At 65.0% G+C, this 54557-nt stretch carries 56 protein-coding genes and 6 tRNA genes (1 of these 62 running past the window's edge); 37 read left to right on the forward strand and 25 right to left on the reverse strand.

Annotation, left to right across the window (positions count from 1 at the left end; translation table 11 throughout):
* Positions 1–676 precede the first annotated feature (676 nt).
* Positions 677–750 (reverse strand) — tRNA-Ile (locus C493_RS09040).
* A gap of 76 nt (positions 751–826) precedes the next feature.
* Positions 827–1432 (reverse strand): FxsA family protein, encoded by a 606-nt coding sequence (locus C493_RS09045; RefSeq protein WP_007259125.1) that lies wholly within the window; start codon positions 1430–1432, stop codon positions 827–829.
* Positions 1433–1608: 176 nt separating this feature from the next.
* Here C493_RS09045 and C493_RS09050 point away from each other — a divergent pair, with 176 nt between their 5' ends.
* Positions 1609–3291 carry a DUF255 domain-containing protein gene (locus C493_RS09050; protein WP_007259126.1) on the forward strand — a complete coding sequence of 561 codons (1683 nt, stop codon included), beginning with the start codon at positions 1609–1611 and terminating at the stop codon, positions 3289–3291.
* A gap of 86 nt (positions 3292–3377) precedes the next feature.
* Positions 3378–4181: a TrmB family transcriptional regulator gene (locus C493_RS09055; RefSeq protein WP_007259127.1), complete on the forward strand. Its 804-nt coding sequence runs from the start codon at positions 3378–3380 to the stop codon at positions 4179–4181.
* A gap of 45 nt (positions 4182–4226) precedes the next feature.
* On the opposite strand, the gene mptA is transcribed toward C493_RS09055, so the two are convergent.
* Positions 4227–5165 carry a GTP cyclohydrolase MptA gene (gene mptA, locus C493_RS09060; protein ID WP_007259128.1) on the reverse strand — a complete coding sequence of 313 codons (939 nt, stop codon included), beginning with the start codon at positions 5163–5165 and terminating at the stop codon, positions 4227–4229.
* Positions 5166–5896: 731 nt separating this feature from the next.
* On the opposite strand from mptA, the gene C493_RS09065 reads away from it, so the two are divergent.
* The 3 genes from C493_RS09065 (at position 5897) to C493_RS09075 (ending at position 9280) form a co-directional block, all read left to right on the forward strand.
* Positions 5897–6859 carry a nucleotidyltransferase domain-containing protein gene (locus C493_RS09065; RefSeq protein WP_007259129.1) on the forward strand — a complete coding sequence of 321 codons (963 nt, stop codon included), beginning with the start codon at positions 5897–5899 and terminating at the stop codon, positions 6857–6859.
* Positions 6860–7738: 879 nt separating this feature from the next.
* Positions 7739–8518 (forward strand): hypothetical protein, encoded by a 780-nt coding sequence (locus tag C493_RS09070; RefSeq protein ID WP_007259130.1) that lies wholly within the window; start codon positions 7739–7741, stop codon positions 8516–8518.
* A gap of 108 nt (positions 8519–8626) precedes the next feature.
* Positions 8627–9280: a DsbA family oxidoreductase gene (locus tag C493_RS09075; RefSeq protein WP_007259131.1), complete on the forward strand. Its 654-nt coding sequence runs from the start codon at positions 8627–8629 to the stop codon at positions 9278–9280.
* Between the two features lie 60 nt (positions 9281–9340).
* Here the strand turns inward: C493_RS09075 and C493_RS09080 are convergent, their stop codons facing one another.
* The gene (locus tag C493_RS09080) at positions 9341–10234 is read right to left on the reverse strand and encodes an NAD(+)/NADH kinase (RefSeq protein ID WP_007259132.1); all 894 of its coding nucleotides are present in this window, start codon (positions 10232–10234) and stop codon (positions 9341–9343) included.
* 326 nt (positions 10235–10560) lie between these two features.
* Here C493_RS09080 and C493_RS09085 point away from each other — a divergent pair, with 326 nt between their 5' ends.
* The 6 genes from C493_RS09085 to C493_RS09110 all read left to right on the forward strand — a co-directional run bounded on the left by C493_RS09085 (position 10561) and on the right by C493_RS09110 (position 15686).
* Positions 10561–11682: a KaiC domain-containing protein gene (locus tag C493_RS09085; RefSeq protein ID WP_007259133.1), complete on the forward strand. Its 1122-nt coding sequence runs from the start codon at positions 10561–10563 to the stop codon at positions 11680–11682.
* Between the two features lie 138 nt (positions 11683–11820).
* Positions 11821–12060, forward strand: a complete 240-nt coding sequence (locus C493_RS09090; protein ID WP_007259134.1) for an amphi-Trp domain-containing protein — start codon at positions 11821–11823, stop codon at positions 12058–12060.
* A gap of 12 nt (positions 12061–12072) precedes the next feature.
* Entirely contained in the window at positions 12073–12435 is a 363-nt protein-coding gene (locus tag C493_RS09095) for a hypothetical protein (RefSeq protein WP_007259135.1), read from the forward strand.
* A 173-nt stretch (positions 12436–12608) separates the two neighbouring features.
* Positions 12609–13043 carry a universal stress protein gene (locus C493_RS09100; protein ID WP_007259136.1) on the forward strand — a complete coding sequence of 145 codons (435 nt, stop codon included), beginning with the start codon at positions 12609–12611 and terminating at the stop codon, positions 13041–13043.
* Between the two features lie 193 nt (positions 13044–13236).
* Positions 13237–14619: a hypothetical protein gene (locus C493_RS09105; protein ID WP_007259137.1), complete on the forward strand. Its 1383-nt coding sequence runs from the start codon at positions 13237–13239 to the stop codon at positions 14617–14619.
* Positions 14620–14714: 95 nt separating this feature from the next.
* Complete coding sequence (locus tag C493_RS09110) at positions 14715–15686, forward strand: transcription initiation factor IIB (protein ID WP_007259138.1); 972 nt, start codon at positions 14715–14717, stop codon at positions 15684–15686.
* Between the two features lie 63 nt (positions 15687–15749).
* Here C493_RS09110 and C493_RS09115 read toward each other — a convergent pair whose 3' ends face one another.
* Both C493_RS09115 and C493_RS09120 read right to left on the reverse strand, forming a co-directional pair.
* Positions 15750–16469, reverse strand: coding sequence for a helix-turn-helix domain-containing protein (locus tag C493_RS09115; RefSeq protein WP_007259139.1), 720 nt, complete (start codon positions 16467–16469; stop codon positions 15750–15752).
* 182 nt (positions 16470–16651) lie between these two features.
* Positions 16652–16722: transfer RNA gene (locus C493_RS09120), tRNA-Gly, on the reverse strand.
* 133 nt (positions 16723–16855) lie between these two features.
* Here C493_RS09120 and C493_RS09125 point away from each other — a divergent pair.
* Positions 16856–17656: an NAD+ synthase gene (locus tag C493_RS09125; RefSeq protein ID WP_007259140.1), complete on the forward strand. Its 801-nt coding sequence runs from the start codon at positions 16856–16858 to the stop codon at positions 17654–17656.
* Between the two features lie 3 nt (positions 17657–17659).
* Here C493_RS09125 and C493_RS09130 read toward each other — a convergent pair whose 3' ends face one another.
* Positions 17660–18478 carry a class I SAM-dependent methyltransferase gene (locus C493_RS09130; RefSeq protein ID WP_007259141.1) on the reverse strand — a complete coding sequence of 273 codons (819 nt, stop codon included), beginning with the start codon at positions 18476–18478 and terminating at the stop codon, positions 17660–17662.
* Between the two features lie 123 nt (positions 18479–18601).
* Positions 18602–19312: an enoyl-CoA hydratase/isomerase family protein gene (locus tag C493_RS09135; protein WP_007259142.1), complete on the reverse strand. Its 711-nt coding sequence runs from the start codon at positions 19310–19312 to the stop codon at positions 18602–18604.
* A gap of 61 nt (positions 19313–19373) precedes the next feature.
* Between C493_RS09135 and C493_RS09140 the strand changes: the two genes are divergently transcribed.
* From C493_RS09140 to C493_RS09155, 5 genes are all read left to right on the forward strand, one after another.
* On the forward strand, positions 19374–20141 hold the full coding sequence (locus C493_RS09140) for a DUF7114 family protein (RefSeq protein WP_007259143.1): 768 nt from the start codon (positions 19374–19376) through the stop codon (positions 20139–20141).
* A gap of 98 nt (positions 20142–20239) precedes the next feature.
* Positions 20240–20311: transfer RNA gene (locus C493_RS09145), tRNA-Thr, on the forward strand.
* Between the two features lie 278 nt (positions 20312–20589).
* Positions 20590–20874, forward strand: a complete 285-nt coding sequence (locus tag C493_RS22185; protein WP_152421127.1) for an AbrB/MazE/SpoVT family DNA-binding domain-containing protein — start codon at positions 20590–20592, stop codon at positions 20872–20874.
* A complete protein-coding gene (locus C493_RS09150; RefSeq protein WP_083912395.1) occupies positions 20867–21334 on the forward strand; it encodes a hypothetical protein in 468 nt (155 codons plus the stop codon). Before C493_RS22185 ends, C493_RS09150 begins: the two co-directional genes overlap by 8 nt.
* Positions 21335–21683: 349 nt before the next feature.
* On the forward strand, positions 21684–22370 hold the full coding sequence (locus tag C493_RS09155; protein ID WP_152421128.1) for a hypothetical protein: 687 nt from the start codon (positions 21684–21686) through the stop codon (positions 22368–22370).
* A 49-nt stretch (positions 22371–22419) separates the two neighbouring features.
* Here the strand turns inward: C493_RS09155 and C493_RS09160 are convergent, their stop codons facing one another.
* A complete protein-coding gene (locus tag C493_RS09160) occupies positions 22420–23067 on the reverse strand; it encodes a class I SAM-dependent methyltransferase (protein ID WP_007259147.1) in 648 nt (215 codons plus the stop codon).
* A gap of 56 nt (positions 23068–23123) precedes the next feature.
* On the reverse strand, positions 23124–23417 hold the full coding sequence (locus C493_RS09165; protein ID WP_007259148.1) for a DUF7521 family protein: 294 nt from the start codon (positions 23415–23417) through the stop codon (positions 23124–23126).
* Between the two features lie 174 nt (positions 23418–23591).
* On the opposite strand from C493_RS09165, the gene C493_RS09170 reads away from it, so the two are divergent.
* Together C493_RS09170 and C493_RS09175 are read left to right on the forward strand one after the other, a co-directional pair.
* Positions 23592–24155 (forward strand): hypothetical protein, encoded by a 564-nt coding sequence (locus C493_RS09170; RefSeq protein ID WP_152421129.1) that lies wholly within the window; start codon positions 23592–23594, stop codon positions 24153–24155.
* Positions 24156–24217: 62 nt separating this feature from the next.
* Complete coding sequence (locus C493_RS09175) at positions 24218–24448, forward strand: CDGSH iron-sulfur domain-containing protein (RefSeq protein ID WP_007259150.1); 231 nt, start codon at positions 24218–24220, stop codon at positions 24446–24448.
* A 40-nt stretch (positions 24449–24488) separates the two neighbouring features.
* Here the strand turns inward: C493_RS09175 and C493_RS09180 are convergent, their stop codons facing one another.
* The gene (locus C493_RS09180) at positions 24489–27029 is read right to left on the reverse strand and encodes a heavy metal translocating P-type ATPase (protein ID WP_007259151.1); all 2541 of its coding nucleotides are present in this window, start codon (positions 27027–27029) and stop codon (positions 24489–24491) included.
* Between the two features lie 175 nt (positions 27030–27204).
* Positions 27205–27417 carry a hypothetical protein gene (locus C493_RS09190; RefSeq protein ID WP_007259153.1) on the reverse strand — a complete coding sequence of 71 codons (213 nt, stop codon included), beginning with the start codon at positions 27415–27417 and terminating at the stop codon, positions 27205–27207.
* Positions 27418–27518: 101 nt separating this feature from the next.
* Between C493_RS09190 and C493_RS09195 the strand changes: the two genes are divergently transcribed.
* The 4 genes from C493_RS09195 to C493_RS09210 are packed head-to-tail and all read left to right on the forward strand — an operon-like array spanning position 27519 to position 30520.
* Positions 27519–27713: a hypothetical protein gene (locus C493_RS09195; protein WP_007259154.1), complete on the forward strand. Its 195-nt coding sequence runs from the start codon at positions 27519–27521 to the stop codon at positions 27711–27713.
* Positions 27710–28513 (forward strand): cytochrome c oxidase subunit II, encoded by an 804-nt coding sequence (locus C493_RS09200; protein WP_007259155.1) that lies wholly within the window; start codon positions 27710–27712, stop codon positions 28511–28513. Before C493_RS09195 ends, C493_RS09200 begins: the two co-directional genes overlap by 4 nt.
* Positions 28506–30302 (forward strand): b(o/a)3-type cytochrome-c oxidase subunit 1, encoded by a 1797-nt coding sequence (locus tag C493_RS09205; RefSeq protein WP_049889268.1) that lies wholly within the window; start codon positions 28506–28508, stop codon positions 30300–30302. The genes C493_RS09200 and C493_RS09205 overlap by 8 nt, the downstream gene beginning before the upstream one ends.
* Positions 30302–30520: a hypothetical protein gene (locus tag C493_RS09210; RefSeq protein ID WP_007259157.1), complete on the forward strand. Its 219-nt coding sequence runs from the start codon at positions 30302–30304 to the stop codon at positions 30518–30520. Before C493_RS09205 ends, C493_RS09210 begins: the two co-directional genes overlap by 1 nt.
* A gap of 20 nt (positions 30521–30540) precedes the next feature.
* Here the strand turns inward: C493_RS09210 and C493_RS09215 are convergent, their stop codons facing one another.
* Both C493_RS09215 and C493_RS09220 read right to left on the reverse strand, forming a co-directional pair.
* A complete protein-coding gene (locus C493_RS09215; RefSeq protein WP_007259158.1) occupies positions 30541–30858 on the reverse strand; it encodes a DUF7091 family protein in 318 nt (105 codons plus the stop codon).
* A gap of 91 nt (positions 30859–30949) precedes the next feature.
* On the reverse strand, positions 30950–31789 hold the full coding sequence (locus tag C493_RS09220; protein ID WP_007259159.1) for a hypothetical protein: 840 nt from the start codon (positions 31787–31789) through the stop codon (positions 30950–30952).
* 144 nt (positions 31790–31933) lie between these two features.
* Here C493_RS09220 and C493_RS09225 point away from each other — a divergent pair, with 144 nt between their 5' ends.
* From C493_RS09225 to C493_RS09235, 3 genes are all read left to right on the forward strand, one after another.
* Positions 31934–32863 carry a hypothetical protein gene (locus tag C493_RS09225; protein ID WP_007259160.1) on the forward strand — a complete coding sequence of 310 codons (930 nt, stop codon included), beginning with the start codon at positions 31934–31936 and terminating at the stop codon, positions 32861–32863.
* A 1-nt stretch (position 32864) separates the two neighbouring features.
* On the forward strand, positions 32865–33506 hold the full coding sequence (locus C493_RS09230) for an RPA family protein (protein WP_007259161.1): 642 nt from the start codon (positions 32865–32867) through the stop codon (positions 33504–33506).
* A gap of 104 nt (positions 33507–33610) precedes the next feature.
* Positions 33611–34084: a VOC family protein gene (locus C493_RS09235; protein WP_007259162.1), complete on the forward strand. Its 474-nt coding sequence runs from the start codon at positions 33611–33613 to the stop codon at positions 34082–34084.
* Positions 34085–34104: 20 nt separating this feature from the next.
* Here the strand turns inward: C493_RS09235 and C493_RS09240 are convergent, their stop codons facing one another.
* A complete protein-coding gene (locus tag C493_RS09240; RefSeq protein ID WP_007259163.1) occupies positions 34105–34794 on the reverse strand; it encodes an alpha/beta hydrolase in 690 nt (229 codons plus the stop codon).
* Entirely contained in the window at positions 34791–35795 is a 1005-nt protein-coding gene (locus C493_RS09245) for a VOC family protein (RefSeq protein ID WP_007259164.1), read from the reverse strand. Before C493_RS09245 ends, C493_RS09240 begins: the two co-directional genes overlap by 4 nt.
* Before the next feature lie 107 nt (positions 35796–35902).
* On the opposite strand from C493_RS09245, the gene C493_RS09250 reads away from it, so the two are divergent.
* A complete protein-coding gene (locus C493_RS09250) occupies positions 35903–36331 on the forward strand; it encodes a ribbon-helix-helix protein, CopG family (RefSeq protein ID WP_007259165.1) in 429 nt (142 codons plus the stop codon).
* 40 nt (positions 36332–36371) lie between these two features.
* Here the strand turns inward: C493_RS09250 and C493_RS09255 are convergent, their stop codons facing one another.
* Entirely contained in the window at positions 36372–36827 is a 456-nt protein-coding gene (locus tag C493_RS09255; protein ID WP_007259166.1) for a DUF5814 domain-containing protein, read from the reverse strand.
* A 182-nt stretch (positions 36828–37009) separates the two neighbouring features.
* Between C493_RS09255 and C493_RS09260 the strand changes: the two genes are divergently transcribed.
* Positions 37010–37081: transfer RNA gene (locus tag C493_RS09260), tRNA-His, on the forward strand.
* Between the two features lie 229 nt (positions 37082–37310).
* Here C493_RS09260 and C493_RS09265 read toward each other — a convergent pair.
* Positions 37311–39593, reverse strand: a complete 2283-nt coding sequence (locus C493_RS09265; protein WP_007259167.1) for a DUF3604 domain-containing protein — start codon at positions 39591–39593, stop codon at positions 37311–37313.
* Between the two features lie 263 nt (positions 39594–39856).
* Between C493_RS09265 and C493_RS23390 the strand changes: the two genes are divergently transcribed.
* Entirely contained in the window at positions 39857–40024 is a 168-nt protein-coding gene (locus C493_RS23390) for a hypothetical protein (RefSeq protein ID WP_007259168.1), read from the forward strand.
* Positions 40025–40083: 59 nt separating this feature from the next.
* Here the strand turns inward: C493_RS23390 and C493_RS09270 are convergent, their stop codons facing one another.
* A complete protein-coding gene (locus C493_RS09270) occupies positions 40084–40944 on the reverse strand; it encodes an aldo/keto reductase (RefSeq protein ID WP_007259169.1) in 861 nt (286 codons plus the stop codon).
* A 261-nt stretch (positions 40945–41205) separates the two neighbouring features.
* A complete protein-coding gene (locus tag C493_RS09275) occupies positions 41206–42171 on the reverse strand; it encodes a hypothetical protein (RefSeq protein WP_007259170.1) in 966 nt (321 codons plus the stop codon).
* 338 nt (positions 42172–42509) lie between these two features.
* On the opposite strand from C493_RS09275, the gene C493_RS09280 reads away from it, so the two are divergent.
* Entirely contained in the window at positions 42510–43196 is a 687-nt protein-coding gene (locus C493_RS09280) for an SOUL family heme-binding protein (RefSeq protein WP_007259171.1), read from the forward strand.
* A gap of 622 nt (positions 43197–43818) precedes the next feature.
* Here the strand turns inward: C493_RS09280 and C493_RS09285 are convergent.
* Positions 43819–43892 (reverse strand) — tRNA-Phe (locus C493_RS09285).
* 224 nt (positions 43893–44116) lie between these two features.
* Here C493_RS09285 and C493_RS09290 point away from each other — a divergent pair.
* Positions 44117–44563, forward strand: coding sequence for a DUF7344 domain-containing protein (locus C493_RS09290; protein ID WP_007259172.1), 447 nt, complete (start codon positions 44117–44119; stop codon positions 44561–44563).
* 610 nt (positions 44564–45173) lie between these two features.
* Positions 45174–46070: a hypothetical protein gene (locus tag C493_RS09295; protein WP_007259173.1), complete on the forward strand. Its 897-nt coding sequence runs from the start codon at positions 45174–45176 to the stop codon at positions 46068–46070.
* 50 nt (positions 46071–46120) lie between these two features.
* Here the strand turns inward: C493_RS09295 and C493_RS09300 are convergent, their stop codons facing one another.
* Positions 46121–46912, reverse strand: a complete 792-nt coding sequence (locus C493_RS09300; RefSeq protein ID WP_007259174.1) for a ParB N-terminal domain-containing protein — start codon at positions 46910–46912, stop codon at positions 46121–46123.
* Positions 46913–47057: 145 nt separating this feature from the next.
* Between C493_RS09300 and C493_RS09305 the strand changes: the two genes are divergently transcribed.
* Together C493_RS09305 and C493_RS09310 are read left to right on the forward strand one after the other, a co-directional pair.
* Positions 47058–48845 (forward strand): ABC transporter ATP-binding protein, encoded by a 1788-nt coding sequence (locus C493_RS09305; RefSeq protein ID WP_049889261.1) that lies wholly within the window; start codon positions 47058–47060, stop codon positions 48843–48845.
* Between the two features lie 304 nt (positions 48846–49149).
* Entirely contained in the window at positions 49150–49347 is a 198-nt protein-coding gene (locus C493_RS09310) for a hypothetical protein (RefSeq protein ID WP_007259176.1), read from the forward strand.
* 424 nt (positions 49348–49771) lie between these two features.
* Here C493_RS09310 and C493_RS09315 read toward each other — a convergent pair.
* Positions 49772–49845: transfer RNA gene (locus tag C493_RS09315), tRNA-Val, on the reverse strand.
* Positions 49846–49906: 61 nt separating this feature from the next.
* On the opposite strand from C493_RS09315, the gene C493_RS09320 reads away from it, so the two are divergent.
* Together C493_RS09320 and C493_RS09325 are read left to right on the forward strand one after the other, a co-directional pair.
* Entirely contained in the window at positions 49907–50401 is a 495-nt protein-coding gene (locus tag C493_RS09320; protein ID WP_007259177.1) for a DUF192 domain-containing protein, read from the forward strand.
* A 65-nt stretch (positions 50402–50466) separates the two neighbouring features.
* Positions 50467–52428 carry an ABC transporter ATP-binding protein gene (locus C493_RS09325; RefSeq protein ID WP_007259178.1) on the forward strand — a complete coding sequence of 654 codons (1962 nt, stop codon included), beginning with the start codon at positions 50467–50469 and terminating at the stop codon, positions 52426–52428.
* Between the two features lie 54 nt (positions 52429–52482).
* Here the strand turns inward: C493_RS09325 and C493_RS09330 are convergent, their stop codons facing one another.
* Positions 52483–52827, reverse strand: coding sequence for a DUF5789 family protein (locus C493_RS09330; RefSeq protein WP_007259179.1), 345 nt, complete (start codon positions 52825–52827; stop codon positions 52483–52485).
* A gap of 52 nt (positions 52828–52879) precedes the next feature.
* Entirely contained in the window at positions 52880–53827 is a 948-nt protein-coding gene (locus C493_RS09335) for a phosphatase PAP2 family protein (protein WP_007259180.1), read from the reverse strand.
* A 121-nt stretch (positions 53828–53948) separates the two neighbouring features.
* Between C493_RS09335 and C493_RS09340 the strand changes: the two genes are divergently transcribed.
* Positions 53949–54557, forward strand: partial view of a creatininase family protein gene (locus C493_RS09340; protein WP_007259181.1) — the 5' portion only. It continues 129 nt past the right edge of the window; the window shows 609 of its 738 coding nt (coding positions 1–609); its start codon is at positions 53949–53951; the stop codon falls past the right edge of the window.

Below are 54557 nucleotides of genomic sequence, written 5' to 3' on the forward strand. Positions count from 1 at the left end.
TGACCGATCAGGCGTCACCGAACTACCAAGGCTCACATCAGACCCCTTCTGTACGGAAGACCGCAGGGGAAGGGTCCTCATCTCCTTCGGATTAATCAGTAAACGCCGGTTGGTACATAAGGCCTTCGAACCAATCGTTCAGCGAGAGGGAGTCTCATACGGCACTGATTGTTCGAATGTACAGTTCGGCTAGTTGTCGTGTGGTGTTATCGCAGTTACCGAACACCACCGCATCGGATCGCATGATAACAGAACAGTACGGAATGAACGGCGTGAATGACGGCCGTGAGATGACGACCAGAAACGCATGGTCCGGTCGCTGCGAAGTTCGGGAGAGGGGAACGACGAAACGACGGCACAATCAGCGTCGTACGAGTATGGCCGCCAAGAGAAGTGAGCCAGTTCGGAGAATCTGCTGGAAGGGGGCCACTCACGATACTCGCAAACGACATTTTCGGCGTTCAACTCGAGGGAACTGTGCGTTCGCCGCTCACAGTTTCGTTTGCGCTATTCGAAGCAAACGTTGATCAACGTGGCTCGCTCGATGTCGCCGGAAAAGGTGTGGTAACTCGAATGTGAAAGCCCTGCCCGGTTCGCTGCGCGGGCTGTGACTTCCAGGGTTCAAATCCTCGCGGCAACACGTGCTCGCGGCTCACGAATTAGTTCGCAGCAGAAGTGGGCCAACTCGGATTTGAACCGAGAGCCTCCACCTTATCAGAGTGGCGCTCAACCTGATTGAGCTATTGGCCCGCGTTTTGCGCTTCGCAATCAGTAGTTGACGGCTGGGATGTTTAAGCGTTTCTTTCTGTTGGTCCCGTGGGAACCGCTACCGGGCGGAGGGGTCGTCCGAATCGTCCAGGTCGTCGGCATCGGACGTGCGTTCGTCGCCGAAGTCGATCGTGTAGCCGTCCGTCTCGGAGCCGCCCTCGACCGTGTAGTCGTCGGCGCCGAGATCGTAGGTGCCGTCGGCCGAACTCGAGTCGGCCTGTCCGCCCTGTGACCCCCCGTTCGGGAACCCCATCGTGTAGACGTTGCCGCTGGCGAAGCCGCCGGTTTTCTTGTCCGCGTACGGGACGATGACGTACCGTTTGAGCGCGGCGCGGATCGGCATTCGCGTAAACGGGACGACGAACAGGAACCCGATCGCGTCGGTCACCAGCCCGGGCGTGAGCAGGAAGGCGCCGGCCGCGATCAGGAGGCCGCCGTCGAGGAGTTCGTTGGTTGGTGGCTTCCCCTGGGCCAGCGACCGTTGCATCTTCCGTACGGTTCGGCGACCCTCGGCACGGACGAGGAGCATGCCGACGAGTCCGGTCAGGACGACGAGCAGCACCATCCCGACCCAGGTAATTTGTCCGACCTCCCAGACGACGATGCCGAGGAGCATCGCGTCGAGAAACGGGATGAGCAACAGAACGGCAATCCACCGGAGCATGCCACGACCTAGCCGGCGGAGGGTGAAAACGCTTTACTCTCTTGTCTCGTTGAGCGTTGGACGGCAGCCGTCGAGATAAGCCCGTCTGGACGGACTCGAGGGGGGGACGGACGCGTCGGTTGGTGGCGGTTAGGAGCGAACGAAGGCCTTACCCACGCGACAGCCGAGACTCCGGTATGGACGACCCAACGCGTGTCGAGTGGCGCGAGTGGGGCGAGGCGGCCTTCGACGAGGCGGCGTCGGCCGACAGTCCCGTCTTGCTTTCGCTTACGGCGACGTGGTGTGACCACTGCCACGAGATGGACGAGGAAACCTACGCAGAACCCCGCATCGCGGCGAACGTCAACGACAGCTTCGTGCCGATTCGAGTCGACGTGGATCGCTACCCGCGCGTGCGTGATCGGTACAATATGGGCGGATTTCCGTCGACGGTCTTTCTGGCGCCGGACGGGTCGGTACTGACCGGCGCGGGCTATCTCGGCCCGGACGGAATGCGACAGGTCCTGGACAGCGTTCGGACGATGTGGCAGACGAAAGGCAGCGGCGCCGGACGGATCCCGCGGCCGCTGCGCGAGGACAGCCCACCCGCCGGCGAGCTCACGGCCGACGTCGAGGCGGCGATGCTCGGCCAGCTGAACGAAACGTACGACGAGGCCGCTGGTGGCTGGGGACAACGTCCGAAGTTCCCGCTGCCCGACGCCCTCGAGTTCGCCCTGAAGCGCGACCAGAAGATGGCGCTGCGGTCGTACGACGCGGTCAGTGCGAACCTGCTGGACGAGTACGACGGCGGTTTCTATCGCTTCGCGGCCGAGCGAGACTGGGCCGGGTTGCAACACGAGAAGCTCGCAGATTCCAACGGTGCGCTCGTGCGCGCGTTCGCGAACGCCTACCTGCTGACCGGTAAGGACGAGTACCGCGAGCCGGCCGAGCGGACGATCGATTTCCTCACGACGACGCTGTGGAACGACGCGGTCGACGCCGTCGCGAACAGTCAGGCGCCGGGCGAGGACGCCGCGCACACGATCGACGTCACCGATCGCGCCACGGCCGACGAGCCGCCGGTCGATCGGGGCGTTCTCGCCGGTCCGAACGGACTCGTGATCGAGGGACTGCTCACGTACTACGCGTACACGGACGACGAACGCGCTCGTCGGTACGCCGAGCGGGCCCTCGAGACGGTGCGGACGGAACTGCTGAGAAACGGCGTCGTGATCCACGGACTCGAGGGAACCGACGACGAACCGACCGCGCCGCTGTCGGCGGCCACTGACGAGGACGGCGAGCCAATACCGTTGCTCGCGAATCAGGCGCGCGTGCTGACGGCGCTGACGACGGCTGCGAGCAGTATCGGCGTAGAAGCGGACGTGCTCGCGGACGCGACGGCGGTCGCCGACGCGACGATCGACCGGCTCCGCGACGGGGATTCGTTCGTCGACGGGCCGGAGGCGGGCGCCGGGTTGCTCGACCGACCGCTTCGGCCGCTGGATACGAACGTCGCCATCGCCGACGCGTTGCTCGAGCTTGCGGCGGTGACGGGCGACGACCGATACCGTGATATCGCGCGAGAGACCCTCGAGGCCTTCGCGGGCGCGAGCGATCGTCTCGGCGTCCAGATGGCCCGATACGCGACGGCCGTCTCGCGGCTGCTCGAGGGGCCCCTGGTGATCCGGGTCGGAACTGAATCCGGGACTGACCTCCACCGCGCAGCGTTGCGGATGGCGGATCACGAGAAGGTCGTCGTCCCTGAGGCCGACGCCCTCGAGTCGGGAACGGCGCGCGTCGAGCGCGGTAACCGAATCTCGGAGACTGCCGAAACACCTGATGAGTTGAGCGAACGCGTCCAATCGATCCTCGAGTAGCGTCGACAGGCGGTCTCCGGCCATCACACCGTTCAGCGGTCAAACCACCACAGTGTTTATGTTTCTTCGGTTGGATCCCTCATCATATGGCCAGTCTCAGGGATCTCGGGCTTTCCGAATACGAAGCCCGAGCGTACCGCGCGCTGCTCAACACCGGCCCCACAACGGCCAAGGAGTTGTCACGCGCGAGCGACGTGCCGATGGGACGGATCTACGACGTCCTGAACAGCATCGAGCAGTACAACCTCGTCAGGAGCCAGACGGCGAGTCGCCCGAAGAAGTACGTCGCCGTCGAGCCGTCGACGGCGCTTGATCGCTTGCTCGAGGACAAAAAACGCGAACTCGAGGAGAAGGCGGACCAGTACGAGTCGATCGTCGACGATCTGGCCGACGAACTTGACGCCGCCGAGCCGGTCGAAGACCAGTTCTGGACGGCTGCGGTCGGACCCGAGGAGACGATCGACCTGTTGCTCGAGCGGCTGGCGGCCGCGGACGACCACATCGTCATGGTGTCTGCGGATCCGGCGCCGCAGTGGGATCTCCAGGCGGTCAGCGAGGAGGTCAACGCGCAACTGGAAGACGCCCTCGACCGGGGCGTGTCGGTTGACCTCCTGATGACTCGCGACATGGTCGCCTCGCTCTCGGAGGACGTCGGACGACGGTATCGGGGAACCCATCAGGAGCGCAAGGACTTCGACGTTCGAACGAACGACGATATCTCCGGCTCGTTCAACATCATCGACGGCGTCGAAGTCTGCATTCAGGTGCCAAACCCGCTTTCCTCGAGCGAGGCGTTCGGGATGATCGATCTCAAGGATCCGGAGTTTGCCGCGAACGTCCACGAGGAGTTCGTTCCGCGCTGGCAGGATGCCGAACCGCTTCAGTTCTGACTGGGAGACGGTTCGAACCCGGAGAAAGACAGTTAGTGCGGACGCTTATCGCGCTGCGTCGCCGTCGACCTCATCGCGAAGCGTTCCCATCTCGACTTTTCGCTCGGCGTGGGCGTTGTGCTGGTGGATCGACTCGTCGTTGGACTGTTTCATCGTAATCACCGCATCGTCGGGCAAGTGGCCGAACTCGTCGACGACGCCCTCGGCTAACGCGCGCACGCAGTCTTCGACGAACTTCGCGTCCGCGTGGGCCGCGTAGGTCATGTGGTCCTCGTCCGGGCGCTTCGCCAGGTTGTAAATCCGAGCGCTCATCGCGTCGCGAGCGATGTCGATGACGTCGTTGAGATCGACCTCGGGATCGCCGCTCGATTCGACGGTCAGCGTCGCGTGACCGCGCTGGGAGTGACCCGGCTGGGGCACTTCCTCGAGGAATTCGGTGATCGTCTCGCCCTCGACGCCCAGGTTCTCGAGGGTCTGTTTCGCCCGCGCGGCGGACATCCCCTGCGAGCAGGGACAGACGGTCATCCCCGTCACTTCGGCGCCGATCTCCTCGCGGGTGCCCTCTTCCGTCGCGGTCGCGGAGGCGATGATGTCGACCGTGTGCTGGGTCTCGCGGTCGCTCGCCGGCGTCTGCTCGCGGCGCATGAACTCCGCTTCCATCGAGACCTTGGCGGTGGAGGTGTAGTCGTGTTTCTCGAGCAGCCGCTCGGCGGCGTCGCCGCAGACGTCCTCGACGCGGTAGGCCTCCTCGCGGGTGGCCTCCTCGAGGATCTCGTCGATAACCTCCATGTTGCGGCTCATGTCGGCACCCTTGCGCCAGGCGGGAAGGTCGACGAAGACTTCGAACTCGGCGGTGAGAACGATCGGGCGCTTGCCCTCGCGGGCGATTTTGACGAGTTTGTCGACGCCGGTGACACCGACCTGGCTCAGGCCGACGGTCACGTCGGGCGACGTCGCCTGCACGTCCGGAAGCTGGTGACTCATTGTCCGCATTCAGGGCAGGGGCCGATTCAACCTTTCGGAAGGCGCAGATGTCGGCGTTCGCCCGCCCGCGATTCGAACGGCGAATTCGGGGACGGAAGCAACGGACCGACCCCCGATCCGAGTCGCAGTGACTCGAGTTCGATCGCTCGTTCGTTAAGTAGTTCTGGTCACAAGGTGGAGATACGACGGGAAGCCGTCGTTCTCACTGACGTCCACTCGTTTCGACAGTCGCGACTCCGGTCCTCCTCGTCGTGACCGAAATCGGCACGGGACGAGAGCACGGTCGCTTCTCCCCGTCGGTTGTCTTCCCGCCGGTCGCCGTCCGTTTAAGTAGTTCTGGTCACAAGGTGAAGATACGACGGACGAACGGTTCTCTCAGAGGTCGAATTCCGTAGCGACGGTGCTCGCTCGATATCGGTCGCTCCCGTCCCGCTTTCGAATGCTCGGAGCGACGGTCACGTGCGGAACGTACACGCTGCCGTCGCCGACTCGAGACAACGGCGAATCCGCGTGATCCCGTCCCCTCTTTAAGTGCCTCTGGTCACAAGGTGAAGCTATGACGGGAAACTGCCGTTCTTCGGACCTCACGATCGGCCAGCGTCGGCTCCGGTCAGTATCCGAGCGGTAGCCGGACGACGACCGATCGGCGAGTCTCTTTAAGTGCCTCTGGTCACAAGGTGAAGCTACGAAGGGCTTTCTGGCAAATCGGTACCGACACTCGAGCCACAGCTATGTCGTCCGTCCCGAACTCCGTCGCCGAGGCTGTCCAAGAGCTACTGACGGCAGTCGAACGCGAGTACAACGTTCGCATCGCGCTGGCGGTCGCCCGCGGGAGCCACGCCTGGGGTGCGGCGGGCCCGGACAGCGATTATGACGTCGGCGCCGTCTTCGTCCCGGCCGACCTCCGGACGTACGCCCACCTCGAGGGGCCGGTCGAGGTCGTCCACGAGGACGGGGGATCGATCGTCGATTCCGGCGGTGACGACGGCGGGCCCGAAATCGAACTGCAGGGCTGGGACGTCCACACGTTCGCGCGGCTGCTCGCCGACTCCAACGACGGGGCGATCAATCTCCTCCGGAGTCCGATCCGCTATCGAACGGCGTTCGATCCGGACGCCCTCCGCGCGTACCTCGAGTCGACGTACAACCCGATGGATCTCTACCACGCCTGGCGCGGCATCGCGACGAGCAACTACCGCAAGTACGTCTCACACCATCTGGTCGACGGCGATGCACGGCTGTACCCCATTCTCGAGGTCCGCGAGGACGCCTACGTCGTCGAGACGCCGGGCTCGGCGGGCCCGACGACGGTCGCGGCCGACGACGAGCGCTACACGGAGACGCAAACGAAGCCTACGGTGAAGCGAAACCTGACGATCATCCGCGCGGCGATGTCGGCGCGCTATCTGAAGGCGACCGGCGAACGCGGCGATCACGACCTCCCCGCGCTCGCGTTCGCTCGCTTCCTGACCGAGCAGGCGCCCGCCGTCTTCGACGACGACCGAATCGAACGCGCGCGGGAGTTGCTCGAGCGGAAACGACGGGGCGAGGGCGCGGTCGACGTCGGCGACGCGGTCGGTCGCGAGTTCGCGCACCCGCCCCGGGAGATCGATCCGGCGGTTCACGCCCGCGGCGGGCCCGACCCGACGCGTCTGGACGACTTCGTCGACGAACTCATCGCGGCGGCGCAGTAATCGGTTGGTGGACGGCGTTCGAGCGCGATTTCTTTTACGTAGTTCTGGTTACAAGGTGAAGATACGACGGGAGGGCGGTTCCTTATTCGGGTCGAACTCACTCCGGAGGGACGCGTCTCTCGGAGTTGTTTCCGAGCCCGTTCCTCGATTCGCTCGGACCGATGGACCACGGATACCGGAGCCCGAACCAAATGCGCCGTCGCTCTTTAAGTGCTTCTGGTCACAAGGTAGAGCTATGACGGGAGGACGTCGTTCTCTGGATTTCACAATCGACCAGCCGACGGTGTCCCGTTCGCGCACGTCTCCGCGGGATTCACCGATCGGGAGGTCGCCTCGTCCTTAAGTGCTTCTGGTCACAAGGTAGAGATACGACGGGAACGCGTCGCTTCTCACGGACTCACGAATCGCCAGCCGCCGGTATCTCGCTCGCGCTGGACGACCCCTCCTCTCGAGTCGTTCTCACTGCAGAGCCCCCATCCCCCGCTCCCGAGCGATGCGACGAGACGGCGTGACTACCGAGCGATCGATCCGATCGAATGCCGTCCTCGTTTCTTTAAGTGCTTCTGGTCACAAGGTAGAGCTATGACGGGAGACCGCCGTTCTCCGGAACTCACGATCGGACAGCGGCGGCCGCGGTTGTCGGTACTGAAGCCGCTCGCCGACCCGATATCGTTTACGTAGTTCTGGTCACAAGGTGAAGATACGAAGGGATTTTCGCGAACCGTTTTCTCGAGAGCGACGGCGCCGTCACACTCCAGTCGTGATTTCGGCGACTCCCTCGACGCGGAGACGGAACCTGTTACCCACGCTGGGAGTCACGATGGCCGACGATTCGCCCAGGAGGTGCCTTTTTCCGTCTGCCGGTCTGACCGGGAGGTAATGAGAGACGACGGTGCTGAACCCGGCCCGAGCGGTGATCGATCCGCGGCCGTCGGCGACAGCCCGACCCTCGAGTACGACGAGGACCGGCGCCTCGAGACGCGGCCCGGATCCGGGTCGCTCTCGCGGGCGGACGTACAGCGCGACTCGACGGTCCGCCAGTGGGGCATCGTCACGCCGAGCGCGACCGTTATCGGCCGTGCAGAGTCGCCCGACGCCGACCTCTCGGAGAGCGTGCGACGCCTCCACGACGAACAGCACGCGGCGACGCCGGGCTACAGCGAGCGAGCCCACCAGCTCGACCGGCTGCGGACGACCCAGGCGCTGTGTAACGCCCTCGAGGTGACGCCGTGGCAGCGCGACCTCGCCCTCGGCGTCATGGACGAGATCGACCTCACCGAGTTCGGGAGCCAGCGAGCCATTCCGAAGGTCGCGCTGGTGGTCATCCGCCACGTCGTCGACGTCGACCGCCAGCAGTACTTCGGTCTCGACGACATCGACGCGCAGGCGCTGTCGGCCGATCGGATGGACGACCTCTTCGCCCGGTACCGCGCCCACGATATCACCGACGAGGAGACGTTCGAGCGGCTGGCCGCCGAGTACGGCCTCGACACGACGAGTCTGAACCGCCTTCGGCGCGTCCTCAAATCCCAACTCGACGACGAGCTGCCGGCCTACGGGCGCAATCCGTACCGCGATCCCAACCTGCCGGACGTGACCGACGCGAGCGACGGCGCCGAAGGCGGCGTCGCGGCCGGCGACGAAGCCAACGGCGCCTGACCCGCGGGCGACCGCTCCCCCATCGCGCCAGTACTCGAGTCGAGTCCCGTACCCGACGGCAGCTTCCGGTTGCCGTCGATTTTTCCCGTCTCGCTTCCTATCGCGAGTATGTCCGAGCCAGCCGATCGACTCGCGCTCTACGCCGACTACGTCTGCCCGTTCTGTTATCTGGGCACGCAGTCGCTCGAACAGTACCGCGCCGACCGCGACGCGCCCCTCGAGGTCGACTGGCAGCCGTTCGACCTCCGAAGCGACAAGCGGAATCCGGACGGCTCGATCGATCACGACGCCGACGACGGGAAGGACGAGCAGTACTTCGAGCAGGCGCGACAGAACGTTCGCCGGCTCCAGGCCGAGTACGACGTCGAGATGGCCCAGGAGCTCGCCGTCGAGGTCGACTCGCTGCCGGCCCAGCAGGCCTCGTGGTACGTCAAACGGGAGTACCCCGATCAGTGGGACGCGTTCGACGAAGGTATCTACGAGGCGCTCTGGCAGGACGGACGCGACATCGGCGACGCCGACGTCCTGCTCGACGTCGCCGCGGACGTCGGGCTCCCGATCGACGAAATCGAATCCGCACTCGACGACGAGACGCTCCGGACCGAACTCGAGGACCAGTTCACGATGGCGCAACGGCGGGGAATTACCGGCGTACCGACGTTCATCGCGAACGACCGCGTCGCCCGCGGCGCCGTGCCGCCGGCCCAGCTCGAGCGGTTACTCGAGGGTGGACGCGACGAGACGCGCGGGTCGCGGCGCTAACCGTCGATCCCGTATCGAGTGTCCGAGTGTCTCGAAGACGCAGAACGGTACTACGGCCGGTCAGTCGAGCTTCTCGAGACTCTCCAGAAAGTTCCCTGGCGGCCCGACCAGCGTGATCGGCTCGTCCGCGACCGAGACGTCGATCGTCGCGGGCGGCTCGATCTGGCGCTCGTTTCGTCCGTCGCTGATCACGAAGCCGGTCTCCGCGTCGGAAATAACGAGTCGAACGGTGGCCGTCGGATCGACCACGAGCGACGGCAATCCGTCGCTCGCGGCCATGCCGGTGACGACGAGCGCGTCCGCCGACGGGTGGACGAGGGGGCCGCCTTCGCTCAGGTTGTACGCGGTCGACCCCGTCGGCGTTGCGACGAGCGCGCCGTCGGCGTGACTCGCGGTGTAGCGATCGCCGTCGACTGACACTTCGATCGTCGCCCCGCCGCCGTGTCCCCGGCGCGGGCCGTGGACGACGATCTCGTTTACCGCCGGCTCGAGCGTCCAGTCGTCGTCGACCGGCGTCGCCTCGAGGCGCGTGAGTTCCCGACCGTCGAGCGAGCCGGTCTCGCGGTACTCGTCGACGAGACCGGTAACGACGTCGACGGCGTCCGCGGGGACGACGGCGTTGAGGAAGCCGACTTCGCCGAGGTTGACGCCGAGGATCGGCGTCGGCCCGACCTCGCGGGCGACGAACAGCAACGTGCCGTCGCCGCCGATGCTCACGACGAAGTCGCGGTCGCTCATCTCGTCGACCGGGACGGCCGGTGCGTCGACCGCGTCGCCGGTCGCTTCGTCGACGACGACGGGGTGGTTCCGGTCGGATTCGCCCTCGCTTTCGTCGTCGCGGTCGTCGTCCGCTGGGTGGGACTCGAGGCGCTCGAGGCGCTCGACGAGCCTCGCGGCGAGACGCTGTGCGCGCTCGTTGCTCCGCTGGGCGACGAGTCCGACGGCGACGTCCATCGCCGGCGGCTACCCGCCCCGAGGCCAAAAAGCCACGCTTCCGGCGCCGAGGATCGACGCGGCGGCCGGCAACAACATTCATCGTCGTGGCACACACTCGAGTACGTGAACGGGCCCTCGACGGGCGCCGTCGCAGGTTCAGATGAGAGACGACATGCCGGCTCCGTACGGCCACCCACGCGCGTCGACGGTTCCGCGAGCGACGCAGTCGGGTTCTCGAGAGAGGCAGTTACGCGCTCGAGCGGACGGTCCGAGTCGCTCGATGCGCGCCGAGTCCACTCGCGTCCGACCGGTGGGTGGACTGTCGCGAAGCGAGACGAGGGCGGGTGGTCGCCGTGGGTGACGACGCCGGAAGCGAGGAGCGCGATCGCGACTGGTTCGAGCGCGCGATCGGCGCGACGGACGAGGAGTCCGAGGCCACCGACGACGGCGGAGTCGACGGCGAGCGCTCGAGCGAGGTCGACGACGTCGAGACCGCGTGGAACGAACTGGGCGCGGCGTTCGACACCGACGGTGACGGAGACGATAGCACGGCCGACAGCACAGGCGACGACAACGCAGCCACCGACGACGCGGACGACGGCGAGTTGTTCGACGACGATTTCGGAACGGCCCTCCAGAACGCCGACGGTCCGACCATCGACGCCGGTGGGGGGTCCGGCCCGGGCCCCGATCCCAGTCCCGACGGATTCACTGACCTCGACTTCGGGCTCGGCGGTCCGGGAGACGCCGATTTCGACGCGGCGGTCGACTCCGCGCTCCCTCGCCTCGAGGTAGGGATCGAGGGCCTCGACCGGATGATTCAGGGCGGCGTCCCCGAACGATCGCTGATCGCCGCCATCGGCAGCGCCGGCACCGGAAAGACGACGTTCGGGCTGCAGTTTCTCGAGTGCGGCCTCGCTCGAGGCGAGTCGGCGGTGTTTATCACCCTAGAGGAGAGCCGACGACGGGTACTCACCAGCGCGACCGAGAAGGGGTACCCCTTCGACGAGTACGTCGACGACGGCCGGCTGGCGATCGTCGACGTCGATCCCGTCGAGATGGCGAACAGCCTGTCGTCGATCACGAACGAACTGCCCGCGCTCGTCGAGGAGTTCGGCGCCTCGCGGCTCGTCCTCGACTCGGTCTCGCTGCTCGAGATNGAGGATCGGGCGACTCGTCGCAACGAGATCTACGACTTCACGCGCAGCCTGAAAGACGCCGGCGTCACCGCGCTGGTGACCAGCGAGGCGGCCGAGGAGACGGCTTACGCGTCTCGGTACGGCATCGTCGAGTACCTCACGGACGCGGTCTTCGTCCTGCAGTACGTCCGGCCGGCCGACTTCCGCGAGACGCGGCTGGCGATCGAGATCCAGAAGATCCGGGACGCGAACCACTCCCGCGAAAAGAAGCCCTACGAGATCACCGGGGAGGGGATCTCGGTGTATCAGCAGGCGAACCTCTTCTGAGCGCTGGTCGGTCGAACCGTCGCCGAACCCCCGCAGGGGGCTCGAGTCGGAACCGAGAGACAATTTCACGCCGGTAAAACCGCGTTGGGACGCCGTTCGCTCTCCATACTTTTGCGGCTCTCGCCGCGAGTTCGTTGCATGGCTCAACGAACGACGAGCGACGAGAGGCTGCCGCGGTCGGAACTCGCCGCGTACCTCGCCGCGCTCGCCGAGGAGTTCGATGGCGAAAGCGAGGAGATCAGCGTCGACGTCGGGAACAAATCGGTCTCGCTCAGTCCGCCCGAGGAAGTCGACGTCTCCGTCGACGTGATCGAGCGATCCTCGATGCTGCGCGGGAGTCGCGAGACGATCGAACTCGAACTCAGCTGGAAGCCCTGATCGCACCGAACGATGTCTGCTATCGACGCCGCCGTTATCTTCGTGCTCAGCCTCCTGATCGGCACCGTCGCGATTCTGGCCGGCGTCCGGGTCGTGCTGGATCGAGACGCCGGCGTTCCCAACGCGGCGCTGACCGCCCTGATCGGCGCGGCCGTCTGGGCGGTGACGAGCTACTTCGTCGGCTGGCTACCGCTCGTCGGCGCCCTGATCATGCTCGTCGCCTGGGTCGGCGTGATCAACTGGCGCTACCCCGGCGGCTGGCCGACGGCCGCGGGCATCGGCATCGTCGCCTGGGTCGTCGCCGTCGCGGTCGTCTACGCGGCCTCGCTGCTCGGGATCGTCGCGCCGGACGCGCTGGGGATTCCGGGCGTCTGAGCGCCGGCGGCCTCGTCGTCTCCGCGGCTGCCGGTGTGCGGTCGATGCAATGATAGCGGTGGGTATCGACTCGAGTCGGCGCCGGACCGTGTCGGTCCCGCGCGACGTCGAGATTCCCACGCGGGAGGAACGACGATAACGGCTTTGTCCCCGCACCCGCGTTCTTCGAGTAGATGTACGATACAGTTCTCGTGCCCACCGACGGCACCGACCGGGCGACGGCGGCCGCGACGCACGCGATTGACATCGCGTCGACGCGCTCGGCGACGGTGCAGGTACTTTCGATCGTCGACGACCGAGCGTTTCTGGTTCTCGAGGACGAACGCGTCGAAGCGGTTCGGGAGGATCTGCGCGCGAACGCCCGCGACGCGGTCGAAACGGTCGCGAGCGAGGCCGAAGCGAATGGGCTCACCGTCGAGACGATCGTCGAGACGGGCCACCCCGCCGAACGGATCGTCGAGTTCGCCGCCGAGAACGGGACCGACCTGATCGTGATGGGAACGAGCGGCGACGAGTACGAGCGAAACGTCGTCGGGAGCGTCTCCCAGCGCGTCGTCCGCGAGGCGTCCGTTCCGGTGTTGACCGTCGGGCCGACCGTCGACGACTGAGACGGATCGGTGCGCCGGCATTCCCGAGCGTTTGCGTTCGTCCTCGAGTCGCGGATACGTCGGCGTCGACGAACTGGGACCACACGACGTGTGAGCGCCACATCAATTCCGCCGTGAATTGTTACGTCAGTGCCGAGACCGGCCGATCAGTGACCTATGGTTTGATAACCGAGCCGTTAGTAAGACGTAAGATATGCGTCGTTCGATCGTGGTCGCACTCGCGTTGCTCGCGCTCTCCCTTCTCTTCGTCGGCGGCCCATCGCTGCTGTTCTCACCGACGACGGACGAAATCGCGCCCGAGGAACAGGAGGAGACGCCCGAACTGGTCGCGATGGAAGACTCCGAAAGCGAGTTCTGGAAGTACCTCAGTCCCCAGGAACAGTTTCAGGAGCGGAGTCCGCTCAACGTGATCGTCAGGGGTGACACCGACGACATTCTGTATGCGATGACCGAGGAGAGCGACGGCGAGTGGGAAGAGATCGAAGAGGTCGAAGAGGAGTACGAGGGCAACGAGACGCCCATCGCCAACGAAACGCCCGTCGGAAACGGGACGTTCCTCGAGGAGGAGAGCCGCCACGCGACGGGGATCGAGTGGGGCGAGGCCCACGGGACGACCCGCTACTTCTGGGTCGATCCCGGGGCGGGCGAGGACGGCTACTGGACCACCGAGTCGGGCCAGCTCGAGGAGGGCGACTACTACGGACAGCGCTATCACATCCGACTCTACGAGAGCCCGAACGGCGACGATCAGTGGGTCGCTATGCAGGCCCACACCGAGCACTTCGACTGGTTCACGCTCCGCCATCGTGTCGACGGCGTCGAGGCCGCTCAGACGAAGGTCGAACAGGACTTCATGGATCACACGCGGATCGACGTCGAGGAGGACGTCCGGCGGATCTACCTCGGCAACACCAACTCCTCGGACTCCGACGGGTGGGCCACGGTCGTCGACCTCACCGGTATGATCCTCTTGCCGATCGGCGTCGGTCTGGCGGCGAAACGGCGTACCGGCGCTAACAGCGCGAGCGCCGGCCAGCAGACGGATCCACAGCACGTCTCCGAACGCACGCCCGAGGCGATCGACGACCGCCTGACCGACGTCGACCGCCGTCGGATCGCGGCCGCCTACGACCGCCTCGAGGCCGGACACCTCATCCTCGTCTTTACGATCCTGGCGCTGTTGCTCGGCGTCCGGCTGGCGGGGGTCGCCCTCGAGCGCAACGTCGGGTTCCTGACGCCGCACATGATCGCCGCGTTGCTGTATCCGGTGATCGGCCTCGGCATTCCGATCGCGACCTACCTGATCGCCGGGACGTTGCGGAGCCGACTCGACGCCGCGGTCGTCGCGAGCGGCTCCCTCGCCGTCGCGATCTGGCTCGACTACGGTCTGCTCGGCGTCGATTCGCTGCCCGTCGACGTCGTCGTCCAGCGGATGCTCGTCGTCATCGCGCTCGGACTGATCGCCGCCGGCGCCGCAAAGCGGGCGACCAGAGACACTCGGGTCAACGACATGTTGCTCGCCGGCGCCGCGATGTGGGTCGTCGTCCTCGGTGGGACGCTCCTGGGATACTTCTGAGCGATATTTTTCTCCGATAGTCGACACGATCGTACCGGTCTCGGACCGAATCGAGGGCGAGAGCTAAAAGGCTCGAGCCCCAGACTCTAGTCGAAATGACGAGTCCAGCCCGCCAACGCCAGCGTGATCTCGAGTCGACCGAATCAACGGAGCAAGACCAATCGACACACGAGCGGGCGTGTGAAGAGTGCGAGAGCGGAACGCTGGTCAAGAGTCAGGATCAGGGCGAACTCGTCTGCGACGAGTGTGGGCTGATCGTCGAGGGATCGAACATCGACCGCGGCCCCGAGTGGCGCGCGTTCAACCACTCCGAGCGCCAGAACAAGTCCCGCGTCGGCGCGCCGACGACCCAGACGATGCACGACAAGGGGCTGACGACTTCCATCGACTGGAAGAACCAGGACGCCTACGGGCGCTCGATTTCGTCCGACAAACGCAGCCAGATGCGCCGCCTGCGCAAGTGGCAAGAGCGCATCCGGACCAAAGACGCCGGCGAGCGAAACCTCCAGTTCGCGCTCTCCGAGATCGACCGGATGGCCTCCTCGCTGGCGATTCCCCGCTCCGTTCGAGAGGTCGCCTGCGTCATCTACCGACGCGCATTAGACGAGGACCTCATCCGCGGCCGATCGATCGAGGGCGTGGCCACCAGCACCCTCTACGCCGCCTGTCGGATGGAAGGCATTCCGCGGTCGCTCGAGGAGGTCGCGACCGTCTCACGCGTCGAGCGAAAGGAGATCGGCCGCACCTATCGGTACGTCGCCCAGGAACTCGGCCTCGAGATGGCCCCCGTCGACCCGAAGAAGTACGTCCCGCGGTTCTGTTCGGACCTCGAACTCTCCGAAGAGGTGACGGCGAAAGCCAACGAGATCATCGACACGACGACCGAGAAGGGGCTCCTGTCCGGAAAGTCACCGACGGGCTACGCCGCGGCCGCGATCTACGCCGCGTCGCTGCTCTGTAACGAGAAGAAGACCCAGCGCGAGGTCGCCGACGTCGCCCAGGTGACCGAAGTCACCATCCGGAACCGGTACCAAGAGCAGATCGAAGCGATGGGCATTCACGGCTAGGACGCCGAGCGCGGCGCTCTCGAGCGCGTCCTGAATCGCAAGCTCGCAACGACGATCGCTGTTTCACTGGACGGTCGATTCCGACTCGGCTCCGAAGACCATCGAGAGGACCTTCGCTTCGGCCTTGCGCAGGTGCTCCGAGAACGTCGCGTGCGTGACGTCGAGTTCGGCCGCGAGTTCCTCACCGGTTTTCCCTCGCGGCCAGTCGTAGTAGCCGTTCGCGTAGGCGAACAGGAGCACCTCCCGCTGACGCGGGGTGAGCAACGTTTCGACCGCGTCCGAGAGGTCCCGCCGCTGGAAGAGCGGGCCTGGGTACTCCTTCTGTCGTCGAGCGATGATCTCCATCGTCGGATACTCGTCCTGGAACCGCTCGATGACCTCGGATGCAGAGTAGGCCGCGGGGATCTCGGCGACGATGCGGGCGACGCCGTCCTCGCTCGCTAGCTGGGTCGGGATCGCGCCGGCGTCGGTCAGACAGATGGTGAAGAACTTGCCGTCGCCGCTGATTCGGAATTCGACGACCGCGCTCTCCGCGCCGTCGCTGACTACTCGAGCCTCGACGCCGTCGTAAGAGCGAGCGAAGTCGGCGATTCGCTCCGGTGACGCGCCGCTGATTCGGTGAAACACCGTATACGTGTCTTCGCTCCGGGGCAGTATCTGGACGAGCTCCGCCGTACAGCCGGTTTCGGACGAGAGGGCGACCAACGGATACGCCTCGTTTGTCACCACGAACTCGACCTCGACGACCGACGGTTCGGCTGCGGTATCCGTTGGTGCGGTCACGACTAGACGAACCGGGGGCCGAGGGATACGAATTCCCGTGGCAGTTGTAAGCACTTATCATGGCTATCAGTAATCAGTAGACGGGCGGACGGAACGGTGTCGGTTTCGATCCAGAGTGCACGAAAATACCCTGTTTCACTCGGCTCAACACCCGCTTCGCGACGTGAAGGCGACCAGAAGGATGCGCCGACCGGGAATTGAACCCGGGCCGCGAGCTTGGGAAGCTCGAGTCCTACCACTGGACCATCGGCGCGCACCCGAACGTACCGACCGGTCACACTTCAACGTAGCGCTCCCCCGCCAGCCGGTGCAATCGGAACCTGACGCGCGTCCACTTTTCGGCTGCGAGGGGAGTCTATTAGGATCGTCCGCCCGTACTGCGATCCATGTCCACGCTCGACCTTCGCTTCTCGGAGGCGGAACTGGAACAGCGACGCGAACACATCACCGCGTTCATTCGCGATCAGGTCGACGCCGCTGGGGTCGACGGCGTCGTCCTCGGGCTCTCGGGTGGGATCGATAGCACGATCACGGCCTACCTCTGTGTCGACGCTCTCGGCGCCGAGAACGTCCACGGGCTCGTCCTTCCGGCGACAGTCAGCAGCGACGAGAACATGAGCGACGCCGAACGCGTCGCACGTGACCTCGAGATCGGCTACGACGTTATCGAAGTCGAGCCCGTTGTCAACGCCTTGCTCTCGGCCTACCCCGAGGCGGAGGGCGACCGCGAGGCCGTCGGTAACGCCCGCGCTCGAGTCCGCGGCGTGTTGAACTACCTCGTCGCGAACCACGAGAGCCGACTGGTCGTCGGCACGGGCAACCGCAGCGAGGCCGCCGTCGGCTACTTCACGAAGTACGGCGACGGCGCCGTCGACTGCCACCCGATCGGGAACCTCTACAAGGCACAGGTGCGCCAGCTCGCCCGCCACATCGGCGTTCCGGACGATCTGGCTGACAAAACGCCGACGGCGGAGCTGTGGGACGACCAGACCGACGAGGACGAGATGGGAATGACCTACGAGACGCTCGACTCGATTCTCGCGAGTCACGTCGACGGCCCGCTGTCGACGGCCGCGACCGCGCGCGAACTCGGCGTCGACGAGGAGACGGTCGAGACGGTCCGTCGGATGTACGAGCGCAGCGAGCACAAACGTCGCGTGCCGCCGGGCCCGGATCCGTTGAATTGAGTTTCACACGGTCTCGTCCGACCCGTTCACGCTCGGGATCACCGCGACGACCCGCAGCCGTCTGTAGTCTGCAGTCCACGTTCCGTCGTCGAACAGTTTCTCCCGGAGCCGATCCTCGACCGCCTCGACGACCGCTTCGCGTTCGTCCTCGGGAACCGATGCGAACAGTTCCTCCCCGAACAGCTCGAGCCAGGCCGCCAGCCCGTTCTCGCCGTCCTCGAGTTCCGTCGGCCGGTCGAACAGTCGGGCATACCGGACCTCGAAGCCACAGGACTCGAGGCGGCTCGCGTACTCGCCGACGCTCGGGAAGTACCACGGGACGTCGACCGCGTAGCCGCGAGCCGCCAGTTCGGCGCGGACCGCGGCGACGATGGCGTCGACGTTGCCGGTCCCGCCGAGTTCGGCGACGAGTCGGCCGCCGGGTTCCAGGGCGTCGGCGATCGACTCGAGGGCTGCGTCCTGGTCGCGGTCACGAATCCAGTGGAGGGCGGCGTTCGAGAACACCGCGTCGAACGAGTCCACGAGTGCGAGCGTTCGCGCGTCCGCGCGAACGAACTCGCGTTCCGGATAGGTCGCCCGGGCTCGCTCGAGCATCGCCGCGGATCGATCGACGCCGACCACGTCGGCGCCGCGCTCGGCGATCTGCTGGGTCAGGTGCCCGGTACCGCAGCCGAGGTCGAGGATCCGCTCGCCGGCCTCGGGATCGAGGAGGTCGAGGACGTCGGCGCCGTACTCGTAGACGAACGAGTGGCTCCCGTCGTAGCTGTCGGAGTCCCACTCGGTAGTGTCGGTATCGATATCGGGAATTTCCGCGTCGGTCATTGAGACGTGGTACAGCCGCACACAATTGAATGACGGGGAAAACACCGCGTCGTCCGAGACCGATTGCAGGTCCTCCTTTCGTTCCCATTCTCGAGTCACTCCCATCGACGCGTCGACGGCCGCTCACTCGAGGACGGTATCGACGTCGTCGGCGTGGGCCTCGACGAGCCGGCCGAAGGCCTGTGCCTCGCGGCGCTCTTTCGTCGCGCGGTCGCCGTCGTCGCGGATCCGCGCCTTCAGGGCCGCGAGCGCGTCGGGGGCGTTGGCGGCGATCTCCTCGGCGACCGTCCGCGGTTCGTCCTCGAGCCGGGAGATGAGCCCCATCCGCAGCGCCTCCTCGGCGCCGACGGTCCGCCCCGAGAGCGCGAGTTCGAGGGCGTCCCCCTCGCCCAGCACGCGCGGCAGCCGAACGGTCCCGCCCCAGGCGCCGAACAGCCCGAACGTGACGCCGGGCTCGCCGTACGTCGAGTCGGGCGTCCCGACGCGGACGTCACAGGCCAGCGCGAGCTCGAGGCCGCCGCCGCGTGCGGGGCCGTCGATGCCGGCGACGACCACCGCCGACGAGTCCTCGATCGTTCGCGCGACCCCCTGGCCCAGCCGGGCGAACTCGGCGGCCCGTTCCCGGTCGCCGTCGAGGTCGCCGACCGCCTCGAGATCCGCGCCCGCGGAGAAGGCGCCGCCGCTGCCCCGGAGGTAGATCACCGGTTCGTCGGCGTCGTCGATGGCGGTCTCGAGGGCCTCGAGGCCGTCGACGGTCAGCGCGTTTCGGGCGTCGGGGCGGTCGAGCGTCACGGTGCGAATCGGGGCGTCGGCTGCGACGGTCACATCGATCATGTTACCGAGTCTACCCGACGTTTCCAAAGGTCTTTGGCTCCGCCGTCGTAAGGCTCTCCCAATGGATCGAGCCGACAGCTGTCGGCGTGCCGCCGCCGAGGCCGTTGCGGACGTGGAGCCCGCCGAACTACACGATCGCATCGAGGCCACCCTCGCGGACGCGTCAATGGTCCCCGGCGTCCTGACCCTCGAGAGCGCTGCTGCGACGGCGACCGACGGTCGGGTCGGTCTCGAGACCGAAGCCGACGAACTCGCCACGCAGGCAGCCGGCGTACAGCTTATCTACGAAGGACTCCGACTGACTCGCTCGCTGGCCCACGACGAGCCCTGGACGAGCGCCGACGACGTCGACGCCGAACTCGGCGATCTCGAGATCCTCGCTGCGGATATCCTGGTTGCGCGCGGCTTCTACCTGCTCGCCCGGACCGACGCCGCCGGCAAAGCGGTGCGAACGGTACAGGCGTTCGGGCGCAACCAGACCCACCGAGACGAACTGAGCGAGGATGCCGTCTCGGGTGGAGTCGGCGACGGCGACAACCGTAGTGCGATCGACCGACCGGAAGACGCCGACGGCGACCCGACCGATCCCGACGCGCTCGACGCGACGCTCGAACACCACATCCTCGAGCTCGCCGTCCTCACCGGCGCCGCCGCCGTCGACGAGACGCCGACCCAGCGGTTGCTCACGACCGCCGACGACCTCGCCGACCGCGTCGGCACCTCGTTCCCGCCGGCCGCGGACTGTCTCGGCGACCTCGAGCCGACGCCGACCGAGCAATCACTCGACGACCCGACGACCGATCGAGCCACGTCGGCGACCGATTCCTGACCCGATTCGGTGCGCTACTCGGTGGTCCGACAGACCACCCCACGCCCGCCGGCGAATCGAAAGCCCTAAAGACGACTCGAGACAACGAACAAGTGCGCGCCTGGGTAGCTTAGCGGTAAAGCGCGTCCTTGGTAAGGACGAGAGCCCGGGTTCAAATCCCGGCCTAGGCTTGCTTTTTGCTGCAGACTGTAATTCCTGTGCAGCGCCGCTCCATCATAGTTTTCAGGCCATTTCCAGTGAGAAGGACATCCGTTTCAAGGGCAATTTTACCGGAGATGCAGATGCCGAAGGATACCCGCGCGAGCGACCACTTCACGCCGGGAAGCATTTTTAAATGATCTTCAGCCGACTAGATTGTGATACGCGGGAAGTCCGTGCTTTGTCAATGTGGAATGAAAGCAGTAGTCTGATCACAATTGTTATAGCCGTTCCCACCAAAAGTGGGACCATGGTGAAAGTGGATTCAAAAGGGCGAGTCGTTCTCCCGCAGGAGGTCCGAGAGCGTCTCGGAATCACACCCGGGACGGAAGTAGAGATCCATGAAGAGGGCGGAAAGGCGGTCGTTGAACCTGAAGACAGCCCCGAACAGATTATCGAACGGATGGACCATCTCGTTGCGGAAACGGCTTCAAACCGCGGGGAGACGACCCCGGTTAACGGAGAAGTCGATCCGATTGCCCAGAAACACCGGGCTGCTGTTCGAAGAGGAGCAAAGAAAGACAGCGATGAGTGACGCTAGCGGTCCATATCTTTTCGACGTTGGGGTAATTGCTCTCGCACATACGGAAACGCCGGTTCGTGATGCCGCACTCTCCTACGTCCGAGATGCCATTGCTGGTGAGATCGATGCCGTTGTGCCATATCCTGCGCTATTCGGCGCACATACTGTTCTGACGACGTACTACGGACAGTCAAACACAGATGCGTCCAGGTTGCTGCAAAATTTCATGGACGCAAAACGCATCCATTGGTACGACAGAATGCCCGACGACGTCGTTCGAGGTGGGTTTTCACGGTCGAGTGAAGCAAATGTTAACGGATGGGACGGGTACTACGCTCAGGTAGCAATCGACGAAAGAGTGAACACTGTGTTGACGATCGACGACGACTTCGAACGGTTTGACGAGTTCGACACCGAGGTTATTCTCTCACCCGACGAATTTAGCGAACTGAACCGGTTTCTTGGAAACTGATCTCGCTCGCCATACTGGATAACGAAACCGAATCACCAACTACTGGTAAGCTCCGTTCTTTCTCTCCTGCCAGATCTTACTACTTGGACAGTCGGTGGTCCTGACACAGCTCTCACAAAATCGATACGCAATCCCGATCTAGGCTTCTTCGATTTTTCGTCTCGAGACGTTTCACCGGTGAGCGACGCCACAGGTCCCGATCACGCGTTCAGTGTCGACGAGAACGCGGCAGCGACTCGAGACGATCCCTCGCGCCGACCGATCCGAATGGTGGCAGTAGCGTGGTAGGGATTCAACCGTGACGGACGAAAATCCCGGACGAAGCCAAAGCGGATAGCGAGTGATCACGATGACTTCCAAGGACACGACTCAGACCGGCCGCGAAGCGATGTCCAGAGCCGACGATCGGACTCGAGAGACGTCGCGTTCGATCCCGTCGACCGTCGCCGAGTTCGCTCGCGGTGGAACGCTGGCGACGATCGCCGGCGCCGCTTTACTGTTGGATGCGGTTCGAACGGCGCGTCGCGACCGCGCTCGAGCCGGCTTCGACGCCGTCGCCGGAGCCGCGCTGCTCGCGTTCGGTCGCCGACAGCGGCGGATGGATCCGGACTCGAGTTCGAACGTCCCGCACGGCGAGGTGGAGACGGCGGGGAGCAAGGACGAAAGCGCCGGGTCGGCGATCGAGTTCGTCGGGACGGACGACGCGTCGAGCGAGGGCGACGTTCGGTTCACAACTGACCGGGAGGAGAGCACGGCGGCGACCGCACCGCTCGAGGGGACGGACGCGGACGATCCGCGCCGCTCAGACTCGAGTCCGCGGGCGGACGAGGAGTCCGTTACGGTCGATCTCTCGGAAGCCGCAACGGCCGACGAAACCGGCGAGGCGACGGGACCGGATCCGACGCAGGCGTATCCGGCCAGCGAGGGAACCGATCCCGAACCGATGGCCGAAGAGGCACCGCCTCGAGGCGACAGTGGAAACGTCGCCGGGGGCACCGACTCGGACGAGGAGTCGTCGACGAAAACCGAAAACTGACCGAACTGCGAGAACTGCGAGGCGACAGCACTGGCGGCCCGCGGAGGGGTTACGGCCCGTCGAGGTCCGAGCGCGCGAGTTCGGGTCGCCACCGAGAACTGTCCCGTTCGTTCCGTGCCAGTAACCCCACGCGGGGTTCGCCGTCCACCCGCCGCTCGGTGTAGTGGATGACCGTCAGTTCCGAACACGCCGCCAGCAGTTCGTTCGGCTCGAGTCGAAACCGATCGGCCGGGACGGATTCGTCGGCCGGCGACTCGAGGTAGTGTTCGACCCAGAGACAGCCGCCGGGAGCGAGCGCGTCGATCAGCGCCGACAGACAGTTTCGAGCGTCGAAGAAACTCACCGTCACGAGGTCGTACTGCCGTTCGGGAACGCAGTACCTGTCGGCGTCGGCGAGGATCCAGTTGCAGGTGCCAGTGTCGGTGTCGGCGTTGATATCGGTGCCGGGAGCGCCCGCAGCTCGATCGGCCGTCGACTGCACGCGATTGCGTTCGCGCGCTCGAGCGCGCTCGAGTTGGGCCCGCGAAATGTCGACGGCGTCGACGGTCCAGCCCCGGGCGGCCAGCGCGAGGGCGTTTCGGCCGGTGCCGGTCGCGACGTCGAGGGCGCGGCCGGGCGGGCACTCGTCGACGAGCGTCTGCAAAACCGGGGCGAGGCCGTCCGCCAGACCTCGAACTCGAGGGGAGTCGCCAGTCATCGCGTACCGGTTCGTTCGGGGACCAGTCGCTTAGTCCCCCAGCCTGGCCCGCTACCTCAGGTCACGTACAGCGAGTACGCGATGATGATGAAGCCGACGAGCATGAGGACGCTCTCGAGTAGAACACCCATCATCAACGAGACGTTTAGCAGTTCGTAGAGCAGACCGGCGAGGACGAGTCCGAGCGTGACGAGGCCGAAGCCGAGCGCGAGCAACCCGAGCGCGCGCTGGCGCGTCCGCCGGTAGGCCTTGAACGCGAAGTACGTGATGAGGCTGCCCACGAGCAGGATGAGCGTCTTGACGACGGCGAGTGCAATCGCGATCGAGGCCCCTGCGTCGTGGAAAGTCATGCTGGTTCGTACATCGAAATTACGAACAGCAGTCAAGTAGCTTGCGTTCACGACGAAATCGGCCACCAAGGGCGAATTACCACCACGCCGAAAACCCGCACTGAATCGGTGGAACCGGTAGTGTCTGGGGATTTGGCCAGTAGATTTACTGAACCGACGTTCGGTTTCAGCGGTATGGCAACTCGAGGCGAGTCAACGGGTGTACTGGACGCAATCGATCCCGTACGAGGAGCGCTTTACGGCGGCGTTGCATTCGTAGCCGGATACGTGCTGACGTTCGTTCTCTTACTGGTCGATTCGGCGATCGAACTCGAGGGGGAGGACTACCTGCTCGAGACGGTCGGAATGGTCTTTTATAACGCACAGTTCGTGGATACGGAGCTCTCGGACGGGAGTACGACGGAAACCATCACGATGCTCTCGGAGATGGGGCCGGATTTCCCCGAACTCGCGTATACGCTCGTCCCGGTTTGCCTGCTCGTCGGCGCCGGCTACCTCGTCGCCCGAGGCGCGAGCGACAACGAGACGACCGCCGAAGACGGGCTGAAAGTCGGCGCCTCGGTCGTCGTCGGATATCTCCCGCTCGTCCTCGTCGGCACCACGCTGTTCGAGGTGAGCGAGGACGTGTTCGACGCCACGTTCACGGCCGGACCGGCCACCGGAAGCGCCGTGCTTCTTGCCGGTCTCGCGTTCCCGATCGTGCTGGGAGCGATCGGCGGCTACCTGAGCCAGCGCTAACCGATCGCATCGCGATCGAACCGAACGGACGCTTTTTCCGCGGCCACGTCGAACCGACGCCAATGACGCGACTGGTCGAACTCGAGGAGAGGGGGCCGCGAAAACTGGACCCGTCGGATATCGACGACGAGAAAGGCGACGTGGCCGTCTGTCAGTGCGGGCTCTCCGAGTCGTTTCCGTTCTGTGACGGCAGTCACCGACGGACTCGAGACGAAGACGCGGAGACCACCTACGTGTACGAAGACGGCGAACGGCGGGTGGTCGATCAGGTGGAGACTCGCGACGAGGAGTGAGGCGGGCGTCGTGTCTCGGGGCCGGGTTCAGCGACCGAATTCAGAGCGACCGCGAGGAGTTGACCACGACGAGGAAGCTACTGGCCGCCATCGCGACGGCCGCGAACAGCGGATTCAACAGCCCGGTGATCGCCAGCGGGATCGCGACCGCGTTGTAGACGAACGCCCAGCCGAGATTCTGGCGGATCCGCCGGTGAGTCGCGGTCGCGACGTCGAACGTCTCGGCGACCGACTCGAGGTCGTCGCCGACGATCACGGCGTCGGCGGCGTCGGTCGCAAGTTCGGTGCCGCTTCCGAGTGCGACGCCGACGTCGGCGGCGGCGAGCGCCGGCGCGTCGTTGCTCCCGTCGCCGACCATCGCGACGGTGCCGCGAGCGCGGAGCCGACGAACGGTCTCGGCTTTCGCCTCTGGCGGGACGCCCGCGAAGACCTCGCTGACACCGTCGACGGCGCGGAAGCGATCCGCCGCCGCTCCCTCGTCGCCGGTCAGGACGACGACCTCGCGGCCGTCGGCGAGCGACGCGACGGCGTCGTGCCACCCCTCGCGGGGAGCGTCGCCGACGACGATCACGCCCCTGGCGCGGCCGCCCCAGCCGACGACGACCGGGACGTCGCCGGCGTCGCGAACGCGCTCGATTCGTGACTCGAGCACCGGCGGAATCGCACAGCCCTGTTCACGACACAGTTCGGGATGGCCGACGACGACGCGCTGACCGTCGACGACGCCGCTGACGCCCCGGACGTGGCGCTCGAAGCTGTCGGTGTCAGCGGTGACGGGGAGTTCGAATCCGTCGGTGCGATCGCGGTCCTCGTCGTCATCGCCGTCGATGTGTTCGCGGTCGCCGTCGGCCGACGCCGACCCGGCGGCCGCATCGACGATCGCGGCACCGATCGGGTGCTCGGAGAGCGATTCGACGGCCGCGGCGCGCTCGAGGAGTCGCCGCTCGTCGTCCGCGTCCGTTTCGGAGTCGTCGGAGAGGTGGATCGCTTCGACCGACATGGTCCCCTCGGTCAGCGTCCCCGTCTTGTCGAGGACGACGATATCGACGTCCGGCGCGTCCTCGAAGATCGTCTCCGCGGCGACGACGATGCCGCGTTTGGCCGCGCTCTGGACGCCCGAGGCGATCGCCAGCGGCGTCGCCAGGCCGAGCGCGCAGGGACAGGAGACGATCACGACGGTTAGCCCGACCAGAAACGCCGACGAGAGGCTCGAGCCCGTCGCGATCATGATCGCGGTTACGGCCGCGGCGAGTACGACGACCAGCGGGACGAAGACCGTCGCAAGCTTGTCGGCGAGGCGCTGGACGCCCGGACGAGCGCTCTGGATCGACCAGAGGAGGGAGACGAGCCGGTCGTGCGTGCTTTCGGCGTCCTCGCCGACGGTGACGACCAGCGGGGCGTCGGTGACGACGGTGCCACCTCGGACGGGATCGTCCGGTCCTTTCTGGACAGGCAGGGATTCCCCGGTGATCAGCGATTCGTCGACGGCCGCCCGGCCGTCGCTGACCGTCCCATCGAGCGGCACGCGCTCGCCCGGACGAACGAGCAACTCGTCGCCCGGGTCGACCGACTCGAGGGGGACCGTCTCGCCGCCGTTTGCGAGGCGCGCCTCGTCGACCTGCGACTCCGTGAGATCGGAGAGCAGGCCGGCGGCGCGACGCTTGATCAGCCCCTCGTAGTACGTCCCCGCCGTGACCGCGAGGATGATCGCAACCGACACGTCGAAGTAGAGGTCCGTCCGGCCGAGGACCATCGCGAGCGTACTGTAGGCGTACGCGCCGAGCGCGGCGAGCGAGACGAGTAGATCCATGTTCGGCATCCCCGCTCTGAGGCTGACGAACGCGCCCCGCAGGATGGGCCACCCGGTGTAAAAAAGAACGAACGACGTCATCAGCCAGATGTTGACGGCCAGATAGTAGCCGTCGTAGCTACCGAAATCCGCGAGCGGCTCGTAGCCGAAGTACGTCGGGTACAGAAAGACCGCGTACCACACCATCACCATCATCCCGAACAGGCCGCCACCGATCAGAAACTTCACGAGCGCGTTGTCGCGGTGGTCCTCGCCGCGACCGGTATCCCGGTCGCGGGCCTGGTATCCGTAGCCCGAGACGATGTCGGGGAGTTCGTCGTCGTCGACCATCTCCGGATCGTAGGCCACTCGAAGCGTATCGGTCGCGTAGCTCGCTTCCGCGCCGTAGACGCCGTCGGTGGCCGTCGCTCGCGTCTCGAGGAACGCCTCGCAAGTCGCACAGTGCATTCCGTCGACGGCGAGAAACGCGTCGTCGCCGTCGTGGTCGTCGAGCGTCGACGACTCGCGCTCGTCGGTCAGCCGATCCCTGACGGCGTCGGTGTCCGCGTCGTCGACGTCCTCGAGGGCTCGAGACACTTGCAAACAGCCGAGACAGCAGAACGTCCCGTCGGTATCCGGATCGGTGACGGGATCGGCCGGCGTCGGCAGCGAACAGAGGGTACACTCGTCGGCAGCTGACGCGTTTTCGGTCCCGCTCCCGAGCCCAGTTTCGCTCGGACGGTCGGAACCGGTTGATACGCCGGAGTCAGAAGGAGGTGGAAATCCGCTCATGTGTTCGAGTCACGATCGTGGTCGTGGTGTGGCTGCGCCTGGTCGCTCGAACCCCCCGAGGGACTGTCCGAGCCGGTGTCGAGGCGCTCTGTGCGGGGTTCCGTTTCAGATCGGCCAGCGGTGGGTACCCTGAATTCGTCGTGGCGGTCGGTGCCGTCGTCAGTGGTGCCGTTCGTCACGACGTTTCGTGGCCGCGATCGTGTTCGTGGTCGCGGGCGTTCGCTATCGGTCCGAACGCAACGTAGAGACTGGCGAGGATGATGAAAACGTTGATTGCGGAGACGACGCCGGCCGACAGCGAACTCCCGAGTCCGTACCACGTCACCGGCAGCAACGCGAACAAGCCGACGATGAGCGCGTGCCGTGGCGAGAGGTCCTCCAGTTCCATACGGGAATGTTGACAGCCGGCCACCTATAACTATCTCCATCGTTCCTACGAGGTAGGAATCTGTTACCCCCACTAAGCAGGGGGTATCCTAAGGGGCCCACATGGGTCAGGCGACAGATACGGTGGAACGAACAGAGATCGGTCACGACGAATTCGACCCAATCGGAACGCTCGCGTTGATCATGGTGTACTTCGCAATCCTGGTCGCGCTGTGGCTATTCATGTACTTCGTCGAATTCCTCGGTAACGATCCGACCGTGACTGGAGCGGTCGTCCCGGTGGTGGGACTCATATGAACATACACACGTACGAGAAGCTGTGGTTAATCGCGGCGATGGTGTTGATCGTCGGCTTCATCGCGACGATCACGTACGGCTCGGTCGCACTGGGCATCACGATGGTCGGCGATCAGGAAGACACCATCGAGCCCCGCGAACTCAGCGAGGACGATCGCTTCGGCGAGCCACGCGTCGAGCAGGTCGGCGAGAACGAGTACGAAGCGTACGTCGTCGCTCGGACGTTCATGTTCCAGCCCGATCCCATCGAAATTCCCGAAAACAGCGAGGTCACGTTTTACGTGACCGCTCGAGACGTGATACACAGCTTCAGCGTCGCTGGAACGAACATCAACACGATGGCGATCCCCGGCGAGATCGCAACGATGACCGCCGAGTTCGACGAACCCGGCGAGTACGGCATCGTCTGTAACGAGTACTGCGGCTCCGGCCACCACAACATGGAAGGCGAACTCCACGTGCTTCCCGAAGACGAGTTCGATCTCACCGAACTCTCCGTCGAAGCCGACGACGAGGTCGCACTCGAGGACGACGACGAGGTTACCCTCGAGATCGCCGTCGAAAACGGCCAACTCGAGGACCTCGAGACGACGATCGAGGCCGAGATCGGCGACGAGACGTTCACGGAGGACGTTACGGTCGAGGGTGACAGCACCTACGAGACGACGGTCAGCGTCGACGCCGCCGACCTCGGCGAGGGCGACCACGACTGGTCGGTCACCGTCGACGACTACGAGGAAAGCGGTACCGTGACCGTCGTCGACCAACTCGAAGACGACGGAGGTGACGACGATGAGTGAGTCGCGTAACGCCTACATCGATGCCTTCCCCGCCGAGGCGAAGGTAGTTCGAGCGGCGTTTTACAGTTCATTCCTCGCGCTCGCACTCGGTGGCGTGTTCGGGATCATCCAGACGTTACACCGAACCGACGTCTTCCGGTTTATCGACTCGACGGACTACTACACCGTCCTTACCGCCCACGGCGTCTTCCTCGTGATCTCGTTTACGATCTTCTTCCTCGTCGGGATCTTCACCTGGGCGATAACGACCAGTCTCGACCGGAGCGTCAAAGACATTCGATTCACCTGGGGCTGGTACTCGCTGATGGCGATCGGGATAACGCTGACCGGCGTTGCGATTCTGGCCGGCTTCACCGACTCGATCGATATGAGCGCGGACGTGCTCTTTACGTTCTACGCGCCGCTACAGGGGCACCCGCTCTTTTACATCGGGCTCGTCCTGTTCATCGTCGGTACCTGGCTCGCCGGCGCCGACTGGTTCCGGACCTGGTGGGCCTGGAAGCAGGAGAATCCAGACGAGCGTATCCCGCTGCCGACGTTTATGGTGCTGACGACGATGCTGATGTGGTACATCGCCACGCTGGGCGTCGCCGCGTCGGTCCTGCTGTTCTTGCTGCCGTGGTCGCTCGGACTCATCGAGACCGTCAACCCGCTGCTGACCAGAACGCTGTTCTGGTTCTTCGGTCACCCGATCGTCTACTTCTGGCTGATGCCGGCGTACATGATGTGGTACATCATGCTGCCGAAGGTCTCCGGCGGGAAGCTGTTCAGCGATCCGCTCGCGCGGGTCGTCTTCGTCCTCTTCCTGATCCTCTCGGTGCCGACGGGGATACACCACCAGTACTTAGACCCCGGTATCGCCGAAGGGTTCAAATTCATCGCGATGACGAATACGATGTTCCTGCTGTTGCCGAGCCTGCTGACGGCGTTTACCGTCGTCGCCAGTATGGAACACGGCGCCCGCCAGCGCGGCGGTGAGGGCTACTTCGGCTGGCTGAAGGCCCTCCCGTGGCGCGATCCGGTCTTCACCGGGATGGCGCTGGCCGGACTGATGTTCGCCGCCGCCGGCTTCTCGGGGATGATCAACGCCGGGATGAACATCAACTACCTCGTCCACAACACGTTCTGGGTCGTCGGCCACTTCCACCTCACCGTGGGCACGGCCGTCGCCCTGACGTTCATGGCCGTCACCTACTGGTTCCTCCCGCAGGTGACCGGCAAGGCCCTCTGGAACCGGTCGGTCGCGCTCGGACAGGTCGTCCTCTGGTTCCTCGGGATGACGTTCATGTCCAACGCGATGCACCGCGGCGGCTTGCTCGGCATTCCGCGCCGCACCGCCGAACCGCAGTACGACGGCTTCGAGTTCGAAGCGAGCGTCGGCAGCGTCGCGGAACTCGACGCACAGATCGCACTGGGCGGTATCCTGCTGACGCTCTCGCTCGTGTTGTTCTTCGCCAACGTCATCGGGACGGCGCTGAACGGACGCAGCGACACGCTTCCGGACAACAGCTACGCCGAAACGCTCTCCGGGCCCGAAGACGCGCCGAAGGTCCTCGACAACCTCAAGCTCTGGACGATCATCGCGATCATCCTCGTGATCTTCGCGTACACGTTCCCGCTTCTGAGCATCATCGACCGCGGCGGCCTGTTCGGCCCCGACATCAACCCGTTCCCGGTGAGCATCGAGACGATCCCGATGCTCGCGATGGCACTCGAGGGGTACACGACGGCCGCGGTTGCAAGCGCCGGTGAGTTCGCACAGGCGACGCTGCTGGGGGTGATCCGGTAGTGCGAATCTCGAAGGGAGCGTTGCTCGTCGTCCTCGCGTTCGTCGCCCCGGTGATCGTCGAACTCCGGACGGTCCTCGCCTGGTTCGGCGTCGATCTGGCGGTCTTCGAGTCGATCGTGCTGTCGCTGGTGATCGTCGCGATCATCGTCGGCTGGGCGATCTGGCCCGAAAAGGACGGGGGAGAATCGACCGATACACGCGCTTCGAACGGAAACTGACTCCGAGTCGGGACCGGGGACTACGCTTCCCAGGTCTCGATCCGGCCCTCGCGAACGTCTTCTGCACAGCCCTCACAATCGGGATGGCCCGCCTCGAAACAGGCCGGTCGGTACTCGTCGTCGAGTTTCGCCGCCCGCTGTTCGGCGTGGCGCCGGCAGACGATCTGTGCCCGACCCGCCTCGTCCGACGGAAGACTCCGGGCGTTTTTCGCCACCCGGTAGGCGTCGCGGGCCTCCTCGAGCTGGTTGCCCGTCGAGCCGCGAACCTGTTCGTACTGCTCGCCAGCCTCCTGAAGCTTCGAGCGCAGGAACCGCTCGAGCCGACGACGGTCCGGCATTGGGGACCTGTTGGATCGCGTGGCACATAGTCCCGTCGCTGCGTTTCGCTACCGGTGGCGGAACCGACCACGCCGCCGATGGGAACGGCGATCACTTCGCCCGCTCGGACTCGGCCATCGCTCGAACGTCCGTCGCCGGCGAAATCGCCAGGACGTACGTCACGGCCAGTGCCGTGACCGCGACCAGCGGGAGGACGGTGAACGCGATCGCGACGGGCGAGACCGTGAGTTCGCCGACTGCGAGGATCACGACCGTCATACCGACGATCGTCGGAGTGAGAATCGCGCCGAACACGACGGCGATGCCGGCGAGGACGTACCCCCACGGTCGGGCCCGCCAGAGCCAGACGCCCGAAACGAGCAACGACGGGACGACGACGCCAAGATCGATGAAGTGAGTGACCAGCGCCTCCGGGCCCTGTTCGGCGACGAGCGTCGGCGGCGTTCCGGTCAGCGTCGCGGGAACGAGTTCCGCGAGCCAGAGCACCGCGAGACCCACCGCGACGAGGACGAGGAACCCGCCGTAGAGCCGTTCGGAGACCGCGTCGGCCTGCGTCCGTCGAACGGCGCGCGCGTCGACGGTGATCGTCCCCCCGATAAGCGTGAACAGCGAGAGAGCGAACAGCGCGACGTATCCCAGATAGAAGCGGTTAAACCCCGCCTGAATCCCGACGTGTGCCCACGTGTAGGCCATGTAGGCGAGCGCGCCGAGCCAGACGATGCGACCGCGAAACGAGCCGCGGCGCGCGTGCCAGAGGGCCGCAGCCAGTAACGGGACGCCGACAACGAGCATCGTGGCGTCCTGTACGTAGTACTGCGGCAGCAGCGAGTTCGGATAGTGGCCGGGTCGAAACAGACCGAGCAGGGACGCGACGATCGACAGGGCGAGTATCGCGAGCGTCGTCCCGACCTCCCATCGACGGAGATGCATCGAGCGCCTTCCACGACACCGATCCGCAAAGAGATACGGCTTGCACCGTCGCGTTCACTTTCACTCCGGCCCCGGTACTTTAAATACTATCCGGCGCGAAACGAGGTATGCCTCCCAGTGAAACCAAAGAGGAGGCGAGACACTATGAGCGACGTACGACAGCACGCGGACGACATACACGACCAGTTCTCGGACCACATCGACGTGAGCGTCGACGACGTCGAGGAGCGCCTGACCACGCTCGTCGACGAGTACAAGGTACCGATCGACGAGGCGCGCCGCAGCGTCACCAACCACTACTTAGAGGAGGCCGGCCTCGAGCGAGAGGACATCTCGCGGGGCGGCAGCGAGGCGGCCAACGTCGAGGACGTCGACGAGCCGGAGCAGTGGATCGACCTCACCGCGAAGGTCATCGAACTCTGGGACCCCCGGAGCGACTCCGTTGCCCAGGTCGGCCTGCTCGGCGATCCGACGGGCACGATCAAGTTCACCAAGTGGGCCAAATCCGACCTCCCCGCGCTCGAGGAAGGCGGCGTCTACGAACTTCGCAACGTCGTCACCGACGAGTACCAGGGCCGGTACTCGGTGAAGCTCAACTCGACGACGGTGATCGAGGAACTCGACGAAGAGCTCGAAGTCGGCGACGACACCAGCGAGATCGAGGGCGCACTCGTCGACATGCAAAGCGGCAGCGGACTCATCAAGCGCTGTCCGAAGGAGGACTGTACGCGCGTCCTCCAGAACGGCCGCTGTAACGAACACGGCGAGGTCGAAGGCGAGTTCGATCTCCGCATCAAGGCCGTCGTCGACGACGGCATCGACGCCCACGAGGTCATCTTCGACAAGGAAGCCACCGAGAATCTCACCGGCATGAGTCTCGAGGAAGCCAAGGACATGGCGATGGACGCCCTGGACACGACCATCGTCGCCGACGAGATTGCAGCCGACATCGTCGGCACCTACTACCGCATCGAGGGGCCGACGTTCGGCCGCTACGTCCTGGCCGACGACGTCTCCGAACTCGACGGGCCCGCCGACGCCGAACAGCTGCTGATCAAAGCGAGGTCGATGTAACATGTCCCAGGCAGAACTCACCCGCGAAGTCGCACGTCGCGTCTTCGCCTCCGAATTCAACGATTCGACGTACACCTTCAAAGAGAGCGACGACGAGCGCGCGCCAAACTACGCGTTGCTCCCGACCGGCGACCGCGCCAACCGCGTGTTCATCGTCGGCACGCTGACCGAGACCGAAGACGTCGGCGAGGACAGCGAGTACTGGCGCGGCCGCGTCGTCGATCCGACGGGAACCTTCTTCGTCTACGCCGGCCAGTACCAGCCCGAAGCGGCCTCCGTCCTGCGGGACACCGAGCCACCGGCGTACGTCTCCATCGTTGGCAAACCGCGGACCTACGAGACCGACGACGGCACCGTCAACGTCTCCGTCCGTCCCGAGTCGATCGCAGTCGTCGACGACGCCACGCGCGATCGCTGGGTCGTCGAAACCGCCGAGCGCACGCTCGACCGCATCGAGGCCTTCGAGGAGTGGGAAGCAGAACAGGAGGCCCCCGAAAGCGGCTCGACGGCGCCGACCAACGAGTACGCCCAGATGGCCCGCGAGCGCTATGACTCGCCGGTCGTCAACTACCGCAACGACGTCATTCAGGCGCTCGAGAGCTTAGACGACCTCGAGGCCGACGACGCCGAAGCGACGGTCTGATCGCGACCGACGGCGGTCGTCCCGATCTTTTCGATCGTATTCCGGTAACGAGCGGAACGTGCCGGCACAGCGGTTACCCGAGAGAAGACGGAGTATCACGGACGATGAGCGATTCAGACGACGACCGCGCACGACTCGTCGGAACCAACCACGTCGCCCTCGAGGTCGGCGATATCGACGACGCACTCGAGTTCTACGACTCGCTGTTCGCGTTCGATCTCCGGAGTCGCGGCGAGACGAAGGCGTTTATCGATATGGGCGATCAGTTCGTCGCGCTCGCCGAAACCGACGGTGCCGGCGAGACCGACGACGACGCCCGCCACTTCGGGCTCGTCGTCGACGACGCCGACCGGGTCGAACGACGGCTCGAGGAACTCGGGATCGACCGGCTCGACGTTCCGGGGCTCGAGTTCCGGGATCCGTGGGGAAACCGGTTCCAGATCGTCGACTACGAGGAGATCCAGTTTACGAAGGCCGACCACGTCCTCGAGGGGATGGGACTCGACGACCTCGAGAAGACCGACGGCGCGCTCGAGGAACTCGGGGAGAAGGGATTGGGGCCCGACGACGCGTCCTGATCGGGTGGGACTGAACGCCGTCAGTCCCCGCCCTCGAGAGCGGTCTCGAGCATCGACCCGATCGCGTCGAACTCGTCGTCGGTTACCACGTGACCGGTTTCGGGGTAGCATCGATCGTCGACCGCGGCGTCGGCGTCCGAGAAGACGCGGGCCGTTTCGGCTGCGTGTTCGGGGTCGACGTGCGGGTCGTCCTCGCCGTAGCCGATGAGCACCGGCGTCCCGGCGAGGGGTCCGTCGATCGTCGCCGACTCGAGTTCGTCGATCGATCCGGGAAGCGTCGCCGAGAGGATGGCCAGCCCGCCGTAGCGGACGGGATTCCGACGGACGAACTCCGCGGCGACGCAGGCGCCCTGCGAGAAACCGGTGACGACGGTCCGTTCCGGGGGGACGCCGATCGCGTCGGCTCGCTCGAGGGCGGCGCGGACGCAGTCGACGCTCGAGGAGAGCCACGGCTCGTTCGTCGACCGGGGCTCGCTCGCGCGCCGCGGGTACCAGCGACTGCGCTCGGCCTGGGGTGCGAGAACGGCGACGCCGTGGCGGGAGACCGGATTCAGGAGGTTAATGACGCCCTGTGCCGTCGCGCCGCGGCCGTGACAGCAGACGAGTGCGGCCTCCGCGGCGAGTGCGGGGGCGCCGGCGGTGACCAGCGGCTGGTGGGCGTGCGGTCCCGAGACGCCGGTCAATCGTTCGCCTGAGTCCGATCCGGTCATCGATCCTGATCCAGTTCTTCGCTCTCGGTTTCGGTCGGAACGGTCAGTTCCGGAAGCTGGCTCTCGACCAGTTCGCGGTCGCGTTCGAACCAGTCGGGGAGGTACAGCGACTCGCCGGGCCCCCCGTCGGGTCCGCTCGCGGCGACGCCGCTGGTTTCGGTCGCCAACTCGAACAAGACGCCGCCCGGTTCGCGGACGTACAGCGAGTGGAAGAAGTGTCGATCCGTGACTCGAGAGACGTCGTATCCCCGGTCGTCGAAGGGTTCGCGCCACTCGTAGAGGTCGTCCTCGCTCTCGACGCGGACTGCGACGTGGTGGAGCGTTCCGGGTCCCTCACGGCCGAACTCGGCGTCCCGAACGAGGACGTCGACGACCGCCGCCCGATCGCCCCCCGCGCGATATCGGACCCGGTCGTCGCGTTCGGCCGCCCGCTCGAATCCCAGCGTCTCGAGGGTGCCGGCCGTCGAGAAGGGGTTGACCGACAGCGCGGAGACGCCGTGGAGCCCGCGGATCGCGTGGGCGCTCGGAACCGGCCCGTCGATCCACGGCTCGAGCGCCGTCGACGGAGCGCGGTCGTCGGTGATCGCGTCGACGGACGGGTCGGTGACGAGTTCCAGTTGCGTTCCGACGGGGTCCTCGAACCGAAGGACGCGTTCGTCGAAGCGGTTCAAGGGACCGTCGACCGCGATGCCGCGGTCCTCGAGGCGAGTACGCCAGTACTCGAGTGCGTCGTCGGTATCGGGCACGGCGAATCCGACCGAGGCGACCTGCGGGGCGCCGACGCGTCCCGGTTCGGCGTGGGGATCCGGAAACTGGGTCAGGACGGTCCCGGGCGTCCCGCTCGCGTCGCCGAAGTAGAGGTGGTGTTGCAGGAGGTCCTCGAAGTTCACCGTCTGCGCGACGACTCGCAGGCCGAGGACACCCGCGTAGAAATCGATCGCCTCCTGGGCGTCCCCGACGATTCCCGTCACGTGGTGGAGCCCCGGCGTGTCGGTGAGCATATCTCGAGTTCGGGTTCGAGGCGGATATCCCGTCCGGTCGGGAGCGACGTCGCTTCTCGCGGCCGTCTGACGAAGCGTTAAGTAACGTGAACGACGAATGGATGCCAATGGGCAACAAGAACAAGACGATCTCGTTTCGGGTGAACGAGGACGCGTTCGCGGCGCTGCAGGATATCGCCGAGGAGCGCGACATCTCGTTGTCCGCGGTCTTCCGGGACTACGTCGACCAGCTCGTCGAACACGACGGACAGGTCGAGGTCGTCCCTGAGAGCGAACTGGCGACGATGCGAGCCGGCGGCGACGCCAGCGAGGCGAGCGCCGACGCGGAACGGACCTTTCCGCCGAGCGTCGCGGTCCCCAAGAGCTTCATCCGCGAACACGAACGCCTCGAACTCGAGGCCGACCACCTCCGGGAACAGCTCGACGAGTACAAATCCTACGTCAACGAGTTGCAAGACCGACTCGAGGACGAGGAAGACGAGGTGCTGTTGCTCGACGATTTAGACGACGAGGACGAGTCCTACCAGTTGCGATAGCACGGCCAGCGATTCTATCGGGATGCCCGTCCAACGGCGACTAGCGAGCCAGATTCTGCTTCTCGCGACGAATCGCGTCGTAGGCCTCGTCTTCGCCCTCGACGCGCGCTAACCCTTCGGCCGCCTCGAGCGTTCGCACCGCGCTATCCAGAAACGAGAGCACGTCGCCCGGATAGGCGTAAACCATGTAGTCGTCGGTCATCACGTCGACGATAGCGTCCGGGCCCAGCCCCTGGGCGCGCAACTCGAGGAGGTACTGGACGAACTTCCGCTCCGGACAGCCACAGTAGGGGTTGTTGTCGCAGTCGCAGTCGAGGAAGTCCTCCGTGAAATCGAGGACGCGATCCCGGGTCGCGTCGTCGAGTTTCTCGAGGCCCTGTCCCTGAAAGAGCATGTCGAGCGTCGCCCCTTTGAACGCGCCCTTCGGGATGTTCGTCTCGAGCTGGGAGCTCAACTGCCGGTGGTTCTTGACGTAGATTTTGTCGGTGATGGCCACGCGTTGGTGGCGAATAACGGCGCTGGGCCGAAAAGCGTCTCGGTCGCCGACAGCCGCCGTCGTCTCGGCGGTCCGCTCGAGTTTCCGTGCACTGAAATCACGCGGTATACTCTCACACGGGGCGTACTCGAGTCGTAACGTATTTCAGTCCAACCGCTCCTATCACAGGATGTAAGCGCGTGTCCGGGTTGGGGTAGTGGTTATCCTTCAGCCTTGTGGAGGCTGAGACGCGGGTTCGATTCTCGCACCCGGACTATTCTGCGACGAACGGACGTGAGGAGCGAATAGTCACGGGAGAGATCGAACCAGACGAGTCGCGCGCAGCGCCAGCGAGCACGTCTCGGCGTGGTTCGATTCTCGCACCCGTAGTTTTTGACCGTGATACCTCCTCGAGCAGCGCAACTCCGATACAAACAGAATCGCGTGAAACGATCACCGGCGAGTCTCGCACCCGATTCCTCGACTCGCCACCGGGAAATCGCGTCACTCGAGCGTCGCGTAAATCGGCGAACTCCAGGCCATTTCGCCGTCGGTCTGTACAACCCGGACGTAGTAGGCGTGGTCGCCGCTGTCGGTCGCAGAGAGATCGAACTCGAGGGTGACGTCACGCGCGGTCGCCTCGCCCACGCGGCGAATCGCCAGTTGCCGGTCGACGCCGCCCGCGTCGATAATCGTCTCGTCGCCGAGACTACCGAGTGCGACGGTCTCGCTGAGAAACGGAACACTGTAGGTGACTTTCGCATCCTCGGGAGCCTCGAGGGCGAGCCTGACGCCCTGGTAGTTACCCGAGATCGTGCTGTCCCACTCGAGCGTAGTAGCCGTCTGTCCGGTGAGTCCCTGTTCGGGGTGATCGAAACCGAACGCGGTCGCGTCGACGATTCGACCTGCAGACAGCGAGAGGCCGCCGGAGGCGTCCTGTACCTTGTGGCGGTTCTTCGATCGCGCGCCGCTCCAGGTGAATTCCAGCAGGTGCTCGCCGTCGGTCAGGTCGGTTGTATCGACGCGTTCGGAGCCGTCGAAGAGGTTGACGCGTGCGATCGGGGCCGTCCCGTGTACCTCGACGCCGAACGAGAGCGCCGTCGTACCGGCGTCGATCGTCGTCGATTCGCCCATCGAGGCGTCCTCGAGGGCAGTTTCGAGGAGGATCCGTTCGCCCGTCGTGCCGTAGACCCGTCGTTCGGTCATAGCATCCCAGAGTTCGTCGCGGGAGAGATCAGAGAGCGACGCCGCCATCAGTCCGCCCGAGACGTTGAAGTCGGCCGCCTGCAGACTCGCCGTCTCGTCGACTTCGAAGTGGTTCGTCGGGCGAGCCGCACCCAGTCGGCCGGTGTGATCGTCGCTGCTGCAGACGAAGCCAACCCGGTAGCCGCGCTCGATCGCTTCTTGGCCGAACCACTCGAAGACGCCCCAGATCGAGTTGATCTCGACGAGCGTCGTACGGTCGGCGTCGATCGCGTCTCGATCGGGATCGCGCAGTCGAGCGGGGCGGCCGCCCTGGTGCGGAACGATCAGGACGTCGTCGCGGCCCTCGTAGCGGTCGTAGAGGGCTTCGATAGGGTAGGTCCCCTCGTGTTTTCGAAAGCCGTCGCCGTCCTGCCAGCTACCGCTGGCGACGAGCGGTTCGTCGGTGTGGCGGTAGTAGACGTTGTGGTCGCCGCCGGAGACGGTGTTCGCCGACCACTCGTTGGCGAGCAGCGTGACGTGTTCGCCGGGCTCGTGGTAGCGCTCGACCGCGTCCTTGATCTCCCGCCAGTAGAATTCGTCGACCTGGAAATCGTTCGCGCAGTGCGAGGAAAAGTCGAGCAGCGCGTCCTCCCGCGCGAACCGGAAGTACTCGTCGATGCTTCCGGTGCCGACGGTCTTGCCGGACTGACCGTGAATGTCGCCCCAGTAGAGCCGCCGGCGCGCGTCGGGATCGCAGCGGACGGGATTCGACGTCGCTTCCCATCCCCTGTCCGGATCGGTAACGGTGACGCGGAAGATCCCCGGCGAATCGAACGCGACTGGTATACTCGAGACGGACTCGTCGACGTCGACCGGTGACGATACCGTCGCGTCGACGCCGTCACCTCCGTCGTTGTCACCCTCGCGCTCGCCTGCGCCGGTGACCGAAACTTCGAGTCGCCCCTCGTACTCGCTTGCCGTGTTACCGTAGTAATCGACGGCGCGGAGTCCGACGTCTATCGACTCGCCCGGGTCGGCGTCCGAGGGCGCACGCGCCTCGAGTGCGGTCGGATCGCCGGCGACGACCTCGTAGTCGAGGGCCTCGAGCAGGAGGTAGTCTCCGGTCCCTTGCATGTCGACCTGAAAGAGGAAGTTGAACGCGGCTTCGGGAAACGACTGGATTCGGTGGCCCAGACTGCCGCCCGACGTGTCTCCGAACGTAATCGTGATCGTTTCCCCTTCGCCGAGGTAGCCGTCGTAGATATCGACGATCACGTTGTCGTTCCACGGGCGCGGGTTCTGATACCGCCGGTCGAACCGCCCCTCGACGATCGCGTCGCCGTCCGTCGCAACCGAACAGTAGTTCGCCGAGCGGGGGTCCTCGAACTGCGGGCGTCCCCAATCGCTGGTCTGGTTGGTCGACACTTTGAGCTTCGCGCCGTCGTCGAGGCCGAACTGACCGACGGTGTACGTGATCGTCCACGTGCCGTACGTTCCCGCGGTGACCTCGTCGGCCGATATCGTCACGGTTCCGTAGTGGCGGTCGATCTCGGCTCTCTCCGGGTCTCGGTCGCCGAATACGTCCTGAATGTTTCCACTCATACTCGGTAGATTCACCATTCACGGCCGGTGTGCCGCGTTCGTTCGACCGACGAACGCGAAGTTATAGCTTTTCGGCCACATTCGAACCGTTCGGACGCGACGAGAGACCGCTCGTCGAGACCGTCTCGGCACCCATCTCGTGATTCGACAGTCGAACGAGCGCGGATCGACCACCGCACGTCTCCGACAGCCGAGACTCGAGAACAGCGCCCGAACGGTCGACCGACCGCAGACTGAATACGGTCCCGTTCGTGGCTTCGAGTATGGCAGCAGACGACGGCCCCTTCGACTGTGACTCCTGCGAGACCGCGGTCCCCCTCGACGACGCCCGACGAACGGAAACGATGGGCGGACTCGACGCGACGAAGTGGCAGACGCTGTGCTGTCCACACTGTGGCGCGCGGCTGAAAACGGTCTACGTTGGCGACTGATGGCGTCGCTCGCCGCGTTGTGATCACCGTCGCGTCGTTCGATTGCCGCGTCGCCGCAGTCACCGCCCCGCGTCGGTAATCCGCTGAACCTCGTCGTCGTCCAGCGACAACTGCGACGCCGCGACGTTCGACTCGAGGTGGTCCGGATCCGAGGTTCCCGGAATCGGGAGGATCACGTCCGAGCGCTCGAGGAGCCAGGCCAGCGCGACCTGCCGTCGGCTCGCGTCGTGTTCGTCGCCGATTTCGTCTAACAGGTCGCCGTGGGCGTCGACGTCGTCGCCGTTTATCGGCGCCCAGGGGATGAAGCCGATCCCATTTTCGGCACAGGCCTCGAGAACGTCCCGATTTTCCCGGTCGTCGACGTTGTAGCGGTTCTGGACGGTCGCGACGTCGACGTGTTCGCGGGCCGTCTCGAGTTGTTCGACGGAGACGTTACTGACGCCGACCTGATCGACGAGGCCGTCGTCCTGCAGTTCGGCGAACGTCTGGATCGAGTCCTCGAACGGCGTGTCGGGATCGGGGCGGTGGAACTGGTAGAGATCGATGGTCTCGGTCCGAAGGCGGTCGAGCGAGGCCAGCACCTGATTGCGGATGTAATCGGGGTCGCCGTGGGCGAGCCACTCCCCCTCCCGGTTGCGCAGGAGGCCGGCCTTGGTCGCGACCAGCACGTCGTCGCGGTCGCCGAGCGCCTCGCCGATCAGCCGTTCGCTGACGCCGGGCCCGTAGGAGTCAGCCGTATCGACGAAATCGACGCCGAGTTCGACCGCATACTCGAGAACGTCGCGGGCGCGCGATTCGTCGTTCGGGGGACCGATGATCTCCTCGCCACAGAGACGCATCGCGCCGAACCCGAGCCGGTGGACGGTCGTATCGCCGATTTCGAACGTGTCGCTCTCGTTCGTCGGGGTATCGCTGCTCACGACCCACGTAACGGGGAACGCTCGGATAATCGTTGGGCGCTCACCCGCCGACAAGCGGCCCGGCGTCGGCAGTCACCGGCCGTCGGCAACCGCCTCGAGGTCGAGGGGCGTCGAAATCGTCGCTGCTATCGCCGTCCTCGAGACAGTCCGAAACCGTCTCGACGGGCTCGATTCCGCGTCCGACCGCGTCGACGGGACCAGAAAACGGAGAGCGGGGAACGGGGAGCGGGAAGCGGGAAACGAGGGACTGCGGCCGAACGCTTACTGCGAGACGCGCCGGCGAAACGCGTACAGCCCGCCGACCGTCAGCCCGACGGCACCGACGCCCCCGGCGAAACCGGGACCGGGCATCTCCTCGGCCGAATCGCCCCCGTATGGGAGCGCCAACGTGCCGTCATCGGAGTGCAACGAGAGCAGGTACGACCCGTCGTCGTCGGCCTCGTAGAACTCGAGATCCCAGTCGTACCGGCCGTTCTCGAGATCGAGATCGAACTGCGAAAGGTCGATTACGAACTCATCGCCGGCGTTTTCCACCGCGGTCTCGGCCAGTTCGTCGCTCGGCCGGTCCCCGCGTTCGTAAATGGACCACTCGACGGAGAGGTCGTCCGGCGTCCCCGGATCGCGAGCGATTCGGAGCGTCTCGTCGGACTGCTCGAGATCCCACTCGTATCGCGTCGCGACGCGGGTCGGCGGCGACTCGATCAGGGCGGACCCGTTCCCGTCGAGCAGCGCGACGCGGTAGTCGGCGAACGGTTCCCGATCGAAGATATCGAGGTCGCCGACGAACCGACCGTCGACGTAACTGAGACCGCCGGTCCCCTCGGCCGTCACCGACACCGAGACCGACTCGTCCATCGATTCCGTCGGATCGTACCCCGTCTCGAAGGAGATCGAACTGATTTCGTGCGTCGCGGAGTCGTCGTCGGGGACGAACCGCAACTCGTCGTCGCTTCCCGCCCGCGTGATCCGGAATCGGTAGTCTGCATCCCCGCCGAACGGGACGGTACGGTCTCCTGCAAGCCCGTCGGCCGCCGTTAGCCGCGGCCGCAGGGACGAACTGGTGACGTTCGGATCGCGAAACAGCGTCACCTGCCCCAGCGTCGAAATCTCGAGGGCGACCTCGTCGTCGAGTTCGGGGGCGGCCGTCGCCGTAGTCGCCCCCAGAACACCGGTCGCGACGGCGCCCGCAGCGGTGCCGAGAACGGATCGTCTCGTGGACGGCGGCATTCGGTTAACCGAACCAATCTCAATAGTAAATAGCTATTGACTTCTCGACACCATGGCGACGGAAGCGACCGTCTGAAACGTGTCACCGACACCGAAGCGGGTCGATGTCACGGCTTAAGGTGCCCCCGTTCAGTGAGTGCTCCCCGACCGAACCGTATCCACTTCGTTCGCGGAGTCGGTCACGAGAGACGCGTCGCCTTCCGGATGTGAACCGAAGAACAACGTCACCCCGCTTGCGAGCGTTGTTCGGCGTCCAGTCCCGGTGAACCGACCGCCTCACGAAGCGTTCAATTCCGGTTCGGAGCAAGACCTATTCACGTTCCTCCCCAGGTCTTCGCATGGTTCGAAACGCCACTATCGTCGCGGGCGTGGCCGGGGGCGCGCTGGCGGCCACGGGTATCTGGAGCCTCTACCAACGGTACACGACCGAAACCGTCCCCTACACCGTCGTCGCTCACGCCGATGACGTCGAACTTCGACGCTACCCCGAACAGGTCCTCGTCGAGACGTTCGCCCCCTCGAAGAACACGGCGTTCGGTCGGCTGTTCCGGTATCTCAGCGGTGCGAACGACGGCGGTGAGGAACTCTCGATGACCGCCCCAGTCGAGGTGGACGACCCCGGAACGTCGATCGAAATGACTGCACCCGTCGAACTCGAGCGCATCGGGCGGGCGACTCCGATGACTGCACCCGTCGAGCCCGACCGGAGCCGCGGTGCTGACGAGGTCCGGATGGCGTTCTACCTCCCTCCGGAGTACGACGCGGAATCGGCACCACGACCCGCAGCCGACGACGTGAGGATTCTCGAAGTACCCGAGCGAACGCTCGCCGTCAGGCGGTTTACGTGGCGGCCTACGGACGCCCGCATTGCTCGCGAAACCGAGGCGTTGCTGGAGACGCTCGAGACGGCCGGCGTCTCCCTCGCCGGCGAGCCGTTCTTCATGGGGTATGACGCCCCCTGGACGCTGCCGTTCCTCCGACGAAACGAAATCGCGGTAGAAGTCGAAGCAAACACCGGGTCCTGATCGATTACTGGCATTTTTGTCAGTGGAGCTACTGCTCATCGAGAGATGTGTCGGATTCTGATAGCACACTCGCCGTGCTCGGTCGTGATTCCCAGTGGAAACGCCGTCTCTCGGATTGTGAACGACGCCTGAGAACCTGCTCGCTTCGCTCGCAGAACCTCAGTCTCGTTCACGTCCGATCAGAATGCATTCTGACCGCTCACGAAAGTGTTCGCGGTAAGAAGTGCTCCCTCCCGAATTTGAACCACGCGAACCCCTCGCTCAGTGTTCTCTACTTCAGATCCGGTCGTTGACAGTTTTGTGGCCGACAACGCGAACGAGCGACGCGAGTGAGCTGTCAGCCACAGAAACATGGCGTCTCCCGGATTATGAACTACGCCGAGACGCTCCGCTCGCTTCGCTTGCGGCTGCGACTCGTCTAGTTCAAAATCCGCTCGGTTCTCATTTCTGCTGCTCGTGGTGTTGCTCGCAGCAGAAATGCCGCCTCCCGGATTTGAACTTCCGAAAGACTCGCTGGCGCTCGTCTTTCGACTTCCCGCTCGCTTCGCTCGCAGGAACGGGGACAGCTCGATCTTCAGTCGAGTCCGATGACTTCTCGAGTGAGAATCGCGTAAAATCGGGATGCCGCCTCCCGGATTTGAACCGGGGACAGCTCGATCTTCAGTCGAGTGCTCTCCCAGTCTGAGCTAAGGCGGCGCATCTCTAACTCCGTGCATGGTATAAAAAAGGATTTCGAATCGGATCCAGTGTGTGAATCGACCGTGTAGAATCCTCGTTCGTGAGTAATTCACAGCCGTTAGGAAAACACATCGAGTAGTAACGTCGCATATACGAGCGAGTGTATCGATGATTGCCGCGCGTGTGTTGGATTTTCAGATATTCAAGACACCCTTTTCCGGGCTGGCGAGTAACATCGTGTTATGGAAGCCCTTACCTCGAGTCAGGACGGTACCGAGCTCTCGGCAGACACTATTCTGGAGCTGTTGGCCAACCGCCGACGACGGTACCTCCTCTACGCGCTGCGCGGGCACGAGGACCCGATCGAACTCTCGACGCTCGCCGAACAGGTCGCCGGCTGGGAGCACGACGTGCCACCAGAGGAGGTCGCGAAAAACGAATACAAGAGCGTCTACGTCTCCTCCGTGCAGTGTCACGTGCCGAAGCTGGCCGACGCGGGCGTCGTCGACCACGACGAAGACAACCACACCGTCGTCCTCGGCAGTAATTTCGACCAACTCGAGCCCTACCTCCGGGTCGTCGTCAAAGACGAACCCGAGAACTCGACGCTTCACGCCGCCCTCGAGCGGGAGTCCGGCGACGGCCTGCTGGGGCGCGTCCGGGAGAACGTGGCGCGACTCAAACACTGAGTCGACGCCCGGCGCACAGGACGACGACCGCGACTGATTCGGCTCGAGGGATGGGAGTCGGTCGCGACTGCGGATACTCCCGCGGATTCGGTTTTCGGTAGACCCGGAGCAGACCAGCAGGATTCGCGGCTTCGGTACGCTGAGACGGTTTCCTGTCCGTCAGGTCCGGCGCACCCGCGACCCGGGCGGCGGGTGCGCCGGGACATCCGTACGACAATCCGTATAAAACGGAGCAGGCCGACGTAGCGAGACGGCATTGACGGGTTTCGGGTGCGTCCGAACGAACGGCCACTCGGGCGTCGAGAGAACCGATACCGGAGACCGGGAACGGAGTGTCTGCGCTCGGTGGCACCGTAGCGTCGAATTACTCCCCACCTACGATACCAGTAATAGCCATTTGGAACAATTAGTTACCACCTGAGTGACTGTTTCACTACATCGAATCCTCCAGCAGCGGGTTACCTCGACTGACAGAAGACAGAGAGCACGGTATCCGAGGGTAAACGGACCAGTGAAGCGGATTCGAGCGGCGTAGCGAACGTCGGAACGGACTCCGTACCGATCTGTCGCTGCCAGTATCTTCATGAGAGGGTTCGAAATAGCCTCGCCAATGAGCCGAGCACCGAGCACACTGGATCTCGTCGGGCGCGCCGTCGCAACCGTTCGATCCGACGGACTCGCCAAGGTGATCCGTCGAAGTATCCCGGTAGTCGACCGACGGCGCAAGCGACTCGTTCGACGAGCGCTGGCTCGCGCGGGCGGCGTCTCCGCCGGTCGGCGCTATCTACACCTTCGTCGGCAGGTCAGGCCGGCGACGGTCACCGACGCGGATCCGTTCGTCCGACACTGGATCGATCCGTCGCGGATCGAGCGCCAGGTCCGCGGCGCCTCGAAGCGATGGGGGCGCGTCGAGGACGGCGCGTGGGATCAGGCGACCGTGCCGTTCGACGAGACGCCGGCCTCCGAGAGCGTCGTCGCACACTTCGAACGGGGCGTCCCCTGGACCGACACCGTGGAGTTCGAGGCGTATCTCGAGCGCCTCGAGGCCGGCGAACAGCCGAAGGGCTGTACCACCGTCGAAGAACTCGAGGCACGCTTCGAAGCCTTCGATACGATCTACGAACGGATCGAACGCGACGGCTACCGGTCGCAGCCGGAGCTGTGGAACGAACGGCCGGCGTACCAACGAGAGATCTTCTACAAGTGGGACCGCTCGCTCGATCCGCGACTCGACGAGATCACCGTTAGTATCGGCCGCGACGGCGCGCTGTTACACAGCGACCGCGGCGACCATCGGTTGGCGATCGCGAAACTGCTCGACCTGGAGGCGATTCCCGTGCTGGTGCGACGACGACACGCGCAGTGGCAGTCGGTTCGCGACGAACTGTCGGCGGCAACTGAGCGCGCCGAGCTGACAGAACGGAGTAAACAGCACCTCGAGCATCCCGACGTTCGCGACCTACACGCGTTCGACGCGTCGACGGACGGAACCGGAACGCCTCTCTGAACATCGGACTCGTAGCGCGGTTGGACGGCCAGATACGTCGGTTCCACCCGTTAGCTGGTCAGATCCCGGAGATCCGGATGGTCAACGACGGATGTCGCTCGAGCGCAGCGGTCGCGGTGGCGCATCCACTCGCGGTGGCGAACGAGGACGCCGACCGGCACCGTCTCGAGCCCGAGTAGTTTAGCGATCGCGAGCCGGTGGCGGCCGTTGACGAACAGGAGTTCGCCGTCGCGCCCGATGTCGACGAGGATCTCTTCGGTCACGCCGAGTACGGAGCCGTATCCGAGCGCCCGCTGGGATCGGTAGCCGTTGCGTTCGATCCGCTCGTAGAGTTCGTCGATCCGGTCGCACCGCTCCAGAATGGCTTCCTGACTCGTGAGACTCCGCCACGACGGTTCCCCGTCCTCGGCCAGCTCGAGACACCGCCGAACGAACGGCGTTTCGGGCCACGCGACGCCGTCCTCGAAGCGCATCCGCATGGACTCGAAGAAGACGCTCTCAGAGAAGCGATCGGCCCGGTAGAGCTCGTACCGATGGCGGTAGTCCTCGTCGATGATCGTGACGTCGTCGGTCCGGTCCCAGTCGCCGCCGCGAACCGTGCCGAGCTGCGCTGCCTTCTCGTGATACGGCGGATACGCTCGCCCGGTAAACGACTGCACGTCGCTCGGATCGATCGAACGCGTCGCAAACGGATCCGGGGGGTGATCGAACGGAGCGAAGTCGTCCGCCGTCGTCCGCCGGATGTACGCGTTCTTGACGGCCGTCGGAATCTCGAGCGGGAGTTCGGCGTAAACTCGCTCGAGGGTCCGAAACGGCGCCGACGACTGGTCTGCCAGGGACATATCGAACGACGGGCTAAGGAACGCCAAAAAGTTCCAGAACCGTTCACGGTCGCTAACCGTGGACTACCACTTCTCACTGATAGTCATCAATCGGATAACGTTCCCATAACAATACCGTTCGGTCTTCTCATACGGAGTACGCTCAATGTCTACCGAGGATCTCACCCGCCGCGAAAAGTTACGGGGGCTGTATCTGGTGGCGACCTACCGGCCAGCACTGACGGTTTCGCTCATCCTGTTCAGCGGACTCGTCGCGCTGCTCGAGGGGATCGGCGTGAGCTTCATCGTTCCGATCATCGAGATCGCCCAGGGATCGGCCGAAACAGCGGGCGACGACGAGATGGTCGGCGCCTTCGTGACCGCCTTCGAGACGGCCGGCATTCCGTTCACGCTCGGCTACATCATCCTCGCGGTCGGCGCAATCCTGACGGTCCGGTACGTCGCAGCGTTCGCCGTCGGCTGGATGCGCGTCTGGCTTCGCACGCACTACGTCCGGGACCTCCAGTCGCGTGCGTTCGAGAACGCACTCAACGCCCGCGTCGCCTACTTCGATAAGGAGGGCTCCGACGACGTCCTCAACGCCATCGTTACCCAGGCGGAGTACGCCGGAAAGGTGATCCGGGACTTCGTTCGCTTCTTCGAGCAGGTCCTCTTGATCGGGATGTACCTTGCGATCGCGTTCTATATCTCCCCGCTGATGACAGTCGTCGCCGGCGTCGCGATCGCCGCCATCACGTTCTTCATCCGGAACGTCCTCGAGAGCGGCTACGACGTCGGCGATCAGGTCGCCGACGCGAACGAGGGGATCCAGCAGAACGTTCAAACGGGGACCCAGGGGATCCGCGACGTCAAACTCATCGGGATGACCGACGAGCTTTACGACAAATTCTCGACGCACCTCGATCGCTTCACCAATTCCTCGATCACGCTCGGCCGCAACGAGGCCGCGATCGGCTGTGCGTACAACCTCTCCATCGCGCTGCTCGTCTTCGGATTGATCTACGTCTCGATCACGTTCGCGGACATGTCCCTGGGCGCGCTGGCCGCGTTCCTCTTCATCATGTTCCAGCTCGGTCCGCGCGTTAGCAACGCCAACGAGTACTTCTACAAGGTCGAGGGCCGCCTCCCGCACCTGGTTCGTACCCAGCAGTTCATCGAGGAACTCGAGGCGAGCAGCGACTTCGAGGGCGGCGACCGATCCGTTCCGGAGCCGCCGACGCCGATCGAGTTCGACGACGTTTCCTTCTCCTACGAGGAGGACGAACAGGTCCTCGAGAACGTCTCCTTTACCGTCGACAACGGCGAGTTCGTCGCGTTCGTCGGCCAATCGGGCGAAGGGAAGTCGACGATCGCAGCGCTGCTCGCGCGTCTCTACGAACCCGACGACGGGGCGATCACCGCCGACGGCGTCCCGATCGACGAGTTCGACACCGCCGACTGGCGCGACCGCATCGCGTTCGTCCGCCAGGACCCCTACATCTTCAACAAGACGCTCCTCGAGAACGTCACCGCCGGCAACGACGACGCCACCCGTACGGCGGTCGAGGAGGCCTGCGAGATCGCGCAGGTGACCGAGTTCCTCGACGAACTCCCCGAAGGCTACGACACCGAACTGGGCGACAACGGCGTCCGCCTCTCCGGTGGGCAACGCCAGCGCGTCGCCCTCGCCCGCGCCCTCCTCGAGGACGCCGACATCCTCGTCCTGGACGAGGCGACCAGCGACCTCGACGCCAACATCGAACGCCGCGTCCAGGAGGGCATCGAGGAGATGTCCCAGGAGTACACGATCCTCGCGATCGCCCATCGGCTGTCGACCGTCCGCGAGGCCGACCAGATCTACGCCCTCGAGAACGGAACGATCGCCGAACGCGGCGAACACGGCCAGTTGCTCGAGAAAGAGGGCGCCTACGCGAACCTCTACGCCTCGCAGTGAGCCTGTGAGTCGAGATCCGATACCAGTCGAGCGGGTCTCTATATCGCACCCGGCTGACTCGAGTGGGTCTCGATTCCAGCCCAGCCTGCTTTTCGTGGTGGTTTGACGGTAGAACGTGGGCTCGAGGGGGTGGGCGTGTGGGCCCACTTTCTGCAGCCTCAACGCGCACGAGGAATTGTATCGGTTCGCGGATAGTTGACTGTCAATTGAGCACCACCATCTACGATCACGAATCACTCGAAATACCCAATGAGGACTCTCCTATCGTCAGCCACTTGTTTATCAATTCTGTTGGTGTGCGTGTATGCCAGATTACCGATACACCGAAGTTGTCTTCTGCAAATCTTGCGGCTACGTCTCGTCGCGGGACCCGCAGTTCAAGGGCTTCATGGACCGTATCGACACCGATATCCTCACGGCCGAGTGCGAGGAGTGCGGCGAGGTCAACTGGGGGAAGCGCCACGAGCAGGATGCTCATCTCCGGGATCAGCGCCACCCCTAACCATGACCGACGGCGAAATCACTGAACGGTTCGGGAAACTCGAGCGTCTCTCTGTCTCGAAATCGGAGTGACGGCAGACGAAAGGCGATAGCGATGTCAGGTGAGTTCGCTATCAGCAGTCGTGATAGTCGCGGTCGAATGGGCTCTCGCAGAACGACAATCGGCGACTTCGTCCGAGTCGCCGTGTTATCGCTATGCACAGTCCGTCTGCGGTAACCGTCTCGTCGGTTCTTTTGAAGACAAAACTGTGGGCTCGAGCGGGTTCGAACCGAAATCAGACGTGCTCGCTACGCTGCGCGCGACTGATAGGGTTCGAACCGCCCTCGTTCCACGTACCTGCTGCTCGCGAGTTTGCTCACAGCTAAGCGGAGCGAAGCTCCGCGAGGTCCAAAAGAGCGCTTCGGCTCTTTTGAAGACAGAAATATGGGCTCGGGCGGGTTCGAACCACCGACCTCGGCCTTGTAAAGGCCGCGTCATGACCAGCTAGACCACGAGCCCGCATCCGAACCAAATCCCCGCGTCCGAATAACCTTTACTTTCTCACGCCGCAGGGACGGCCATGGTCGACGACCGCGTCTGGAAGGCACTCCTGACCCTCGCAGCCGTCGGCGCGGTCGTTTTTCTCGTCTTCCAGCTCGGATTCATCACCCCGCCGTGGGCCGAGGACCGCGCCGACGTCCGCGTCGTCGACGGCGACACCGGCGAGGAACTCGCGGTCGTCGACGCCGAAGTCGCCGACACCTACTCCGATCGCTACACCGGGCTGAGCGACCACGACGACCTCCCGGAGGGTGAGGGAATGCTGTTCGTCCACTCGAGCGAGGGCGAGCGAACGTACGTTATGCGCGACATGGACTTCGACATCGACATCGTCTTCGTCGACGCCGACCGCGAGATCACGACCATCGAACACGCCCGCGCGCCCGAACCCGACGAGGACGGAAACGACCTCGAGCATACCGGGCGAGCGCAGTACGTCCTCGAGGTGCCCCGCGGGTACGCCAACGAGACGGGGATGCGCGTCGGCGACGAACTCGAGATCGAGTACCGGTGAGCAGGGCTCTCGCGTATTTCGATACGTAACAACCCTTATTGGCGGCGGACCCGGAATCGAATTCAATGAGTGGGAGCGGCGGCGTCGACTGGGACGACGACGATCCGTTCGAGGAGCAACGGGATCAGGTCGAGAGCCCGATGCGACGGCTGCTTTTCGAGTACGGCCGCCCGTACTGGTTTTCCGTAACGGTCGGACTGATCGCGAGCGTGCTCGCACGCGCGCTGGATTTGCTCCCCGCGCTCCTGTTAGCGGTTGCGATCGACGCGATCTTCGGCGACGCGGCGTTCGCCGAGCAGGTCCCGCTAGTCGTTCTTCCGGAGGCGTGGCTCCCGGCGACGCAAGAAGCGCAGTTCTGGCTCGTGGTCGCCGCCATCGCCGGGTCGTTCGTCCTCGGCGCCGTCTTCCACTGGCTGCGCAACTGGGGGTTCAACGCCTTCTCCCAGGGCGTCCAACACGACGTGCGGACGGCGACCTACGACAAGATGCAGCGCCTGGACATGGAGTTCTTCGCGAACAAGCAGACCGGCGAGATGATGTCCGTCCTCTCGAACGACGTCAACCAACTCGAGCGCTTCCTGAACGAGGGGATGAACTCCGCGACGCGGCTGATCGTGATGGTCGTCGGCATCACGTTCCTGCTGTTCTGGCTGAATCCGCAACTGGCGCTGGTCTCGCTTGCCCCCGTGCCGCTGATCGCGATCTTCACGTACGTCTTCGTCAAGAAGATCCAGCCGAAGTACGCCGCCGTCCGCTCCTCCGTCGGGAAGGTCAACTCCCGCCTCGAGAACAACCTCGGCGGGATCAACGTGATCAAGTCCTCGAACACCGAGCCCTACGAGTCCGACCGCGTCGAGGACGTCTCCCGAAAGTACTACGACACGAACTGGGAGGCCATCTGGCTACGAATCAAATTCTTCCCCACCCTGCAGGTCATCTCGGGAGTCGGGTTCGTCCTCACGTTCCTCGTCGGCGGCTACTGGGTGTTCACGGGCTCGGGCCCCGGACCGTTCACCGGGACGCTCGAGACCGGCGTCTTCGTCGCCTTCATCATGTACACCCAGCAACTCGTCTGGCCGATGGCCCAGTTCGGACAGGTCATCAACATGTATCAGCGAGCGGCGGCCTCGAGCGAGCGCATCTTCGGCCTGATGGACGAGGAGGGGCGCATCGAGCGCGACGAAGAGGCCGAGGACCTCGAGGTTCGAGCCGGTCGCGTCGAGTACGATCACGTCGGCTTCGGTTACGACACGGACGACGACCGGGTCATCGACGACGTCTCCTTCGACGTCGAGGGCGGCGAGACGGTCGCGCTGGTCGGCCCGACGGGCGCCGGCAAGTCGACCGTGCTGAAACTCCTCTTGCGGCTCTACGACGTCGACGAGGGTTCGATCCGGGTCGACGGCCAGGACGTTCGCGAGGTCTCGCTCTCGAGCCTGCGTCGATCGATGGGCTACGTCGGCCAGGAGTCGTTTCTCTTCTACGGCACCGTCGAGGAGAACATCGCCTACGGATCGTTCGACGCCGATCGCGAGGAGATCGTCGCGGCCGCGAAGGCCGCCGAAGCCCACGAGTTCATCCAGAACCTGCCCGACGGCTACGACACGATGGTCGGCGAGCGCGGCGTCAAACTCTCCGGCGGGCAGCGCCAGCGCGTCGCGATCGCCCGCGCGGTGCTCAAAGACCCCGATATCCTCGTCCTGGACGAGGCGACCAGCGACGTCGACACCGAGACGGAGATGCTCATCCAGCGCTCGATCGACGATCTCACCGAGAACCGGACCACGTTCGCCATCGCTCACCGCCTCTCGACGATCAAGGACGCCGACCAGATCCTCGTCCTAGAGGGCGGCGAGATCGTCGAGCGCGGGACCCACGGCGAGTTGCTCGCAAACGACGGCCTCTACGCCCACCTCTGGGGCGTCCAGGCCGGCGAGATCGACGAACTCCCCCAGGAGTTCATCGAGCGCGCCCAGCGCCGACAGGCGCGGACGGAGGTCGACGTCGACGCCGACGACGACGACTGACAAGGGGTCCACAAACCGCGATCACGCGAACAAGAAGAAATCGGTCGCGAGCGGTCAGAACGACTCCTGTCCTTCCTGGTCCTCTTGGTCGGGCGCACCCTCCTCCTGGCGCTGCTCGCCCGCCGCCGGCGGCGTCCGGTCGCTGTAGTTCTTCCGTCCGATGGCCTCGTCGCCGACCATGTTCATGATCGCCTGCTCGACCTCGCCGGAGTCGCGGTACTCGTCTTCGTTCAGCGGCCCGATGAGTTCCTCGAGGGTCGCCGTCTCGCCCTCCATGTCGATCTCTTCGTCGCCGTAGCGCTCGAGGAGTTCGTCCTCGCTCAGCGGGTAGTCCGCGGACTCGAGTTCGTCGCCCAGGTCGCCGAGCTCGACGCCGAGTTGACGGTTGTCGTCGGTCATAGTCGACCTTGACCGAGGCGTCGGAAACCGGTTGGCCCTGCGTTCGCCACTCTCACGTCGACCGCGTCTCGCGACCCGCCCACACCGCCGGAGCGACGACGAGACCCCCGAGGACGGCCGCCGGCGCGACCGCAGCGGGGTCGCTCTCGAGTGCGACGAGCGCGGCGACGAGACCCAGCGCCACGGTCGCGGATTCGGCGTGGTACGACGACCGTCCGGACGACGAGGGCGACGGTGACAATTGTCGCTGGCCGAGCGTCCAGACGACGAGGCCGCCGGCCGCCAGCGCGGCGTACGTGACCGAGCGTCCGCCGGCGCCGCTAACCGCGATCGCGACGACGGCGAGCCCCAGTGCGAGGCCGAAGGCGGTCGTCGTCCGATCGAGCGGCGACCGCTCGAGGAGCCACCAGACGCCGGCGAGGTACGCGACGCCGAGGGCGACGCCAGCGACGACGTCGCCGGGGTAGTGAACGGTCAGGAGAACGCGCGAGAGGCTCACCGAGAGCGCGACGGCGCCGGCGACCGCGAATCGCTGTCGGCGGGAACCGAAGGGGACGACGAGGGCCAGCAGGCCGTAGGCGACGGTCGCGCCGACGGCGTGGCCGCTCGGAAACCCGTACCCGCCGAGCGTTACCGAAGAGACGTAGGCGGACTCGAGTGCGCCCGAGAGCAGGCCGGGCGTGGCGACGACCTGTTCGGGCCGCGGTAACGCGAAGGCGTACTTCAGCGCGGTCATCGCGGCGAGTCCGCCGACGAGCGCGGCGACGATCCAGACGGCCGGCTCGGCCCTTGATTCGCGTGCTTCGCTCGGCGTTGGTGACGTGAGCGCGCGCGTCCGTTCGTCCCGCTGGCGATGCCACGTCACCAGCCACGACCCCACGATCGTGATCGAAATGACGACCCAGACGTCGCCGAGGCGCGTTACGAGCGCGGCCAACAGGAGCAGCCACTCGGGGAGCGAGCCGTGGATCGCCTCGAGGAGATCGCCGCCACGGTACACGATACCACTATTCAATATCGGATCCGGTGTCCGACGGCCTTGCCACTGCAAGGATCTTATCAGGCGTCGCACGACGCCCGGCATCGGGAGTTTCATGGCCGCGCCGCCGAAGTAGTCGGGCATGGACCTCACCGAGGCGACGTGGACGGACGTCAGGGACTGCGAGACGGACCTGGCGGTCGTTCCCGTCGGGAGCACGGAGCAACACGGCCCGCACGCGCCGCTGGGAACGGACGTGCTGGCGGCCGAGACGGTCGCGGACGCGGGCCTCGAGCGCGTCGACCGCGAGGTCGTCCGCGCGCCGGCGATTCCGGTCGGCATCGCCGAGGAACACCGCCAGTTCCCGGGCACGATGTGGGTTTCCGAAGAGACCTTCCGAAGCTACGTTCGCGAGGCCGTCGAAAGCCTCGCGTACCACGGCTTCGACCGAGTCGTCATCGTCAACGGCCACGGCGGGAACGTCGACGCTCTGCGAGAAGTCGGCGCGAGCGTGACCCGAAGCGGCGAGACGTACGCCGTCCCGTTCACGTGGTTCGAAGCCGTCGGCGAGCACACCGCAGAGATGGGCCACGGCGGCCCCCTCGAGACGGCGCTGCTCCGTCACTGCGAACCCGAACTGATCCGCGAAGATCGGATCGAGGAGGCTCGAGAGGGCCGCGCCGAAGGCTGGGGTGACTGGCTGAGCTATACGAACCTGGCCTACGACGCGGCGGAGTTTACGGAAAACGGA

It is taken from the genome of Natronolimnohabitans innermongolicus JCM 12255 (assembly GCF_000337215.1).
Classification (GTDB): domain Archaea; phylum Halobacteriota; class Halobacteria; order Halobacteriales; family Natrialbaceae; genus Natronolimnohabitans; species Natronolimnohabitans innermongolicus.

What these genes read in the sequence shown, in the direction of transcription:
- C493_RS09045 (WP_007259125.1), bottom strand. Translation starts at nt 1,432, where the DNA reads ATGCTCCGGTGGATTGCCGTTCTGTTGCTCATCCCGTTTCTCGACGCG.
- C493_RS09050 (WP_007259126.1), top strand. Translation starts at nt 1,609, where the DNA reads ATGGACGACCCAACGCGTGTCGAGTGGCGCGAGTGGGGCGAGGCGGCC.
- C493_RS09055 (WP_007259127.1), top strand. Translation starts at nt 3,378, where the DNA reads ATGGCCAGTCTCAGGGATCTCGGGCTTTCCGAATACGAAGCCCGAGCG.
- mptA (WP_007259128.1), bottom strand. Translation starts at nt 5,165, where the DNA reads ATGAGTCACCAGCTTCCGGACGTGCAGGCGACGTCGCCCGACGTGACC.
- C493_RS09065 (WP_007259129.1), top strand. Translation starts at nt 5,897, where the DNA reads ATGTCGTCCGTCCCGAACTCCGTCGCCGAGGCTGTCCAAGAGCTACTG.
- C493_RS09070 (WP_007259130.1), top strand. Translation starts at nt 7,739, where the DNA reads ATGAGAGACGACGGTGCTGAACCCGGCCCGAGCGGTGATCGATCCGCG.
- C493_RS09075 (WP_007259131.1), top strand. Translation starts at nt 8,627, where the DNA reads ATGTCCGAGCCAGCCGATCGACTCGCGCTCTACGCCGACTACGTCTGC.
- C493_RS09080 (WP_007259132.1), bottom strand. Translation starts at nt 10,234, where the DNA reads ATGGACGTCGCCGTCGGACTCGTCGCCCAGCGGAGCAACGAGCGCGCA.
- C493_RS09090 (WP_007259134.1), top strand. Translation starts at nt 11,821, where the DNA reads ATGGCTCAACGAACGACGAGCGACGAGAGGCTGCCGCGGTCGGAACTC.
- C493_RS09095 (WP_007259135.1), top strand. Translation starts at nt 12,073, where the DNA reads ATGTCTGCTATCGACGCCGCCGTTATCTTCGTGCTCAGCCTCCTGATC.
- C493_RS09100 (WP_007259136.1), top strand. Translation starts at nt 12,609, where the DNA reads ATGTACGATACAGTTCTCGTGCCCACCGACGGCACCGACCGGGCGACG.
- C493_RS09105 (WP_007259137.1), top strand. Translation starts at nt 13,237, where the DNA reads ATGCGTCGTTCGATCGTGGTCGCACTCGCGTTGCTCGCGCTCTCCCTT.
- C493_RS09110 (WP_007259138.1), top strand. Translation starts at nt 14,715, where the DNA reads ATGACGAGTCCAGCCCGCCAACGCCAGCGTGATCTCGAGTCGACCGAA.
- C493_RS09125 (WP_007259140.1), top strand. Translation starts at nt 16,856, where the DNA reads ATGTCCACGCTCGACCTTCGCTTCTCGGAGGCGGAACTGGAACAGCGA.
- C493_RS09130 (WP_007259141.1), bottom strand. Translation starts at nt 18,478, where the DNA reads ATGACCGACGCGGAAATTCCCGATATCGATACCGACACTACCGAGTGG.
- C493_RS09135 (WP_007259142.1), bottom strand. Translation starts at nt 19,312, where the DNA reads ATGATCGATGTGACCGTCGCAGCCGACGCCCCGATTCGCACCGTGACG.
- C493_RS09140 (WP_007259143.1), top strand. Translation starts at nt 19,374, where the DNA reads ATGGATCGAGCCGACAGCTGTCGGCGTGCCGCCGCCGAGGCCGTTGCG.
- C493_RS22185 (WP_152421127.1), top strand. Translation starts at nt 20,590, where the DNA reads ATGGTGAAAGTGGATTCAAAAGGGCGAGTCGTTCTCCCGCAGGAGGTC.
- C493_RS09150 (WP_083912395.1), top strand. Translation starts at nt 20,867, where the DNA reads ATGAGTGACGCTAGCGGTCCATATCTTTTCGACGTTGGGGTAATTGCT.
- C493_RS09155 (WP_152421128.1), top strand. Translation starts at nt 21,684, where the DNA reads ATGACTTCCAAGGACACGACTCAGACCGGCCGCGAAGCGATGTCCAGA.
- C493_RS09160 (WP_007259147.1), bottom strand. Translation starts at nt 23,067, where the DNA reads ATGACTGGCGACTCCCCTCGAGTTCGAGGTCTGGCGGACGGCCTCGCC.
- C493_RS09165 (WP_007259148.1), bottom strand. Translation starts at nt 23,417, where the DNA reads ATGACTTTCCACGACGCAGGGGCCTCGATCGCGATTGCACTCGCCGTC.
- C493_RS09170 (WP_152421129.1), top strand. Translation starts at nt 23,592, where the DNA reads ATGGCAACTCGAGGCGAGTCAACGGGTGTACTGGACGCAATCGATCCC.
- C493_RS09175 (WP_007259150.1), top strand. Translation starts at nt 24,218, where the DNA reads ATGACGCGACTGGTCGAACTCGAGGAGAGGGGGCCGCGAAAACTGGAC.
- C493_RS09180 (WP_007259151.1), bottom strand. Translation starts at nt 27,029, where the DNA reads ATGAGCGGATTTCCACCTCCTTCTGACTCCGGCGTATCAACCGGTTCC.
- C493_RS09190 (WP_007259153.1), bottom strand. Translation starts at nt 27,417, where the DNA reads ATGGAACTGGAGGACCTCTCGCCACGGCACGCGCTCATCGTCGGCTTG.
- C493_RS09195 (WP_007259154.1), top strand. Translation starts at nt 27,519, where the DNA reads ATGGGTCAGGCGACAGATACGGTGGAACGAACAGAGATCGGTCACGAC.
- C493_RS09200 (WP_007259155.1), top strand. Translation starts at nt 27,710, where the DNA reads ATGAACATACACACGTACGAGAAGCTGTGGTTAATCGCGGCGATGGTG.
- C493_RS09205 (WP_049889268.1), top strand. Translation starts at nt 28,506, where the DNA reads ATGAGTGAGTCGCGTAACGCCTACATCGATGCCTTCCCCGCCGAGGCG.
- C493_RS09215 (WP_007259158.1), bottom strand. Translation starts at nt 30,858, where the DNA reads ATGCCGGACCGTCGTCGGCTCGAGCGGTTCCTGCGCTCGAAGCTTCAG.
- C493_RS09220 (WP_007259159.1), bottom strand. Translation starts at nt 31,789, where the DNA reads ATGCATCTCCGTCGATGGGAGGTCGGGACGACGCTCGCGATACTCGCC.
- C493_RS09225 (WP_007259160.1), top strand. Translation starts at nt 31,934, where the DNA reads ATGAGCGACGTACGACAGCACGCGGACGACATACACGACCAGTTCTCG.
- C493_RS09230 (WP_007259161.1), top strand. Translation starts at nt 32,865, where the DNA reads ATGTCCCAGGCAGAACTCACCCGCGAAGTCGCACGTCGCGTCTTCGCC.
- C493_RS09235 (WP_007259162.1), top strand. Translation starts at nt 33,611, where the DNA reads ATGAGCGATTCAGACGACGACCGCGCACGACTCGTCGGAACCAACCAC.
- C493_RS09240 (WP_007259163.1), bottom strand. Translation starts at nt 34,794, where the DNA reads ATGACCGGATCGGACTCAGGCGAACGATTGACCGGCGTCTCGGGACCG.
- C493_RS09245 (WP_007259164.1), bottom strand. Translation starts at nt 35,795, where the DNA reads ATGCTCACCGACACGCCGGGGCTCCACCACGTGACGGGAATCGTCGGG.
- C493_RS09250 (WP_007259165.1), top strand. Translation starts at nt 35,903, where the DNA reads ATGGGCAACAAGAACAAGACGATCTCGTTTCGGGTGAACGAGGACGCG.
- C493_RS09265 (WP_007259167.1), bottom strand. Translation starts at nt 39,593, where the DNA reads ATGAGTGGAAACATTCAGGACGTATTCGGCGACCGAGACCCGGAGAGA.
- C493_RS23390 (WP_007259168.1), top strand. Translation starts at nt 39,857, where the DNA reads ATGGCAGCAGACGACGGCCCCTTCGACTGTGACTCCTGCGAGACCGCG.
- C493_RS09275 (WP_007259170.1), bottom strand. Translation starts at nt 42,171, where the DNA reads ATGCCGCCGTCCACGAGACGATCCGTTCTCGGCACCGCTGCGGGCGCC.
- C493_RS09280 (WP_007259171.1), top strand. Translation starts at nt 42,510, where the DNA reads ATGGTTCGAAACGCCACTATCGTCGCGGGCGTGGCCGGGGGCGCGCTG.
- C493_RS09290 (WP_007259172.1), top strand. Translation starts at nt 44,117, where the DNA reads ATGGAAGCCCTTACCTCGAGTCAGGACGGTACCGAGCTCTCGGCAGAC.
- C493_RS09295 (WP_007259173.1), top strand. Translation starts at nt 45,174, where the DNA reads ATGAGCCGAGCACCGAGCACACTGGATCTCGTCGGGCGCGCCGTCGCA.
- C493_RS09300 (WP_007259174.1), bottom strand. Translation starts at nt 46,912, where the DNA reads ATGTCCCTGGCAGACCAGTCGTCGGCGCCGTTTCGGACCCTCGAGCGA.
- C493_RS09305 (WP_049889261.1), top strand. Translation starts at nt 47,058, where the DNA reads ATGTCTACCGAGGATCTCACCCGCCGCGAAAAGTTACGGGGGCTGTAT.
- C493_RS09310 (WP_007259176.1), top strand. Translation starts at nt 49,150, where the DNA reads ATGCCAGATTACCGATACACCGAAGTTGTCTTCTGCAAATCTTGCGGC.
- C493_RS09320 (WP_007259177.1), top strand. Translation starts at nt 49,907, where the DNA reads ATGGTCGACGACCGCGTCTGGAAGGCACTCCTGACCCTCGCAGCCGTC.
- C493_RS09325 (WP_007259178.1), top strand. Translation starts at nt 50,467, where the DNA reads ATGAGTGGGAGCGGCGGCGTCGACTGGGACGACGACGATCCGTTCGAG.
- C493_RS09330 (WP_007259179.1), bottom strand. Translation starts at nt 52,827, where the DNA reads ATGACCGACGACAACCGTCAACTCGGCGTCGAGCTCGGCGACCTGGGC.